General features: G+C 70.8%; 57 protein-coding genes (1 of these 57 running past the window's edge). 25 read left to right on the plus strand and 32 right to left on the minus strand.

The features are described from left to right. Both ARTHRO9V_RS11630 and ARTHRO9V_RS11635 read left to right on the plus strand, forming a co-directional pair. Positions 1–264, plus strand: partial view of an iron chaperone gene (locus ARTHRO9V_RS11630; RefSeq protein WP_056042961.1) — the 3' portion only. Its footprint begins 123 nt before the window's first position; 264 of the gene's 387 nt are visible here — the last part of the coding sequence; its start codon lies beyond the left edge, outside the window; the stop codon is at positions 262–264. 203 nt (positions 265–467) lie between these two features. Next, positions 468–1367, plus strand: a complete 900-nt coding sequence (locus ARTHRO9V_RS11635; protein ID WP_056042968.1) for an SDR family oxidoreductase — start codon at positions 468–470, stop codon at positions 1365–1367. 81 nt (positions 1368–1448) lie between these two features. Here the strand turns inward: ARTHRO9V_RS11635 and ARTHRO9V_RS11640 are convergent, their stop codons facing one another. Beyond that, the gene (locus ARTHRO9V_RS11640) at positions 1449–3914 is read right to left on the minus strand and encodes an excinuclease ABC subunit UvrA (protein WP_159827326.1); all 2466 of its coding nucleotides are present in this window, start codon (positions 3912–3914) and stop codon (positions 1449–1451) included. A 164-nt stretch (positions 3915–4078) separates the two neighbouring features. On the opposite strand from ARTHRO9V_RS11640, the gene ARTHRO9V_RS11645 reads away from it, so the two are divergent. Next, complete coding sequence (locus ARTHRO9V_RS11645) at positions 4079–5254, plus strand: hypothetical protein (protein ID WP_159827329.1); 1176 nt, start codon at positions 4079–4081, stop codon at positions 5252–5254. A 227-nt stretch (positions 5255–5481) separates the two neighbouring features. On the opposite strand, the gene ARTHRO9V_RS11650 is transcribed toward ARTHRO9V_RS11645, so the two are convergent. The 3 genes from ARTHRO9V_RS11650 to ARTHRO9V_RS11660 are packed head-to-tail and all read right to left on the minus strand — an operon-like array spanning position 5482 to position 7138. Next, positions 5482–6084 (minus strand): GIY-YIG nuclease family protein, encoded by a 603-nt coding sequence (locus ARTHRO9V_RS11650; RefSeq protein ID WP_370516197.1) that lies wholly within the window; start codon positions 6082–6084, stop codon positions 5482–5484. 43 nt (positions 6085–6127) lie between these two features. After that, positions 6128–6361 (minus strand): PLDc N-terminal domain-containing protein, encoded by a 234-nt coding sequence (locus ARTHRO9V_RS11655; protein ID WP_159827332.1) that lies wholly within the window; start codon positions 6359–6361, stop codon positions 6128–6130. 33 nt (positions 6362–6394) lie between these two features. Continuing rightward, positions 6395–7138 (minus strand): SDR family oxidoreductase, encoded by a 744-nt coding sequence (locus ARTHRO9V_RS11660; protein ID WP_159827335.1) that lies wholly within the window; start codon positions 7136–7138, stop codon positions 6395–6397. Positions 7139–7310: 172 nt separating this feature from the next. On the opposite strand from ARTHRO9V_RS11660, the gene ARTHRO9V_RS11665 reads away from it, so the two are divergent. Together ARTHRO9V_RS11665 and ARTHRO9V_RS11670 are read left to right on the plus strand one after the other, a co-directional pair. Further along, positions 7311–8156 (plus strand): helix-turn-helix transcriptional regulator, encoded by an 846-nt coding sequence (locus ARTHRO9V_RS11665; protein WP_056042983.1) that lies wholly within the window; start codon positions 7311–7313, stop codon positions 8154–8156. Between the two features lie 113 nt (positions 8157–8269). After that, on the plus strand, positions 8270–9316 hold the full coding sequence (locus tag ARTHRO9V_RS11670) for a Gfo/Idh/MocA family protein (RefSeq protein WP_159827338.1): 1047 nt from the start codon (positions 8270–8272) through the stop codon (positions 9314–9316). Positions 9317–9427: 111 nt separating this feature from the next. On the opposite strand, the gene ARTHRO9V_RS11675 is transcribed toward ARTHRO9V_RS11670, so the two are convergent. Then, positions 9428–10351: a hypothetical protein gene (locus ARTHRO9V_RS11675; protein WP_159827341.1), complete on the minus strand. Its 924-nt coding sequence runs from the start codon at positions 10349–10351 to the stop codon at positions 9428–9430. After that, positions 10344–10853 carry an RNA polymerase sigma factor gene (locus ARTHRO9V_RS11680; protein WP_236557038.1) on the minus strand — a complete coding sequence of 170 codons (510 nt, stop codon included), beginning with the start codon at positions 10851–10853 and terminating at the stop codon, positions 10344–10346. Before ARTHRO9V_RS11680 ends, ARTHRO9V_RS11675 begins: the two co-directional genes overlap by 8 nt. Positions 10854–11101: 248 nt before the next feature. On the opposite strand from ARTHRO9V_RS11680, the gene ARTHRO9V_RS11685 reads away from it, so the two are divergent. Further along, positions 11102–11845, plus strand: coding sequence for a CHRD domain-containing protein (locus tag ARTHRO9V_RS11685; protein ID WP_236557039.1), 744 nt, complete (start codon positions 11102–11104; stop codon positions 11843–11845). A gap of 1 nt (position 11846) precedes the next feature. Next, a complete protein-coding gene (locus ARTHRO9V_RS11690; protein WP_159827347.1) occupies positions 11847–12509 on the plus strand; it encodes a class F sortase in 663 nt (220 codons plus the stop codon). A gap of 57 nt (positions 12510–12566) precedes the next feature. Here ARTHRO9V_RS11690 and ARTHRO9V_RS11695 read toward each other — a convergent pair whose 3' ends face one another. The 8 genes from ARTHRO9V_RS11695 to ARTHRO9V_RS11730 form a co-directional block, all read right to left on the minus strand. Next, on the minus strand, positions 12567–13622 hold the full coding sequence (locus tag ARTHRO9V_RS11695; RefSeq protein ID WP_159827350.1) for a M28 family metallopeptidase: 1056 nt from the start codon (positions 13620–13622) through the stop codon (positions 12567–12569). Then, the gene (locus ARTHRO9V_RS11700) at positions 13619–14980 is read right to left on the minus strand and encodes a hypothetical protein (RefSeq protein ID WP_159827353.1); all 1362 of its coding nucleotides are present in this window, start codon (positions 14978–14980) and stop codon (positions 13619–13621) included. The genes ARTHRO9V_RS11695 and ARTHRO9V_RS11700 overlap by 4 nt, the downstream gene beginning before the upstream one ends. After that, complete coding sequence (locus ARTHRO9V_RS11705; RefSeq protein WP_159827356.1) at positions 14977–15675, minus strand: TenA family protein; 699 nt, start codon at positions 15673–15675, stop codon at positions 14977–14979. Before ARTHRO9V_RS11705 ends, ARTHRO9V_RS11700 begins: the two co-directional genes overlap by 4 nt. Then, positions 15657–16406, minus strand: coding sequence for a glutamine amidotransferase (locus ARTHRO9V_RS11710; protein ID WP_043593262.1), 750 nt, complete (start codon positions 16404–16406; stop codon positions 15657–15659). The genes ARTHRO9V_RS11705 and ARTHRO9V_RS11710 overlap by 19 nt, the downstream gene beginning before the upstream one ends. A gap of 75 nt (positions 16407–16481) precedes the next feature. Beyond that, positions 16482–17570, minus strand: a complete 1089-nt coding sequence (locus ARTHRO9V_RS11715; protein ID WP_159827359.1) for a phosphotriesterase — start codon at positions 17568–17570, stop codon at positions 16482–16484. Then, positions 17567–18622 carry an ABC transporter permease gene (locus ARTHRO9V_RS11720; protein ID WP_052505095.1) on the minus strand — a complete coding sequence of 352 codons (1056 nt, stop codon included), beginning with the start codon at positions 18620–18622 and terminating at the stop codon, positions 17567–17569. Before ARTHRO9V_RS11720 ends, ARTHRO9V_RS11715 begins: the two co-directional genes overlap by 4 nt. Beyond that, the gene (locus ARTHRO9V_RS11725) at positions 18619–19374 is read right to left on the minus strand and encodes an ATP-binding cassette domain-containing protein (RefSeq protein ID WP_056043006.1); all 756 of its coding nucleotides are present in this window, start codon (positions 19372–19374) and stop codon (positions 18619–18621) included. The genes ARTHRO9V_RS11720 and ARTHRO9V_RS11725 overlap by 4 nt, the downstream gene beginning before the upstream one ends. Beyond that, entirely contained in the window at positions 19374–20405 is a 1032-nt protein-coding gene (locus ARTHRO9V_RS11730) for a substrate-binding domain-containing protein (protein ID WP_159827362.1), read from the minus strand. The genes ARTHRO9V_RS11725 and ARTHRO9V_RS11730 overlap by 1 nt, the downstream gene beginning before the upstream one ends. Positions 20406–20660: 255 nt before the next feature. Here ARTHRO9V_RS11730 and ARTHRO9V_RS11735 point away from each other — a divergent pair, with 255 nt between their 5' ends. Continuing rightward, entirely contained in the window at positions 20661–21692 is a 1032-nt protein-coding gene (locus ARTHRO9V_RS11735; protein WP_159827365.1) for a LacI family DNA-binding transcriptional regulator, read from the plus strand. A 24-nt stretch (positions 21693–21716) separates the two neighbouring features. Here ARTHRO9V_RS11735 and ARTHRO9V_RS11740 read toward each other — a convergent pair whose 3' ends face one another. Continuing rightward, positions 21717–22829, minus strand: a complete 1113-nt coding sequence (locus tag ARTHRO9V_RS11740; protein WP_159827368.1) for a M20 family metallopeptidase — start codon at positions 22827–22829, stop codon at positions 21717–21719. A gap of 166 nt (positions 22830–22995) precedes the next feature. Between ARTHRO9V_RS11740 and ARTHRO9V_RS11745 the strand changes: the two genes are divergently transcribed. From ARTHRO9V_RS11745 to ARTHRO9V_RS11755, 3 genes are read left to right on the plus strand one after another with little or no spacing between them, the layout of a single operon-like run. Beyond that, entirely contained in the window at positions 22996–23376 is a 381-nt protein-coding gene (locus ARTHRO9V_RS11745) for a hypothetical protein (protein WP_159827370.1), read from the plus strand. Between the two features lie 35 nt (positions 23377–23411). After that, positions 23412–23765, plus strand: coding sequence for a hypothetical protein (locus ARTHRO9V_RS11750; protein WP_159827373.1), 354 nt, complete (start codon positions 23412–23414; stop codon positions 23763–23765). Beyond that, a complete protein-coding gene (locus ARTHRO9V_RS11755) occupies positions 23713–24144 on the plus strand; it encodes a hypothetical protein (protein WP_159827376.1) in 432 nt (143 codons plus the stop codon). The genes ARTHRO9V_RS11750 and ARTHRO9V_RS11755 overlap by 53 nt, the downstream gene beginning before the upstream one ends. A gap of 122 nt (positions 24145–24266) precedes the next feature. Here ARTHRO9V_RS11755 and ARTHRO9V_RS11760 read toward each other — a convergent pair whose 3' ends face one another. From ARTHRO9V_RS11760 to ARTHRO9V_RS11770, 3 genes are read right to left on the minus strand one after another with little or no spacing between them, the layout of a single operon-like run. Then, positions 24267–25571: a M1 family metallopeptidase gene (locus tag ARTHRO9V_RS11760; RefSeq protein WP_159827379.1), complete on the minus strand. Its 1305-nt coding sequence runs from the start codon at positions 25569–25571 to the stop codon at positions 24267–24269. Next, positions 25568–29560: a Pls/PosA family non-ribosomal peptide synthetase gene (locus tag ARTHRO9V_RS11765; protein ID WP_236557040.1), complete on the minus strand. Its 3993-nt coding sequence runs from the start codon at positions 29558–29560 to the stop codon at positions 25568–25570. Before ARTHRO9V_RS11765 ends, ARTHRO9V_RS11760 begins: the two co-directional genes overlap by 4 nt. Beyond that, on the minus strand, positions 29557–30234 hold the full coding sequence (locus ARTHRO9V_RS11770; protein WP_159827382.1) for a 4'-phosphopantetheinyl transferase superfamily protein: 678 nt from the start codon (positions 30232–30234) through the stop codon (positions 29557–29559). Before ARTHRO9V_RS11770 ends, ARTHRO9V_RS11765 begins: the two co-directional genes overlap by 4 nt. A gap of 151 nt (positions 30235–30385) precedes the next feature. On the opposite strand from ARTHRO9V_RS11770, the gene ARTHRO9V_RS11775 reads away from it, so the two are divergent. The 3 genes from ARTHRO9V_RS11775 (at position 30386) to ARTHRO9V_RS11785 (ending at position 31909) form a co-directional block, all read left to right on the plus strand. Then, entirely contained in the window at positions 30386–30655 is a 270-nt protein-coding gene (locus tag ARTHRO9V_RS11775; protein ID WP_056043027.1) for a hypothetical protein, read from the plus strand. Between the two features lie 70 nt (positions 30656–30725). Beyond that, positions 30726–31202 carry a Rho termination factor N-terminal domain-containing protein gene (locus ARTHRO9V_RS11780; protein ID WP_056043030.1) on the plus strand — a complete coding sequence of 159 codons (477 nt, stop codon included), beginning with the start codon at positions 30726–30728 and terminating at the stop codon, positions 31200–31202. A 74-nt stretch (positions 31203–31276) separates the two neighbouring features. Next, positions 31277–31909, plus strand: coding sequence for a Pr6Pr family membrane protein (locus tag ARTHRO9V_RS11785; protein WP_123571678.1), 633 nt, complete (start codon positions 31277–31279; stop codon positions 31907–31909). Positions 31910–31935: 26 nt separating this feature from the next. Here ARTHRO9V_RS11785 and ARTHRO9V_RS11790 read toward each other — a convergent pair whose 3' ends face one another. Together ARTHRO9V_RS11790 and ARTHRO9V_RS11795 are read right to left on the minus strand one after the other, a co-directional pair. Continuing rightward, entirely contained in the window at positions 31936–32508 is a 573-nt protein-coding gene (locus ARTHRO9V_RS11790) for a YdeI family protein (RefSeq protein WP_159827385.1), read from the minus strand. A 92-nt stretch (positions 32509–32600) separates the two neighbouring features. Beyond that, on the minus strand, positions 32601–33233 hold the full coding sequence (locus ARTHRO9V_RS11795) for a LysE/ArgO family amino acid transporter (protein ID WP_159827388.1): 633 nt from the start codon (positions 33231–33233) through the stop codon (positions 32601–32603). A gap of 69 nt (positions 33234–33302) precedes the next feature. Here ARTHRO9V_RS11795 and ARTHRO9V_RS11800 point away from each other — a divergent pair, with 69 nt between their 5' ends. Continuing rightward, on the plus strand, positions 33303–34253 hold the full coding sequence (locus ARTHRO9V_RS11800) for a LysR family transcriptional regulator ArgP (protein WP_159827391.1): 951 nt from the start codon (positions 33303–33305) through the stop codon (positions 34251–34253). A 178-nt stretch (positions 34254–34431) separates the two neighbouring features. Here ARTHRO9V_RS11800 and ARTHRO9V_RS11805 read toward each other — a convergent pair whose 3' ends face one another. Together ARTHRO9V_RS11805 and ARTHRO9V_RS11810 are read right to left on the minus strand one after the other, a co-directional pair. Continuing rightward, a complete protein-coding gene (locus tag ARTHRO9V_RS11805; protein ID WP_159827394.1) occupies positions 34432–36642 on the minus strand; it encodes an NADP-dependent isocitrate dehydrogenase in 2211 nt (736 codons plus the stop codon). A gap of 121 nt (positions 36643–36763) precedes the next feature. Next, complete coding sequence (locus ARTHRO9V_RS11810; protein ID WP_236557041.1) at positions 36764–37405, minus strand: GNAT family N-acetyltransferase; 642 nt, start codon at positions 37403–37405, stop codon at positions 36764–36766. Between the two features lie 92 nt (positions 37406–37497). Between ARTHRO9V_RS11810 and ARTHRO9V_RS11815 the strand changes: the two genes are divergently transcribed. From ARTHRO9V_RS11815 to ARTHRO9V_RS11825, 3 genes are all read left to right on the plus strand, one after another. Further along, positions 37498–38160, plus strand: coding sequence for a TetR/AcrR family transcriptional regulator (locus ARTHRO9V_RS11815; RefSeq protein ID WP_159827397.1), 663 nt, complete (start codon positions 37498–37500; stop codon positions 38158–38160). 56 nt (positions 38161–38216) lie between these two features. Next, positions 38217–38759, plus strand: coding sequence for a GNAT family N-acetyltransferase (locus ARTHRO9V_RS11820; RefSeq protein ID WP_201298937.1), 543 nt, complete (start codon positions 38217–38219; stop codon positions 38757–38759). 288 nt (positions 38760–39047) lie between these two features. Continuing rightward, entirely contained in the window at positions 39048–40322 is a 1275-nt protein-coding gene (locus ARTHRO9V_RS11825) for an APC family permease (protein ID WP_201298971.1), read from the plus strand. 97 nt (positions 40323–40419) lie between these two features. Here the strand turns inward: ARTHRO9V_RS11825 and ARTHRO9V_RS11830 are convergent, their stop codons facing one another. The 3 genes from ARTHRO9V_RS11830 to ARTHRO9V_RS11840 all read right to left on the minus strand — a co-directional run bounded on the left by ARTHRO9V_RS11830 (position 40420) and on the right by ARTHRO9V_RS11840 (position 43750). Next, positions 40420–41748 (minus strand): ABC transporter substrate-binding protein, encoded by a 1329-nt coding sequence (locus ARTHRO9V_RS11830; protein WP_159827403.1) that lies wholly within the window; start codon positions 41746–41748, stop codon positions 40420–40422. A 146-nt stretch (positions 41749–41894) separates the two neighbouring features. Next, on the minus strand, positions 41895–42728 hold the full coding sequence (locus ARTHRO9V_RS11835) for a carbohydrate ABC transporter permease (protein ID WP_056044474.1): 834 nt from the start codon (positions 42726–42728) through the stop codon (positions 41895–41897). An 89-nt stretch (positions 42729–42817) separates the two neighbouring features. Next, a complete protein-coding gene (locus ARTHRO9V_RS11840; RefSeq protein ID WP_159827406.1) occupies positions 42818–43750 on the minus strand; it encodes a carbohydrate ABC transporter permease in 933 nt (310 codons plus the stop codon). 293 nt (positions 43751–44043) lie between these two features. Here ARTHRO9V_RS11840 and ARTHRO9V_RS11845 point away from each other — a divergent pair, with 293 nt between their 5' ends. Beyond that, on the plus strand, positions 44044–45066 hold the full coding sequence (locus tag ARTHRO9V_RS11845) for a LacI family DNA-binding transcriptional regulator (RefSeq protein WP_159827409.1): 1023 nt from the start codon (positions 44044–44046) through the stop codon (positions 45064–45066). Between the two features lie 55 nt (positions 45067–45121). Here the strand turns inward: ARTHRO9V_RS11845 and ARTHRO9V_RS11850 are convergent, their stop codons facing one another. Beyond that, entirely contained in the window at positions 45122–45562 is a 441-nt protein-coding gene (locus tag ARTHRO9V_RS11850) for a MarR family winged helix-turn-helix transcriptional regulator (protein ID WP_056043060.1), read from the minus strand. A 72-nt stretch (positions 45563–45634) separates the two neighbouring features. On the opposite strand from ARTHRO9V_RS11850, the gene ARTHRO9V_RS11855 reads away from it, so the two are divergent. Beyond that, positions 45635–45997: a VOC family protein gene (locus ARTHRO9V_RS11855; RefSeq protein WP_056043063.1), complete on the plus strand. Its 363-nt coding sequence runs from the start codon at positions 45635–45637 to the stop codon at positions 45995–45997. Between the two features lie 103 nt (positions 45998–46100). On the opposite strand, the gene ARTHRO9V_RS11860 is transcribed toward ARTHRO9V_RS11855, so the two are convergent. Then, the gene (locus ARTHRO9V_RS11860) at positions 46101–46907 is read right to left on the minus strand and encodes a phosphatase PAP2 family protein (RefSeq protein WP_159827412.1); all 807 of its coding nucleotides are present in this window, start codon (positions 46905–46907) and stop codon (positions 46101–46103) included. A gap of 155 nt (positions 46908–47062) precedes the next feature. Here ARTHRO9V_RS11860 and ARTHRO9V_RS11865 point away from each other — a divergent pair, with 155 nt between their 5' ends. The 3 genes from ARTHRO9V_RS11865 (at position 47063) to ARTHRO9V_RS11875 (ending at position 49172) form a co-directional block, all read left to right on the plus strand. Then, the gene (locus ARTHRO9V_RS11865; protein ID WP_158612924.1) at positions 47063–47239 is read left to right on the plus strand and encodes a hypothetical protein; all 177 of its coding nucleotides are present in this window, start codon (positions 47063–47065) and stop codon (positions 47237–47239) included. Positions 47240–47802: 563 nt separating this feature from the next. Continuing rightward, complete coding sequence (locus ARTHRO9V_RS11870; RefSeq protein WP_159827415.1) at positions 47803–48594, plus strand: DUF2637 domain-containing protein; 792 nt, start codon at positions 47803–47805, stop codon at positions 48592–48594. A gap of 104 nt (positions 48595–48698) precedes the next feature. Continuing rightward, a complete protein-coding gene (locus tag ARTHRO9V_RS11875; protein ID WP_159827418.1) occupies positions 48699–49172 on the plus strand; it encodes a hypothetical protein in 474 nt (157 codons plus the stop codon). 49 nt (positions 49173–49221) lie between these two features. Here ARTHRO9V_RS11875 and ARTHRO9V_RS11880 read toward each other — a convergent pair whose 3' ends face one another. From ARTHRO9V_RS11880 to ARTHRO9V_RS11890, 3 genes are all read right to left on the minus strand, one after another. Further along, the gene (locus tag ARTHRO9V_RS11880; RefSeq protein ID WP_159827421.1) at positions 49222–50385 is read right to left on the minus strand and encodes a hypothetical protein; all 1164 of its coding nucleotides are present in this window, start codon (positions 50383–50385) and stop codon (positions 49222–49224) included. Then, positions 50385–50924 (minus strand): DUF4365 domain-containing protein, encoded by a 540-nt coding sequence (locus ARTHRO9V_RS16015; protein ID WP_159827424.1) that lies wholly within the window; start codon positions 50922–50924, stop codon positions 50385–50387. Before ARTHRO9V_RS16015 ends, ARTHRO9V_RS11880 begins: the two co-directional genes overlap by 1 nt. 64 nt (positions 50925–50988) lie before the next feature. Next, complete coding sequence (locus tag ARTHRO9V_RS11890) at positions 50989–51819, minus strand: hypothetical protein (RefSeq protein ID WP_159827427.1); 831 nt, start codon at positions 51817–51819, stop codon at positions 50989–50991. 97 nt (positions 51820–51916) lie between these two features. Here ARTHRO9V_RS11890 and ARTHRO9V_RS11895 point away from each other — a divergent pair, with 97 nt between their 5' ends. Next, the gene (locus ARTHRO9V_RS11895) at positions 51917–52318 is read left to right on the plus strand and encodes a hypothetical protein (RefSeq protein ID WP_159827430.1); all 402 of its coding nucleotides are present in this window, start codon (positions 51917–51919) and stop codon (positions 52316–52318) included. A gap of 77 nt (positions 52319–52395) precedes the next feature. Beyond that, positions 52396–53238, plus strand: a complete 843-nt coding sequence (locus ARTHRO9V_RS11900; RefSeq protein ID WP_159827433.1) for an AbiJ-NTD4 domain-containing protein — start codon at positions 52396–52398, stop codon at positions 53236–53238. 184 nt (positions 53239–53422) lie between these two features. Here the strand turns inward: ARTHRO9V_RS11900 and ARTHRO9V_RS11905 are convergent, their stop codons facing one another. Both ARTHRO9V_RS11905 and ARTHRO9V_RS11910 read right to left on the minus strand, forming a co-directional pair. After that, the gene (locus tag ARTHRO9V_RS11905) at positions 53423–54364 is read right to left on the minus strand and encodes a hypothetical protein (RefSeq protein ID WP_159827436.1); all 942 of its coding nucleotides are present in this window, start codon (positions 54362–54364) and stop codon (positions 53423–53425) included. A gap of 67 nt (positions 54365–54431) precedes the next feature. Continuing rightward, on the minus strand, positions 54432–54860 hold the full coding sequence (locus tag ARTHRO9V_RS11910) for a hypothetical protein (protein WP_159827439.1): 429 nt from the start codon (positions 54858–54860) through the stop codon (positions 54432–54434). Positions 54861–54899 lie beyond the last annotated feature (39 nt).

The raw sequence follows: 54899 nt of genomic DNA on the forward strand, positions 1-54899 counted from the left end.
GGCATGCCGGCCATCCGCTTCGAGGACGGGCAGACGCTCTACTTCGCGGCCTGGACGCGCCACCTCGGCATCTACCCCGTGCCCCGGTTCGACGAAGCCCTCGAAGGCGACGTCTCCCCTCACCGACGCGCCAAGGACACCGTCGCCTTCGGCTGGGGCCGCCCCGTCCCCGACCAGCTGGTCGAGCGGATCAGCCGCGCGATCGCGTGCGGCGCGGCGACGATCGTGGACGCCCCTCCCCCGGCGTTCGCCGTCACCCGCTGACGGGTCCCCCGCACCCCGCCGACGGGCCCCCGCACTCCGCCGACGATCCGGACGAGTGGTCGCCGATCGTCCTCCGCCACGATGGCGGGCACGATCCGCGGCCGCTCGTCCGCTGCGTCCGGGCCCGTACCCCGAACGCGCCGCGTCGGCGGAGGCGGCCCGGCGTAGCGTCCAGGGCACCCCCGAACCAGAGAGGACCCCGCATGACCCGCGACCAGTACACCTTCTCCGACCCGCGCACGCTCTACCCCACGATCAGCCCCGAGGTGCAGCACCAGGACGAGCCCGGCTTGCAGTCGCAGATGACGCCCGTCCCCGACCTCGGCGAGGAGACCTACCGCGGCACGGGACGCCTGCAGGGGCGCAAGGCCCTCATCACGGGTGCCGACTCGGGCATCGGCGCCGCCGTCGCGATCGCCTACGCCCGCGAGGGTGCCGACGTCGCCCTGAACTACCTGCCGAGCGAACAGTCCGACGCCGACCACGTCATCGCGCTCGTCGAGGCCGCGGGGCAGAAGGCCGTGGCCCTCCCCGGGGACCTGACCAGCGCCTCCTTCTGTCGCGAACTGGTGCAGAAGGCGGTCGACGGACTCGGCGGCCTCGACGCCGTCGTCAACGTCGCCGGCAAGCAGGTCTGGCACGAGGACATCGCCGACATCACCGACGAGCAGTTCGACCTGACCTTCCGCACCAACGTCTACGCCCCGTTCTGGATCGTCAAGGCCGCCGTGCCGCACCTCGCCCCCGGCTCGACGATCATCAACACCGCCTCGGCCGAGGCCCACACGCCCGCGCCCGACCGCCTCGACTACGCCGCCACCAAGGGTGCGGTCAACAACCTGTCGAAGGGCATGGCGCAGCAGCTCATCACGAAGGGCATCCGCGTCAACGTCGTCGCGCCCGGCCCGACCTGGACCGTGCTGCAGGTGACCGACGGCGTCGACCCCGAGTCGCTGCCCGAGTTCGGCTCGAGCGAGGCCCCGCTCGGTCGCGCCGGCCAGCCCGCCGAGCAGGCACCGGCCTACGTGTTCCTCGCCTCGGCCGAGTCGAGCTTCGTCTCGGGCGAGACGCTCAACGTCAACGGCGGCATGGTCTCGCCGTAGCCCGACCGACGACGGAACCGAGGAGGCGCGGGTCGGCTTGACCGCGCCTCCTCGGCTCCTCGGGTCAGCGGCCCCGGCGGCTCAGGCGGGCAGCGCCGCCGCGAGGTAGGGCGCGGTGCGACTACCGGTCGCCCCGGCCACCCGTTCGGGAGTCCCGACGGCGAGCACGCGCCCACCGGCGTCCCCTCCGCCGGGGCCCAGGTCGATGACGTGGTCGGACGCCGCCACGACGCCCATGTGGTGCTCCACCACGACGACCGTGTTGCCCGCGTCGACGAGCAGCTGCAACTGGGTGACGAGCAGCTCGACGTCGGCGGGGTGCAGGCCCGTCGTGGGCTCGTCGAGCAGGTAGAGCGTGTGGCCCGGGCGTGCCCGCTGCAGTTCGGTCGCGAGCTTGATGCGCTGCGCCTCGCCACCCGAGAGTTCGGTGGCCGGCTGACCGAGTCGCAGGTAGCCGAGCCCGACCTGCCGCAACGTCTCGAGGGCCCGGGAGGCGCTGGTCACCTCGGCGAGGAACGTCGCCGCCTCGTCGACCGTCATCGCGAGCACGTCCGCCACGGTCGCGCCGTGCCAGGTGACCTCGAGCGTCTCGGCGTTGTAGCGGGCTCCGTGGCACTCGGGGCACGGCGAGTAGCTGCCGGGCAGGAAGAGCAGCTCGACCGAGACGAAGCCCTCGCCCTGGCAGACCTCGCAGCGACCCCCGGCGACGTTGAACGAGAAGCGCCCCGCGCCGTAGCCCCGGTCCCGCGCCTCGTCGGTCGCGGCGAAGGCCTGGCGCACGGCGTCGAACAGGCCCGTGTACGTCGCCAGGTTCGACCGCGGAGTCCGGCCGATCGGCTTCTGGTCGACCTGCACGACGCGGTCGACCCGCTCGTGGCTCGTCGCCGTCTCGGCCAGCACGCCGCCGACCAGCGTCGACTTGCCCGAGCCCGACACCCCCGTGACCGCGGTCAGGACGCCCAGCGGCAGGTCGACGTCGACGCCGTCGAGGTTGTGCCGGGTGACGCCACGCAGTTCCAGGGTGGCGGTCGGTTCGCGGCGGACGGGCGACCCGCCCTGGGCGCGACCGTCGACGGAGGGGTCGAGGAACCGCCTCGTGACGGAGTCGGCGACCCCGGCGAGCCCGGCGACGGGCCCGCTGTAGAGCACCGCGCCTCCTTGACTGCCCGCCCCCGGGCCGACGTCGACGACCCAGTCGGCGCGACGCACGATGCTCATGTCGTGCTCGACGACGAACACCGAGTTGCCGCTCGCCCGCAGCCGCTCGAGCACCTCGACGAGGGACTCGGCGTCGGCGGGGTGCAGGCCGGCGCTCGGCTCGTCGAGCACGTAGACGACGCCGAACAGGCCCGAGCGCAGCTGCGTCGCGATGCGGAGCCGCTGCATCTCGCCCGGCGACAGGGTCGGCGTCGCACGGCCGAGGCTGAGGTAGCCCAGCCCGAGGTCGGCGAGCACGGTCGTCCGGGCCAGCAGGTCGGAGGCGATGCGGACGGCGACCTCGGTGACCTCGCCCGACGACGCGTTCGACACCGCCGCCGACGCACTCGTCAGGGTCGCCGTCGGCCGCAGGACGTCGCCCAGCTCGGCGATCGGCAGGGCGTTGAGCTCGGCGATCGTCCGGCCGGCGAAGGTCACGGCGAGCGCCGCCCGGGTCAGGCCGCTGCCACCGCAGAGCGAGCAGGGACCGCTCTCGACGTACTGCAGGACCTTGGTCCGCTGGGTCTCGCTCTGCGAGTCGGCGAGGGTGTGCAGGACGAAGGCGCGGGCGCTCCAGAAGCGGCCCTTGTACGGCTTGGCGACGCGGTCGCGCTGGGGGGTCACCTCGACCACGGGCTGCTCCTCGGTGTAGAGCAGCCAGTCGCGATCGGCCTGCGGCAGGTCACGCCAGGGGCGGTCGATGTCGTAGCCGAGCACGCCCGTGACGTCGCGGAGGTTCTTGCCCTGCCAGGCTCCCGGCCAGGCGGTGATCGCGCCGTCGCGGATGCTCAGGTCGGGGTCGTGGACGGCGGACGCCTCGGTCACCTCGTGCGCGATGCCGAGCCCGTGGCAGCGCGGGCAGGCCCCCGCGACGGTGTTCGGAGAGAACGAGTCGGACTCGAGCCGGTCGGCCCCCGCGGGGTAGCTGCCGGCCCGCGAGTAGAGCATCCGCATCGAGTTCGACAGGGTGGTCAGGGTGCCGACGGTCGACCGCGAGCTCGGGGCGCCGCGGCGCTGCTGCAGGGCGACCGCCGGGGGCAGGCCGGTGATCTCGTCGACGTGCGGGGCGCCGCCCTGGGCGATCAGCCGCCGCGCGTAGGGGGCGACGGACTCGAAGAAGCGGCGCTGCGCCTCGGCGAAGATCGTGCCGAAGGCCAGCGACGACTTGCCCGAGCCCGAGACGCCCGTGAACGCGACGATGCTGTCGCGCGGGACGTCGACGTCGACCGCGCGCAGGTTGTTCTCGCGAGCGCCCCGGACGCGGACGAATCCGCGGGCGTGGACGTCCGCGGGTGTGTCGGCGGGGGCGTCGGGCAGGTCGGGCACGTCGGGAGGGGCGGTGTCGGGCATCCGGTCGATGCTACGGGTGTCCGCCGGAGTCGGCCCGGGTGCCGGTGGCCCGGCGGGGTGCCGGTGCGGCGTCGGCGGGGTGTCGGCGGGCTGCCGGGCTGCCGGGCTGCCGGGCTGCCGGGCTGCCGGGCCCGAGTGTCGGTGGCCCGTCGTACCGTGTGCGCGTGCCCGAGCCGATCGCCGCCTGGTGGGCGCGACGCCGGTCGTCGCGCGGCCTCGCCGTGCCCTACCCCGTGGGCAGCTACCGCGAGGCGTGGGCGTCGTACCCGGTGCTCGTGCGGCAGTACCGTCCCGAACACAACGGTGGCATCGTGCTCAGCCAGATCCCGCCCGCGGCCGACGTGTGGCTGTGCTGGCTCTGCGACGCGGGCCACGTCTTCGTCGCCACCCCCGACGAACAGCGGCACCGGCCCGGGCGCGAGCGCCGGCGGTCGTCGTGGTGCCCCGAGTGCAGCGAGCTCGCCGCTCCGCGCGCCCTGCCGATGAGACCGCCGATGGCACCCGCGGCGGCGGTCCGCGCACAGGCCGAGGGCATGCCGGCGCAGGGCGCGAGCGCACCGGGCCAGGCCCGGCCGGCACCGGGCGATGCCGGGACGGCGTCCGGCCAGGCCTGGGTGGCCCAGACCGCAGGAGGCGCGGTATCGGCGGCCCCGTCACCCCCGCCCCGGCGTCGCCGCGGCTCGAGCACGGGTCTGCCGTCGACGACGCCGCGCGCGGAGGCGAGCCGCAGTCCCGAGCCCTCCCGCGCCTCCCCCACCTCGCCGCTGGTCAACGACATCCGCACCGAGCGTGCCTCCTCGTCCACCGGCGCCTCCCGCACCGAGCGCGCCTCCCGGCCGGCCCGCGCCCCTCGGCCGACCCGCGCCTCCCGGCCGGTGTGCGACAAGACGCCGGCCCTGCCGACCGGTACGCCTTTCGTCAGCGCGTGTGCCCCGAAGCCGGCGTCGGCGGTCGAGGCCGAGCTGCGAGCCGGACTGACGGCCCGGCTCGAGTTCGAGCCCGGTCTGAACGCGGTGCGGGTCGGGCGTCCGTTCTTCGACCACGTCGAGGTGTGGCCCGACATCGTGCTGAGCGAGCTGCGGGTCGCGATCGAGTACGACTCGACCGGGCGGCACGGGCTCGAGCACGTCGGGCACCGCGAGACCGCCGACCGCCGCAAGGACGCCGCGCTGCGGGCCGCCGGCTGGGAGGTCGTACGGCTCCGGACCGGAAAGCTGCCCCGGCTCGGCCCCCACGACCTGCAACTCTCGGGGCTGACGCGGCAGACGGTGCCCCTGCTGCTCGACGAGCTGCGTGCCATCCGCGGCCCGCTGCTCGTCGACGCCTACCTGCGCCGCTGAGTACGGCGCGCCCCCGGGCGGCAGGGCCGGGCGGGCGGGCGGGACCACGACACGGCACCGCGTTTCGTGCACGGCACTCGATCTCGTCGCGGTGCGCTGCACGAAACACGGTGCGACGTTCAGAACCTGGTGTGGTGCGACCCCGGGCGAACCTGCGGCCGAGCCAGCCGCGCCAGCCAGGCCAGGCGGGCCAGGCGGGCCAGCCAGGCCAGGCGGACCAGGCGGGCTCAGCCGCGCAGGGCCAGCGCCTCGCTGCGCCAGCGGGCGTAGCGCTGCCACGGGTCGTCGATGCCCTCGGCGAGCGCCGCCACGTGGACGTCGAGCTCGGCACTCCGGGCAAACCATTCGGTGCGACCGAACCGGGACGCCGCGAACTGGCCGTGCCGTCGCCGTTCGACCAGGCGGTCGCCGCGCTCGAAGGCCAGGAGTTCGTCGTGCCAGAGCGTCCCCAGCCGCTGTCGGGGGTTCGACGAAGTGCCGATCTTGATGCGGTCCTCGAAGCGGATGTAGTAGACCACGTCGACCCGCACGACCCCGAGCTCGCCGTCGGGCACGTCGCCGTGACGCCACTCGCAAACGGCGCAGAGCCACCCGGACGGCCAGTGCACGCCGAGCCGCGACCCGCAGGCGAGGCAGGGGGACGGCAGCAGGTCGGTCACTCCCTCGCCCGACCCCTCGAGCGAGGCGGCCCAGTCGGTGGCGAGCGCGAGGTGCCGGTCGCAGAGCGGCACGGGGGACGACGGATCGACCGGACGACCGCAGGAGTCGTCGCCGAGCCGCCCCGTGCCTCCTCGGCAGGTGTCGTCGGGTCGGGGCGTCGGGCTGGTCACCCCCGCAGGCTAGGTGCGGCCACCGACACCAGGCGGGCCCGGCTCAGTCGTGCTCGTGGTCGATGCGCAGCCCGAGCGGGTGCGGCCCGAGCAGCAGCCAGACCGCACCGGCACCGAGCGGGAAGAGGACGGCGGCGACCGTCCAGACCGTGCGCTCGAGCTGCGTCGTGTCGGCACGCCGTCGGACGGCACGCACGATGCTGACGACGATCACGAGGTACACGACCGCCACGACGATCGCCACCACCGCCGGACCCCAGTCACCCCATGTGCTCATCCACCCAGCCTAGGGTGCGGCCCCCAGCCCGCCTCAGTGACCGCTGAGCCGCGCCAGCACCTCGTCGTAGCGCCCCTCGGCCTCGGCGTTGCGCAGGAACTTGACCCGCTCGACCAGGATCTCGTGGGCGTCGGGCTGTGCCTCGAGCAGCGCCATGGTCTCGTCGAGGTACTCGTCGAGCGGCATGGCCGACGGGTCGTCCTGCTGGCCGAGCAGGGTGGTCTGCACGGCCGGCGGCACGAGTTCGACGACCTGGACGCTCGTGCCGGCGAGCTGCACGCGGATGCCCTCGCTGAACGAGTGGATCGCCGCCTTGGTCGCGTTGTAGGTCGGCGTGATCGGCAGCGGCACGCTCGCGAGCCCGGACGACACGGTCACGATCGACGCCGCCGGCCGAGACTGCAGGAACGACGTCCACGCGGCGATCAGGCGGATCGGCCCGAGCAGGTTCGTCGTGACGATCGCCTCGGCGGTCGGGAGGAACTCGCCTGTCGTGACGTCCTCGGTCTGCATGATGCCGGCCATCGCGACCACGACGTTGGTCTCGGGCCAGCGGCGTTGCACCTCGGCCGAGACGTCGACGACGGCCTGCGGGTCTGTGGTGTCGAGCTCGACGGCCTCGAGGCCCGGGTGGTCACGGACGATCTCGTCGAGCAGGGCCCGGCGCCGGCCCGCCACGACGACGGTGTTGCCGGCGGCCTGCAGGCGCAGGGCGAGGCCCAGGCCGATGCCGGACGTGGCTCCGGGGATGAACACGGTGTTGCCGCTGATCTTCACGGTTGCTCCTTCGGGTGTGCCGCGCGCGGCGCGGCCGGTGGTCGTCGCCGGGCCGAGGGTCGTCGGGGCGACGACCCCACTCTGACCCGGGGAGGCGCGCGGCGGCAGAGAGCGCTCGTCCAGGGATCGCCACTCCCTGGTCGGCGAGCCACGGGGCTGACAGCATGGGGCGATGGACCGCGCCGAACTCGCCGACTTCCTCCGCCACCGCCGCGAGGCGCTGCGGCCGTCCGACGTCGGGCTGCCCGAGGGCGTGCGTCGGCGAACCGCGGGACTGCGTCGTGAAGAGGTGGCGGGGCTCGTCGGCATGTCGACCGACTACTACGCGCGGCTCGAGCAGCAGCGCGGCCCCCAACCGTCCGAGCAGATGCTGGTCGCGCTCACCCGGGCGCTGCGGCTGAGCCTCGACGAGCGCGATCATCTCTACCGCCTGACCGGTCACCACCCGCCGCGCCGCACACGCGGCGGCGACCACGTCAGTCCCGCCCTGCTGCGGGTGCTCGACCGTCTGGACGACACCCCCGCGCTCGTCCTCAGCGACCTGGCCGAGACGCTCGCGCAGAACCGGCTCGCGGTCGCCCTGCTCGGCGACCAGATGAGGCACGAGGGTCTCGACCGCAGCGCGTTCCACCGGTGGTTCACCGACCCGGCCGAGCGCGCCTCCTACCCTGTCGAGGACCACGCGCACCAGCTCGAGCTGCAGGCGTCCGGGCTGCGGGCGGCGCTCAGCCTGGCGGGCGGCCGCGGGCGACCGCGCGAACTGGTGGAGGCGCTGCTCGCCTCGAGCGACGAGTTCGCGACGATCTGGAGCCGTCACGCGGTCCACCAACGTTTCGACGACCGCAAGACGCTGTTGCATCCCGAGCTCGGCCGCATCGAGGTGGACTGCCAGGCCCTCTTCACCGAGGACCAGTCGCAGACGCTCCTCGTGCTGACGGCGACGCCCGGGTCCGACGACGACGCCAAGCTGCGCTTGCTCGACGTGATCGGCATCGGGCGGTTCGCCGAACACGAGTGAGGGCGAGGGGCGACCGTCAGACACCCGCAGCCGCACACTGGCAGCCGCCCGCACCCGCACCCGCACCCGCGAAGATGGATGCACCCACGACGACGTGACCCCGAGGAGAACGCATGTCCCCGCAGACCCCGAGCACCCCGAGCACCCCGAGCTTCCCCGCTTCGACGGCCGTCCCGTTGCGGGGCGGGCCGGTCCTCCGCTGGGGCGTGATCGGCCCGGGCGAGATCGCCGGCGACTTCACCGACGCCCTGCACGCGCACACCGACCAGCGCGTGGTCGCCGTGGCCTCGCGCAGCCTCGACCGGGCCGAGGCGTTCGCCCGCGCCCATGGCGTCGACACCGCCCACGGGGACGCGGAGGCGCTGGTCGCATCCCCCGACGTCGACGTCGTCTACGTGGCCACGCCCCACACCCGGCACCTGCCCGACGCCCTGACCGCGATCCGTGGCGGGAAGCACGTCCTGATCGAGAAGCCGATGGCGACCAGCACCGCCGAAGCCGACGAGATCGTGGCCGCGGCGAGCGCCGCGGGGGTCCTCGCGATGGAAGCGCTGTGGACGCGCTACCTGCCGCACACCACCGTCATCGCCGAACTGCTCGCCGAGGGGGCGATCGGAGACGTGCGACTGGCGACCGCCGACGTCGCCTGGGCGAACGACCTCTCGGCCGGCGGACGCATGACGGACCCGGCCCTCGGCGGCGGCGCCCTGCTCGACATCGGCGTCTACGCCTTCTGGTTCACCCAGTTCGCCACCGGTCACCCCGTCGAGTGGCACGCCACCGGCTCGACCCGGGCCGACGGCGTCGACCTAGACGCGGCCGTCGTCACCCGCACGGCCGACGGGGTGCTGGCCACCGCGGCGACCAGCCTGCTCACGACCTCGCCCGGACTCGGCACGATCTCGGGCACGACCGGCTCGATCCGCACCCTGCAGAACCTGGTCTTCCCCGCGACGTTCGAGCTGACCACGGGCCGCGGTTCGGCCGTCTGGAACGACCCGACCGTCCCGACCGGCCGCCAGGGCCTGGCCTACCAGGCGACGGCCCTGGCGTCCTACGTCGATGCCGGGCTGCGCGACTCGCCTCTGCACTCGCTGGCCGACTCGAGGTCGCTGCTCGCGACGATCGAGGCGACCCGCGCGTCCTTGACCGTCGTCTGACCCCGCCGAGACATCACGACTCGCGGCTCACGTCCCGAGGTGAGCGGCACGTCGTGACATCTCGACGGACGAGAGCAGGAGGCGCGAGTCGACACGGCCGGGAGGCGCGGCTCAACTCGCGACCGGGGGCACCGACGCGACGGCGATGTCGTGGCCGTCCGCGGCACGGATCTCGACGGACGCCACGTCGGGCCGCAGCACGGCGGCGTTCAACCGACAGTCGACGCGCACGTCCGACCCGAGGAACGCACCGGACTCGTACTCACGCCCGTCGCCCCCGACCACCACGACCGTGAACGCCGAGCCCGTCGGCAGGCCGTCGATGCTGAGGACGGTCTCGGTGCCCCAGGTGTGGGCGACGAGGTCTCCGTCGAGGTCGACCCCGGCGGGCTGACCGACGAAGTCCACGTGCTCGACGGCGCCGAGGGTGCCGGCCGGGCCGGCCACCACCGTGTCGCGAGGCATCGCGAGCAGGACCCCGCCCCCGGCCCCGATCGCCAGGCATGCGGCGGCGGCGACGGCGATCAGCAGCGGGCGACGGCCCCGGCCCGAGCGGCCGGTGGCGACGTGCGGACCGATGCGCGGGAGCGTCGGGTCGTCCCCCGTCGTGCCGGCGCCGGACAGGATGCCGGCATCGGAGGCGGTGCCGACGTCTGAAGCGGTGCCGACGCCCGAGGCGGTGCCGACGCCCGAGGCGATGCCGGCATCCGTCGCCCGCCCCACGGCCGGGTCGTCTCCGGCCCGTCCGACGGCGTCGACGCGCTCGCGGAGTCCGTCGCTCGGGGCGACCTCGTCCCAACGACCGAAGTCCGACAGCCCTCCGACGACGACGCCGAGCGACGCCAACTCGGCGTCGATCGACGGGTCGGCGGCCCGCAACGCGTCGAACTCGACGCGTTCGCTCGGCGAGAGGTCGTCCGCGAGCGCCGCGGCCGTCAACTCGTCACGACGGGCATCGGAGCCCCCGACACCGTCGGCGCCCCCGCCGTCCCCGGCACCGTCACCGGCCCCCACCCCTGGCGTGCGGTCAGTCATCGGTCGTCTCCTGGTCGTCGAGGTGGGTGCGGAGGGCACGCAGCGCGTGGAACACGCGGGTGCGGAGGGTCGCGACGGGCACGCCCGTGCGCTCGGAGACCTCGCGGTAGCTCAGGCCCTCGAGGTGGACGGCCACGACGGCCGCCCGGTGGTCGTCGCTCAGGCGGGCGAGCCCCTCGGCCATGCCCAGGCGCTCGAGCGGGTCGGCGACGGTCGCCACGGGGTCGGGGGCGTGCTCGAGCGGCACGACCGACGGCGTGCGCGCGCGTGCCCGGTACACGTCGAGCACGACGCGGCGTTCGATCGCGAACAGCCAGGTGCGGACGCTGCCGCGGTCGGCCTCGAACGAGTCGCGGGCGCGCCAGGCCCGCACGAAGGTCTCTTGCACGCAGTCCTCGGCGAGCGCCCGGTCGCGGAGGGCGTTGACGGCGAAACCGAGCAGCGACGAGCCGTGTTCGACGAACGCGGCCCGGACGTCGAGACCGGACGACCCCTCGCTCATCGGGCTCCGATCTGCGACGCGGCCCGGGACGGGCCCCGCGCGACCCATGACGGCGATCATCCGCCTGCCCTCCAGCCTATCCACGCCGTTCGCGGATGCCGACGGGGTCTACGTCCGCTGCGCCTCCGGCGTTCACCGCACCGTCGAGAAAACTTTCTCGGCACCCGGTGAACGCATCGAGGCCCGACGACGTAGGCCCTGTCGAGCGGCACCCGCCCGGGCGCCGCCCCGTCGAGAGGACCCGGAGCATGCCGAAGATGACGCGCACGACCAAGAAGACCGCCATCCGCACCCTGACGATCGGTGGCGCCGCCGCCACCGCCGTCACCCTGTTCGGCGTGACGCCCGCGTTCGCCGAGACCGAGGTGCCCGAGCCCGCGACCTTCACCAGCGCCTACACGGTGATGGCGACGCCCGACCAGGTGATCAACAACGACGGGGTCGCCACACCGGGCGAGGCCGGTGCCACGGGCACGTTCGACTTCCGCGTCAACAGCGACACCGAGGTGATCTGCTACGACATCACCCTGCGCGGCGTCACGGGCGAGTACCAGAGCCCGGCGAAGACCGCGACGCACATCCACGAGGCCGCGAAGGGCCAGGCCGGCCCGCCGCGCATCTCGTTCCCGAACCCGGTCGACCGCGGTGACGGCACGCGCACGAGCAGCGGCTGCCTGCAGGGGCCCTTCACGACCGGCGTCATGAGCGCCGCCGGGGCCGACACGGGCACCGGCTTCAGCCTGAAGCAGCTCGAGGCGAACCCGGCCGGCTTCACGGGCGACTCGCACACGGCCACGTTCGCGGCCGGCGTCGTCCGCGGCCAGCTGACGCAGGTGCCCGTCGGTGGCGTCGACACGGGACTCGGAGGCGCGGCCGCCGAGAGCGCGTCGGCCGGCGGTCTCGGCCTCGCGGCCGGTGGCGCCGGGGCCCTCGCCCTGCTCGGTGCGGGTGCGTACGTCCTGACCCGTCGTCAGCGCGCGGCCGGGGCCTGACGTGCTCCGCTCCCTCCGCCCGGTGGTCGCCGTCGGCGTCGTGCTGGCCCTCGCCGGGTGCGCGTCACCCGGGGTGGTCGCACCGACGGTGACGCCGGCCCCGGGGGCGGGGGCGAGCCCCTCGACGACCGCGGCTCCGTCGGCGACGGGCACCGCACCTCCTGCGGTGGGCGGGGTCGACGGCGGCGGGGTCGACGGCAGCGGCGAGGTGGTCGGCGAGGGCGTCGCTCCGGCGGCCGTCTCGGTGCCGGCCATCGGGCTGGACGCCCCGCTGATCGATCTCGGCATCGCCGACGACGGCGCCATGGAGGTACCCGTGGACGCGGACGACGTCGGGTGGTTCACCGGCGGGGGCCGACCCGGCGGGCGCGGGCCGACCGTGATCGCCGCCCACGTCGACTCGGCGTCGGGCCCCGCGGTCTTCGCCCGCCTCGACGAACTCGTCGTCGGCGACCGGGTCGACGTGACCACGGTCGACGGGGACGTCGTCGGCTACGCCGTCACCGAGGTCGTCGACGCGCCGAAGGCGGAGTTCCCGACCGCCCGGGTCTTCGGGGCGCAGCCGACCGACCAGCTGCGGCTGATCACCTGCGGCGGCGTCTTCGACCGCGGCTCGGGCCACTACGACCTGAACCGGATCGTCTTCGCCGAGCCGGTGGCCTGAGCCCGGCGCCCGGCACCCGGGCACGTCGCGACGCCACGACGTGCCGTGCCGCCTGGTCTACAACACCCCGGGAGGCGCGGCCCGCGTCGGTCGCGCCAGGGTCGCCACGAGGTGCTCGACGAGCGGCACGGTCCACGCGACGTTCGCCGCGATGCCGCGGTTCGGTTCGTCGTCGGGCTGGTGCAGGCGGTGCAGGTCGTTGAAGGTCAGGAACGCGCTGGGCACGCCCGCCCGGTAGAACGACGCGTCGTCGGTGCCGGTCGTCGGCGGGAACCGGGTGACCAGCTCGAGGTCGGGCCGGGTGGCCGCGGCGTGCTCCAGCAGCGCCCCGCGGAACGCCGTCGAGAACGCCTCGGGGGCGCCGAACGCCTCCACGAAAGATCCGCGCCCGAGCCCATCGACGTTGAGCACGTAGTCGATGGCGTCGAGTTCGTCGGACGAGGCGCTGTCGACGAAGTGCCGGGACCCGCCCAGGTGCCACTCCTCGGCGGTGAAGAAGACGAGGCGGACCGACGCGACCGGCGGGGCCGCCGCCCACCGCTCGGCCAGCTGCAGCAGGGCGATCGTGCCACTGCCGTTGTCGTAGGCGCCGACCGTGTTGAAGAACGTGTCGTAGTGCGCGCAGAGCAGCACCGACCCGTCGCCCGTGCCGGGCACGTCGACGACCAGGTTGTCGCTGGTCGCGGCGTCGACCGGGCCGCCGTCGGCCTCGATCTCGACCTCGATGGGCTTGCCGTCGGCGATCCACTCGGTCAGCTGCAGACCGTCGACGCGGCCGATCGCGAGGTGGGCCACGTCGTGGTCCGACCCGGAGGGCAGCGGCTGCGGTGCGGCGGGTCCGTCGTCCCGCGCGTGCAGGTAGGCCACGACGTCGCCGCCGTCCGCCCGCACGACGAACTTCTGCCAGACCATCGAGTCGCCCCAGAGCCCCTGCGGGCCGACGGCCTCGACCGTGCCCCGGCGCGCACCGCCGGTCGATCCGCTCCAGAGCATCGGCCAGGCGGGCAGCTCACGGGCGATCGGCTGCTGCACCGCGACCCGGTGCACGCTGCCCGGCTGCCAGCCGGGCAGCGTCACGGGCTGCCGGGCGACCGGCCACCCGACCGCGGTCAATCGCTGCTCGAGCCAGTCGGCCGCGGCCGCGATCCCTGCGGTGCCGTGGAACCGGGGGCCGTGCTGGACCAGGGCGACGAGGTCGTCGTAGGCGCGTTCCGCGCGCTGCGCCGCGGCCGGGTCGGTGTCGTGGTGGCGGTCGACGACGCGGCCGACGGACCGAGGAGGCGCGGCGCGGCCCCCCGGGCGGCCTGCGCCACCGTCGTGGCGGGCACCCCGAGCAGGTGCTGGGCCACGCGGGCGACGTCGTCCGTCCTCCCCCGGAACCACCAGCTGGCGAACCGGTCGGTGACCGCCTCGGGTCGCGGCCCGAGGACGGGCGTGCCCCGGGCCTCGATCTCGGCGAACCCGCCGAGCCCGCCGTCGTCGTCGTACAGGTGCAGCGAGTCGCCCCGGACCCCCGGGGACGGGTCGGGCTCCTCCGAGTACTCGGCCGACGGGTCGCTGTGGCTGCCACGCACGAACAGCACGGCACGGTCGTCGGCCGGGTCGCCGACCGCGCGCACGTACCCGACGCGTCCGGTGACGTGCGGTGCCGCGAAGCCGATCTTGAAGCGGTCGGCACCGGTCAGCGACACGGCGACGCCGCCGGGCACCTCGGCGAGCAGCTCGCCGACCGGCTCGTAGTAGTCGGTCACCTGGGTGTCGGGCACGGCCGCGACGAACGCCGTGCCGCCCGCCCGCACCTGGTCGAGCATCCACGACTCGGCCTCGTGCGCGCCATCCGAGGTGATGCCGAGCCGCACCTCCGTCACGTAGCCGCCGTACTCGACGGCGTCGACGAGCGGTGCGCCGCCGGGGCCCCCGGCCGACGCCCCGCGCAGGTGTCGCAGCGGGTGGGCCGCCGGCCGCACGACGAGCGTGAGGTCGGCCCGCACGAGCCCGGTCGGCTTCGTGAACGCCTCGAGCTCGGCGACCCGCGACAGCGTCACGCGGTCGCCCGTGCGGCCGAGGTCGTGGCGGCCGGGGTCGAGCGACGGCGGCATCTCGTAGCTGCCCCAGTAGTCGCTGCGGTCGCGGATCATGTAGGCGATCTCGGGCCCGATCCAGACCCGGTCGCCGCCGACGTTCCAGTCGCACGATTCGACCAACGCGCCGAACGCGTCGTCGTCGGTGAACGCGTCGGGCAGCCAGTTCTCGGCCTCGCCCTCGGCGAAGAAGGGGCCGTAGACGCGGCCCCCGTAGGACGAGACGACCACGACGGCGTCGGCTCCGACGACCACCCGTTCGGAGGCGATGCCGGCCGCGGCGAGGCGGGCCTCGACGGCGCGCAGGTCGACCGCGACCGGGTCGACGGCCGGGTCGACGGCCGGGTCGACGGCCGGGTCGACGGCCGGGTCGACGGCCGGGCCGGTCACGCGGCCACCTCGACGAGGGCGCTCGCGTGGAACGCGTCCTCGGCGCGCAGCATGCCGACGAACCAGGCGTCCAGCCGGTCGTCGGTCACGTCGGCGGGCAGCTCGTCGACCAACTGGTGCAAGAAGGCCACCTGGGCGCGGAAGCCGTCGGTGACGTGCAGCTCGATCCACCGTTGCACGTCGTCCGGTCGGGGCACGGCACGCTCGGCCGCCCGCGTGCACCACCGCAGGTAGAGCGTCTCGGCCGCGGCGAGGCTGGTGACGACCCCGGCGTAGCCGCCCTCGGCGAGTGCCGCCGTCACCGCCCCCTCGAGGACGGAGGCGCGGCGCAGCAGGTCGGTCGAGGTCGCGTCGTCGACCGGTCGCGTCGAGAGCAACCGCTCGAAGTACCGGCTCTGCGGACCGACGAGGTCGGCGACGGCCTCGGCGTGACGCTCGGCGCGGGACCACTCCGGCTGCTGCCAGAGGCAGTAGCCCGCGAGGCGGGCCGCCGTCCGGACGAACGCCTGCTCGATCGCGAGGTAGCGACCGAAGGCGGGGTCGTCGAGCGTGCCGTCGGCCATCCGGGCCAGCAGCGGGACCGACGCCGAGGCGTCGAGCTCGGCCGAGCAGCGGGCGACCAGCGCCCCCGCCCGTACCGTGCCGACGCCCTCGGGCCGGGTCGTGCCCGCCACCGTCAGCGGCCGGTCAGCCACGACACGATGCCGTTGAACACCCGGGCGTAGCCGTCCCACTCCTCGCAGAACGCCGGGGGCGCCCAGTGCGGCGAGCAGTCGCTCGTGAAGACCGCCGTGCGCCCCGCGCCTGCCTCGCCGACGACGACGAGCGGGTCGCCGTCGAGGCGGGCGAGCTCGACCGCGCCCGGTTTCACGACGGTGCGGTTGTAGCCGAGCAGCAGCGGCCACTCGGTGCCCGCGCCGCCGAGGGCGGGGTGCTCGGCGTCGAGCACGGTGGCGACGACGCCGGCCGGGCGCTCGACGCGGTCGTCCCCGATCAGCATCTCGACCGGCAGCACGTCGGCGATCTCGGTGCGGGCGTAGCCCGCACGACCCTGCCAGCCCGAGAACGACAGGTAGCCGCCGATCATCAGCAGCGCGCCTCCGGCCTCGACCCAGCGGGCGAGCTCGCGGACGCGGTCCCGACCCGGGATGCTCTTCTCGAAGACGGCGGGCGCGAGCTGCAGCGAGTTGACGCCGATGTCGGACAGCACCACGACGTCGTAGGCGTCCAGCGCCTCCTGCGTCTCGGGGAAGTCGGTGGCGACGAGGTGGGCGGGCAGGTGGACGACCTCGTGGCCGCCGGCCTGCAGGGCCGTGCGCAGCTGCGCGACGCCCTCGGTGTACGAGTGGGCGGTGAACTCGTCGACGCCCTTGGTGTGGGTCGTCGCGGTGATCCAGCTCTCGCCGGCGATGAGGATGCGGGACATGGTGGGGCCTTCCGGTGGTGACGGGACGGTTCGGGACGAGGAGGCGCGAGCGGCTCGGTGCCGCGTCGTCGCCCCTCAGCGGGTCAGGGCGGCGCCCTCGAAGAGGTCGCGGACGTTGCGGGTGCCGACGCCGTGCACGATCTCGGCGTCGACGCCGAGGTCGGTCAGCCGGTCGAGGAACACGGCGGGGACGTACGAGAGGCCGTTGCCGCCGTGCTTGCGCAACATGCTCTTGAGGAAGAGGTCGTGGCTGAAGAGCAGACGGCGGCCGAACCCGGCCGAGGCCAGGCGGGCGATGGCCGTGGCCGTCTCGACCGGCGACGGCGACTGGCCTTCGCCGGGCAGGGAGAAGCGGTACGGCATGCCGATCATGTCGAACTCGAGCCAGACCCCGCGCTCGGCGAGGCTGCGCTGGTAGTCGGGGTCGCTGCCGGACGGGTCCATGTGGCAGAGGACGACCGCCGTGGGGTCGACGCCCTCGTCGCGCAGCACGACGTCGAGCACGCGGCCGCCGTGCCGGACGAAGCCGGGCAGGTGCACGAACATCGGCAGGCCGGTCTCGCGTTGCAGGCGGCAGGCCGCGCGCAGCGAACGCTCCTCCCGCTCGGTGAAGCCGGGCGAGACGCCGATCTCGCCGATCACGCCCGACCGGGGCACCCCGGTCTCGGCCGGGTCGGCCCGGTACTGCGCGACCAGGCGCGAGGCCAGGTCGTCGACGGTGTCGCGCCCCGTGGCCTCGGGGTGGAACCGCTCGAGGTACCAGCCGCCGCCGGTGACGACGGCGACCCCGCTGCGGCGCGAGATCTCGGCGAGACGGCGGGGGTCGCGCCCCTGTCCGTCCGAGGTCAGCTCGACGACCGTGCTGCCGCCGAGCTCGCGGAACGCCACGAGCTCGTCGACCGCGTCGTCGTCGCCGTCGAGCACGCAGTTGTCGCGGCAGGCGAGCGGACGGTCGCGCAGCAACCAGGCGATCTCGGGAGTGACCGGGGCGTCGAACAGCTCGGGGAAGTCGGGGTCGGGTTCGAGCCCGCCCTCCTCGATGCTGTTGATCAGGTGCTCGTGCGGCAGCGTGTAGCCGAGGCGGTCGCTCGGCACGGGACCGGTGACCGTCTGCACGTCGACGACGGTGGTCGTCTCGACGCCGAACCCTCCGACGCGGCTCATCGGGTCACCCGCTTGCGCACCAGGTCGGTGAACGAGCCGCCGCGCAGGTTGATCCAGATGACGATGATCAGGAGGCTGCCGGTCACGATGGGCACGATGTAGGGGCTCAGGCCGAGCAGCGTGAGGCCGTTGGTGATGACGCCGGTCAGGATCGCCCCGATCGCCGTGCCGATGACGCTGCCCTTGCCGCCGAGCAGGTTCGTGCCGCCGATCACGACGGCGGTGATCACCGTCATGGCGAAGTCGACGCCCGAGTTGGCGTCGCCCGACCCCAGTCGGGCCGCGGTGATGATGCCGGCCGCGCCGGCCGCCGTGCCGCTGAGCACGAGGGCCATCATCTTGACGAAGCGGGTGTCGACGCCCGCCCGGCGGACCGACTCCTCGTTCGAGCCGATGCCGGTGATGTACTGGCCGAACCGCATGCGCTGCAGCCCCACGATGCCGACGCCGACGATGATCAGCGCGAGCCAGGCCGGGTACCCGAGCCCGAACAGCCGGCCCTGCCCGACCTGGGCGAAGATCAGCCCCGAGCCGATGGCGATCGAGTAGCCCTTCGTGATCAGCAGGGCGACGCCCCGCACGATCGACATGGTGGCCAACGTGACGATGAACGACGGGATGCCCTGGTAACTCGAGAACCAGCCGTTGACCAACCCGCAGAAGGCTCCGACGGCCAGGCAGATGACGATCACCAGCACCGACTCGAGACCGGCCCGCAGCAGGACCGCCCCGATCACCGAGACGAGGGCGAGCGTCGACCCGACCGAGAGGTCGATCATGCCCGCCGTGATGACGAAGGTCATCGCGACGGCCACGATCGCCGCGGGGGCGACCTGCACGGCGACGTTCCGCAGGTTCGTGCCGGTGAGGAAGGTCGGGGTCGCCACCGAGAAGACGACGATGACGACCAGCGTCACGACGAGCATCAGCAGGGTGGACTTGTTGACGCGTTGCAGGGCTTCCCAGCGGCGCTCGCGCACGTCGGTGGAGCCGTGTCCGCGACCCGGCTCGGGGCCGTCGGTGCGGGTGGGGTCAGAGGTCGTCGCGGTCATGCGGCAGCGCTCCCTTCACGGGTGATCATGTCGACGAGCGACTCGATGGTGAGGTCGTCGATGCGGGCGTCGTCGACGCTGCGCCCCTCGTACATGACGGTGATGCGGTCGCAGACCCGGAAGAGGTCCTGCAGCCGGTGGGTGATCAGGATGACGCCGACCCCTCGGGCCGCGACCTCCTTGATGAGGCGCAGCACCGACTCGACCTCGGTGACGGCGAGGGCGGCGGTCGGCTCGTCGAGGATCAGCACGTCGGGGTCGACCGACGCGGCGCGCGCGATGGCGACGGACTGGCGCTGGCCACCCGACAGCTGCGAGATCAGCTGGTGCGTGGACGTAACGCGGACGCCGAACTCCTTGAGCACGGCCGTGGCCTCGGCGTGCATCGCCCCGACCTTGAGGAAGGGCCCGACCCGAGGCTCGCGGCCGAGGAACAGGTTGGCGGCGACGTTGAGGCTGTCGCAGAGGGCGAGGTCCTGGTAGACGATGCCGATGTCCTCCGCCTGGGCGTCGCTCGGGGACTGGAACCGCACCTCCTTGCCCTTGATGCTGATGCGGCCGCCGTCGTGCTGGACCGAACCGGCGAGCACCTTCATGAGGGTGGACTTGCCGGCGCCGTTGTCGCCGACCAGGCCGAGCACCTCGCCGCGCGCGAGGCGCAGGTCGACGCCGCGCAGGACGTCGACGGCGCCGTACGACTTGCGGATGCCCTCGAGTTCGACGAGCAGGTCGCCGGTGGTGACGTCGGTCATCAGCCCTCCAGGTAGTACGAGAAGTCGGCCAGGTTGTCGGGCGTGACGATCGTGATCGGCACGTCGACGGTCGCCGGCACGTCGGCGGTGCCGCAGGCCAGGTTGATCGCGGCCTTCGCGGCCTCGTAGCCGAAGCCGAAGGTGTCCTGCTGGATGACGGCCTTCACGTAGCCGTCCTGCAGACCCTCGACGGCCGAGGGCGAGAGGTCCCAGCCGACGATCGTGACGCGGTCCTGGGCGCCCTGGCTCTTCACCGCGGCGATGGCGCCGTTCAACGCGGGCTCGCCCGTGGCGTAGATGTACTCGAGGTCGGGGTTGCCGGTCAGCAGGTTCTCGGCCGCCGCCTGGGCGTCCTCGTTGACGTTCTGGCCGTCGACGATCGTGCCGATGGTCATGCCGCCCGCCTCGACCGCGTCGGTGAAGCCGTTCTGGCGCTGGATCTGGATCGCGCTGTTGAGCGCTCCGACGACGCCGACCTCGCCCTCGCCGCCGGTGATGTCGAGGAAGGCCTTCCCAAGCTGGGCGCCGCCGTCCTCGTTCGCCGTGCCCACGTACGAGTCGATCGCCGAGGCGTCCTCGACCGAACCGTCGGCCGCGACGACCGGGATGCCGGCCGCCTTGGCCGCCGTGAGCGCCGGGATCAGCGCGGTCGCGTCGACCGGGTCGACGATGAGCGCGTCGACCCCCGAGGCGACGAGGTTCTCGACGCCCGAGACCTGCGTGGCGCTGTCGTTGTCGCCGCTGACGATCTGCAGGTCGGCACCGGCCTCGTCGGCGACGTCCTGGACGCCCTCGTTCATCTGGGTGAAGAAGGCGGTCTGCTCGTTGATGTCGACCATGCCGAGCTGGAGGGTGCCGCCGCCGTCGGGGGCACAGGCCTGGGGGACGTCGGTGGGGGCCGGGCGGGTCGAGGTCGAGCCGCCGGACGCGGAGCCGGAGGCGGTGGTCGAGGACGAGTCGCAGCCGGCGAGGGTGCCGATGGCGATGGCGCCCACGGCGAATGCGGCGAGGACGGTACGGGTCGTGGGCATGAGGAGCCTTCCTGGGGAGGACGAGGTGGAGCATGCGGGACTGGCGAGGGGGCGATCTCGGTGGGGTCGAGATCGACGGGCAATCGATTTCCGTCGGGAACTGCGTCAAGAGTGACGCCTTCGTGTTTCGAGTGTCAACACCTTTGTGTTTCCGACGTGTAAAAGAGATCCGGGCCGGGCAATCGGTTTCCCCCTAGGGAACGATACGATGACGGCATCACCCGTCGTCCCCGGCGGCCACGCCCTGAGGAGCCCATGAACGCCGTCACCATCTCGGACGTCGCCCGCCGGGCGGGCGTCTCCGCCGCGACGGTCTCGCGCGTCATGTCGGCGTCGCGCCCGGTCGGCCGCGAGGTCGAGGCCCGCGTGCGGCTGGCGGCCGACGAGCTGGGCTACTCGGGCAACGGCATCGCCCGCGCCCTGCGCACCCGCCGCACCGACACGGTCGGCATGGTCGTCCCGAGCATCCTCAACCCGTTCTTCACGACCCTGGTCGACAGCCTCGAGAGCGCGCTGCACGGCGAGGGCAAACAGCTGTTCCTCTGCGACTCGCGGCAGGACCCCGCCGTCGAGGCCGAGCACCTCCGGTCGCTCATCGAGCGGCACGTCGACGGCATCGTGGTCAGCCCCGTGCACGACACCGAGAGCGCGGCGGCCGTCGCCGCGTCCGCCCGGGCCGTCCCGCTGGTGCAGCTCGACCGCCGGGTCGACGTCGCCGGCACCGACTGGATCGGCCTCGACGACGCCGAGGCGATGAAGCTCGTCCTGACGCACCTCGCCGGGACCGGTGCCCGCTCGGCCGCGTTCGTGACCTCCGAGCTGACGAACTCGTCGACGACCCTGCGCCTCCGGGGCTTCCGGCACTGGGCGGCCGAACTCGGCATCCGCGAGGTGCGCGACGGGGTCGTGCTCGGCGACTACTCGGTCGACAGCGGCGACGCGGCGGCCCGCCGGCTGCTGACCTCCGACGACCGCCCGGACGCCATCGTCTGCGCGGACGACCTGATCGCCATGGGCGTGCTCAGGGCGGCCCGCGAGCTCGGAGTGTCGGTGCCCGACGAGCTGCAGGTCACGGGCTTCGACGACATCGTCTTCGCCTCGTACGTGACCCCGGCCCTGACGACCCTGGCGCAGCCGACCGACCGCATGGCCGCCGAGGCGCTGCGACTGCTCTCGCTGCGGGGCTCCGACGACGGAGGACTCGGAGGCGCGCGCGTCTCGTTCGCGCCGAGACTCGTCCGCCGGCAGAGCACGCGGTCGTCGACTCCCGAGCCCACGCCCGCCTGACCCGACCGCCCCGTCGGGCGTCGGTCAGTGCTCGACGGCCCACCGTCCGCCGACGTGGCCGAACTGCTCGACGGCCCGCAGGACCGCCTCGACCGACACGGACTCGTCCACCGTGTGGACGACGGTGGGGTCGCCCGGGCCCCAGACCACGACGGGCACCCCGTCCTCGAGCGACCGCACGAGGACCGAGGCGTCCGTGAAGTACGACGCGGGCGCCTCCGAGACCGGGGCGTCGAGCCCGGCGAGCCAGGGATGGTCGCGCGGGGTCCACACGGCGGCCAGGTCGAGGTCGACGCGGACGTCGGTCACCTCGGGCTGGCCACGCCACCAGTCGACGAGTTCGTCGACGTCGTCCCGGACGACGCGGAGGTCGATGCGCGCCTCGCAGACGTCGGGCACGATGTTCGGCACGCTGCCGCCCGAGACGACGCCGACGTTGACCGTCTCGCGCCCGAGGTCGGCATGGGACGAGAGCGGCAGGTCGTCCAGGCGCCCGAGCACGGCCACCAGGTCGAGGATCGCGTTGTGTCCCCGCTCGGGCGTGCTGCCGTGCGCGGCGACGCCCGAGGTGCGGACGGTCGTCCAGAGGGCGCCGCGGTGACCGAGCACGACCTGCCCGTCGGTCGACTCGGGGATCACCACGGCCCCCACGCGCAGGCCCGCGAGCAGGTCGACGACGGCAGGAGCCCCGAGGCAGCCGACCTCCTCACCGGTCGAGACGGCGAGCGCGACGGGTGCACCCTGGCGCAGGAGGTCCCGCACGGCGACGATCGAGGCGGCCAGGCCGGACTTCATGTCCGAGGCACCCCGCCCGTACAGGCGGTCGCCGACGACGGTCGAGGCGAAGGGATCGTGGGTCCAGGCCGAGGCGTCGGTCACCGGCACGACGTCGGCGTGCGACGCGAAGACGAGCAGCGGCCGGTCGACGGCGACGGACGTCGGCGAGACCAGGAGGGCCGCGGGCTCGCCGTCGGCCCCGGGGGCGAAGGCGACCCGCGCCTCCTCGACGCCCTCGAACTCCGCGGCGACGCGGCGCAGGACGGCCGCCTCGCCCGGTGAGCCGCTGGTCGAGTCGATGGCGACCAGGTCGCGCAGCAGGCTGAGCACGGGCACCTCGGACGGTTGGACAACGGTCATCCGCCCACGGTAGTCATGGCATGTGTCGGGCTCGTGTCGCGAGAAGGGCCGCAAGCAGGAGCGCGCCTTCGACGGGCTACCCCGCCGCAGGCGACATGGGGATCATCCAAGGGTAATTCGAGGGTAATCAATGGGGTAATCGGGGGGCGTCATCTATGATTCCTTCATGCCCACGCGTACGATCACCGGCCAGCACACCAGGACCGCGCGGATGGACGTCCATGAAGTGGCGAATGTCCTCGTGCACGGCTTGGGCCCGACACTCGTCGCCGCCATGACCGGCTCCAAAGACCGCAAGCTACCCGCGAAGTGGGCTCGATCCGACGGGCCCACCCCGGGTCCCGACTTCACACGACGTCTGCAACTCGGCCACAGGGCGTGGGCAGCACTGGTCCAAGACGAGGGTGCCCACATCGCCCGCCAGTGGTTCATCGGTGGCAACCCCCTCCTCGGCGAAAGCACTCCCTTGACGGCCATTCGCGAGGACCGCGGTCGCGAAGTCATAGAGGCCCTCACCGCGTTCCTTCGAGATGAGCCGGACGCCTGAGGGTGAACGGGGGCACCACGTGTACCGCGACCGGCTTGCGCCTCGTGCCGGAACTCGGCGAAACCACCTACCGCATCGCGAAACCGAGATACGGAGCGCTGTCGGCTCCCGAGCGGACTACCAGGAGCGCACGAAAAAGGTGGGGGCGCTACGACTCCCTGGGCCGCACGCTCTACCTGGCTCGCGAGGCCGAGTCGGCTTTCGCTGAAGTCCTCTCCCCTTTCAAACGGCAGCTCGGCGCACTCGATCCTCTCGAAAGCGATGCCGCCGCGCTCGGCCTCACGCGAAGCGAGCTGCTCGAACTCGTGGCCGAGGAATGGGGCGAGGCCCAATTTCATGGGCATGAACGCCGTGCCACAGCAATGGCGCGTCGACAGGTGCGTGTATGAGGTGATCGGACAGGGGGACGGGTGGTGGATCGACGTGGAGCATCCTGACTCGCTCTCGGTCCTGGAAGCAACGATCGAACCCACGCTCATCCGTCAGGGCGTCAGGAGTCTGACGACGGCGGTTCTGAGGGGCGAGAACCGCATCGTGACCACCGCCGTCGGCATGCACCTGCGAGGCATCGAGCTGTTCGACGGCTCGGTCGCTCGTGGTCTTCAGTTCGGCAGCAAGCACGGGGGTGGATGGTGTCGCGCGGCGTGGATGCCCGGCGCAGCGGACTCATGGTCTGCGGACTTCATAGCGACGAGTGGCGAGCCGCTCCTCGTCACCGACGAGCACCTCGCCCGCGCCAGCGAGCGGTTCCGCATAAAAGTCTTCTGATGCGCAGCTCGACGCGTTGTCGCAGGCCTGACTCATCCGGGCTCCGCGTCAGTGCGCGACCGTTCGTCGTCTGACGACTGCAACAGCCCGAGGAGCGCATCCCGACGGGACTGCAATGCCGCCTACGGCAGCGGCGGCAGGGCCCGCTCGTCGAGCCAGGGACGCAGCAGCGGTCCGACGGGGTGGCCGGAGACGCGGGTGGCGAGGGCGACGAAGTCGGCCGTGGTCGCCACGCCGTGCCGGTGCTCGGCGGTCCAGGCACGCAGCACGTCGAAGAACGCGACGTCGCCGACCGCCGAGCGCAGGGCGTGCACCGCGAGCGCCCCGCGCTTGTAGACGCGATCGTCGAACATCAGGTCGGGGCCGGGGTCGCCGACGAGCAGGTCGCGGGGCAGACCGGCCAGCCGCGCGCGGGTCTGGGCGGCGATGCGCGCGGCCGACGGACCGCCCGAGGCCTCGGACCAGATCCACTCGGCGTAGCAGGCGAAGCCCTCGTTCAGCCAGATGTCGCGCCAGGTCGTCAGGCCCACGCTGTTGCCGAACCACTGGTGCGCCAGTTCGTGCGCGATCAGCCGACGCGACCCGCCCGCCCCGTCGGCGTGGTTCGCCCCGAAGATCGCGAGGCCCTGGGCCTCGAGCGGGATCTCGAGGTCGTCGTCGGTGACGACCACCGAGTACGACGCGAAGGGGTACGGACCGAACCGCTCGACGAAGCAGGCCATCATGTCGGCCACCTCGCCGAAGTCACGACCGATGCGGGACCGCATCGCGGGCACCCCGGCGAAGACGCCGGGCACCCCCGCGAGCACGACCGGCACCAACTCGTAGCGGCCGATCTGCACCGTCGCGAGGTACGTCGCCGTGGGCTCGGGCTGCTCGTAGACCCAGGTCGTGCGGCCGGACCGCGTGTGCCGGTCGGTCAGCTCACCGTGGGCGACGACGGCGTAGGGCTGCTCGGTCGTGACCTGCACCCGGTAGGTCGCCTTGTCCGCCGGGTCGTCGTTGCACGGGAACCAGGTCGCCGCCCCGTTCGGCTGCGAGGCGACGAGTGCACCGTCGGTCAGCTCCTCCCAGCCGAGGGTGCCCCAGCGGGTGCGGCGAGGTGCGGGCGAGCCCGCGTACTCGACGACCACCTCGACCGGCTCACCCGGCACGGTCTCCTCGGGCAGCGTCACCGTCAGCTTAGTCGCCGACTGCGCGTGACGCGCCTTGCGCCCGTCCACCCGCACCTTCGCGGCACGGAGGCGGAGCAGGTCGAACACGAGCGTGCGGAGGGCCTCGGTCGGCACGACCGTCAGCGTCGCCACGCCGTCCAGTCGGTTCGTCGCCACGCGGTACCCGACGACGAGGTCGTACGAGCGCACGCCGTACCCGGTGTTGCCGCTCTCGGGCGTGTAGCCGTCCGGGGTCGTCGCCGGACCGGTCACTGCGAGACGGCGTGGTAGTCCGCGAACGTGACGTCCCGCCACGGGCCGATCGGGTTGCCGCTCCACCGGCTGCCGACGGGGACGACCTCGCCGCGCATGACGAGCGACGCGGGTCCGACCGTGGCGTGTTCGCCCAGGCGGGCCGCGGGCAGCACGACGCTGTGGGGTCCGAGGGTCGAGCCGGCGGCCAGGGTGACGGTGTCCATGCTCATGATTCGATCATGGAACAGGTGGGTCTGCACGACGCATCCTCGATTCACCGTCGACGCGTCGTCGAGTCGCACCAGGTCGGCCTCGGGCAACCAGTAGCTGTCGGTCCACACGCCGCGACCGATCGAGGCCCCGAGCGAGCGCAGCCACCACACGAGGGCCGGGGTGCCGGCCGCCGCGTGGGCGAACCAGGGGGCCGCGCACATCTCGGTGAAGGTGTCGGACACCTCGCTGCGCCAGACGAACGACGACCAGAGCGGGTGCTCGCCGGCCCGGATGCGCCCGACGAGCGCCCACTTGGCGAGCGTCGTGACCCCGGCGGCCGCCGCCCCGACGGCGAGCATCACGACGCCGCCGACCGCGGCCGTCGCGCCGACCCCGATCGCGTCGACCAGCGCCCACAGTCCGACGACCAGGCCGAGGCCGATGCCGCAGGTGACGACGACGGGCACGACCCGGCTGAGCTCCCACGCGATGCGGGCCACCCGGAGGTGCGTGGCCGGGCGGAAGGTGCGGGTCTCGTCGGCGACGGCGACCGTGCGGCGCAGGCGCACCGCGGGTGAACCGAGCCACGACGACCCCGCCTTGGACTTGCGCGGAGCCGACGAGAGCACGGCCACCAGACCGTCCTTCGGCACCTTGTGGCCCGGGGCGGTCATGCCCGAGTTGCCCAGGAACGCCCGCCGACCGATCTCGGCCCGGGCCACGCGCAGCCAGCCGCCGCCGAGCTCGTACGACGCCACGAGCGTGTCGTCCGCCAGGAAGGCTCCGTCGCGGACGGTCGTCATCGACGGCAGCAGCAGGACGGTCGACGCCTCGACGTCCCGCCCGATCTCGGCCCCGAGCAGGCGCAGCCAGACCGGCGTGAACAGGCTCGAGTAGAGCGGGAACAACAGGGTGCGCGACAGGTCGAGCAGGCGTTCGGTGCTCCAGACCTGCCAGCCGACCCTCGACCGCACCGCGAAGGTGCCCTCGGTCACTCCGAGGGCCCACAGGCGGGTGAGCGCGACGACGAGCACGGCGGCCACCAGCCCGGCCACGAGCGTGCCCGGCACCAGGACGGCGAGGGCCCGCCACCACGCGTCCGTCAGCGAACCCGCACCCCGCACGCCGAGCGCGACGACCGCGCCTCCTGCGCTCAGCGACGCCACCGGCAGCAACGCGACGACGACGGCCGACGCCCCGTAGGCGACGAACCACCGGGTGGGTGCCGGGGGTCGGTCCTCCGGCCACCAGGCGCGGGTGCGGCCGATGCGCTCGGCCGGCGACCCGGCCCAGTGCTGACCCGAGGGCACCCGCCCGAAGACCGCGGAACCGGGCGCGATCGAGGCGTCCTTGCCGATCCGGGTGCCGGGCAGCAGGGTGCTCCGCATGCCGATCGTGCTGCCCGCACCGATGCGGATCGCCCCGATGCGGACGACGTCGCCGTCGATCCAGTGCCCGGCCAGGTCGACCTCGGGCTCGACCGACGCCCCGCGACCGATGCGCAGCATGCCGGTCACGGGCGGCAGGGCGTGCAGGTCGACGTCGGGTGCGATGCGAGCCCCGAGGGCCCGCGCGTAGTAACTGATCCACGGGGCGCCGGCGAGCCCGACCGCCCCGATCTGGTGCGCGACCTGCTCGGCCAGCCAGAGCCTCAGGTGCACGCTGCCGCCGCGCGGATGATCGCCCGCCTCGACCCCCCGGAGGAGGAGGCGCGAGGCCAGCACCGAGATCGCCATGCGTCCCGGCGGGGTCGCGAACACGAGGATCGCGACGACGAGCAGCCCGCCGTCGACCGCCGGCAGGGCGTCGAACCCGCTCCACCAGCGCAGCACGGTGCTCGCGGTCAGGGCGTAGGTCAGCCAGCGCGCACCCGACAGCACGAGGAGGGGCACCCCGAGCAGGGTCTGTAGCCATTGGGTGCGGCGCGGGGTCGGCACCGACCGGTGGAACACGGCCGGCGGGGCCTCGTCGTCGACGTCCGCCACCGTCAGCGCCTCGGCCAGCGCGCCGAGCCGGGGGTGCGAGTAGATCTCGGCGACGGTGAACTCGGGGTCGAGCTCGCGCAGCCGGGCCACGAGCTGGGCGGCGGCCAGCGATCCCCCGCCCAGGTCGAAGAAGTTCGCGTCGGCGTCCGGGACGGGTACGCCGAGGACCTCGCGCCAGCGGTCGGCGACGAGCTGCTCGACCGGGGTCATCGAACCGGCACCGTCGGGCCGGCCACCTCTCCCGTCGCCACCGGTCGACGAGTCGACCAACGGCCAGGGCAGCGCGTCGCGGTCGATCTTGCCCGACGTCTTCGTCGGCAGGTCGCCGGTGACCAGCGCCAGCAGCGGCACCAGCGCGGCCGGCAGTCCGTCCCGGAGGCGGGCGAGGGCGGCGCCTCGGTCGAAGGTCTCGGCCGACGCGACCGCGAGGTAGCCGACGAGCACCTGGTTGCCGGCCGCCGTCGTCCGCACCGCCGCGGCGGCGCCGCCGACCCCGGGCAGGGCCTGCAGCGCGGTCTCGATCTCCCCGAGCTCGATCCGGCGCCCGCCGACCTTGACCTGGTCGTCGGCCCGCCCCTGGAACACGAGTCCGGCCCGGTCGAACCGCACCAGGTCACCGCTGCGATAGGCGCGCTGCCAACCGAGCTGCTCGTGCGGGGCGTACTTCTCCGCGTCCTTGGCGGGGTCGAGGTAGCGGGCCAGGCCGACGCCGCCGATGATCAGCTCGCCCACCTCGCCCTCCGCGACCGGGTCGCCCTCGGCGTCGACGACGGCCACGTCCCACCCGTCGAGCGGCAGACCGATCCTCACCGTCTCTCCGGCACGCACCAGCGCCCCGGTGGCCACCACGGTCGACTCGGTCGGCCCGTAGGTGTTCCACACCTCGCGGTCGTCGCCGACGACCCGGTCGACGATCTCGGGCGGGAGCGCTTCTCCGCCGAAGATCAGCAGCCGGACGCTCTCGAGGGCCTCGTCCGGCCAGAGGGCCGCGAGGGTCGGCACGGTCGAGACGACGGTGATGCCGTGGGTGACGAGCCACGGCCCGAGATCGGCACCCGACCGGACGAGGCTGCGAGGGGCCGGCACCAGGCAGGCGCCACTGCGCCAGGCCAGCCACATCTCCTCGCACGAGGCGTCGAACGCGACCGACAGTCCGGCCAGCACCCGGTCGCCCGGTCCCAGCGGATCGACCCCGGGCGACGACAGGAACATCCTCGCCTCGGCGTCGGCCAGGGCGGCCGCCGAGCGATGACTCGCGGCGACGCCCTTCGGCGTGCCGGTCGAGCCCGAGGTGAAGATCACCCAGGCGTCGTCGTCCGGGGTCGGCGACCGGTCGTCGTCGGCGAGCGCCGTGCCCCGCCCGCTGACGTGCCCGGCCGGTGCGGCGAGCACGAGGCTGTCGGGTCGGTCGGCGTCACGCGGGGTGAAGCGTCCCCCCGCCGAGACGATGCCCACGACACCGGCCTCGCCGAAGACCAGGGCGGCCCGCTCGTCGGGGTCGTCGGCGTCGACCGGCACGTAGGCGGCCCCGGCGGCCAGGACGGCGAGGATCGTCAGGTAGAGCGACGAGTCGCCCGAGGGCATGCGCACGCCCACCCGGTCGCCGCGGCGCACCCCGGCGTCGGCGAGCGCGCGCGAAGCGGCTCCGACGCGGACGACGAGTTCCGCGTAGCTCCACGCGCCCCGCTCGTCCTCGAGGGCCGAGGCGTCCGGGTGCTCGAGCGCCGTGGCCCGCAGGACGTCGACGAGCGTCCGGGGTGCGGGGGCCGCGGGCGAACCGGCGATCACGCCGGGCAGTGTCTGGCTCACGGCCGCACGGTAGGGACCCCAGGTGTCACGTCGGTGAACTCGAACGCGTCCAGGGCCGGACCGGCGACGGCGAGGAGGACCCCGGTCGCCGAGCGCCGGTCGTGGACCAGTCCGCGTCGACCGTCCGTGGTCGTGCCCCCGGGCCCGGGCCCCAGACGGAGCGCCGACATCGCGGTGGTCAGCCCCTCCCCCGTCGACTTGAGCAGCGCCTCCTTCCGCACCCAGGCGCGCAGCACGTCCACGTCGACGTCCTCGGGGCTCACGTCGGGCCGGAGGTGCTCGAGCGCACCGGCTGGACGGGCCCCTTCGACGTCGACGCCGACGGGCGCGCCGGCCCGCACCGCCACGGCGGCCCAGCGACCGCTCCGGCTGAGGCTCACGTGCAGGTCGTCCGACGGCACCGGCACCGGCCGACCGTGCGGACCACCGCACGAGCGACAGGCCTCGCGTCCGAACTCGATCGACCCGGCCTCCCGGCCGGTCACGGACGAGAGCAGGAGGCGCAGCGCACGATGCGAGGCCAGGTACCGACGCGCGTCGGTCGCGTCCACGAAGGCCGCCGCGCGGGCCCGTTCGTGCGCGTCGCAGACCTCGCTCGCCGGAGGCGCGCCGGCGTCGCGTTCTCGGCCGAGGTCGAGGTCGAGGTCGACCAGCCACACCCGCGCGCCCGTCACGGCAGGCGAGCCTAGCCGCGTCCGCACCCGCGCCGCGGGTCCGTTCACCTGCCGTTCTCCGGGTGGGGTGATGATCCGGTCGGCGTCCGTCACCCTCCCGACCGGTCCGGGACGCCCCTCCACCCGTTTCCCTCACCCGAGAGGCCCCCGCATGGCCAAGAAGATCCCCACCGCACTCGCCGAACTCGTCGAGGCCCTCGAGCACCACGCCGAGGTCGTCACGGCGAAGTCGTCGTCGTCCAAAAGGCTCGGTCGCGCCACTGCGAAGGTGCGCCGCGCCTCGGCCGCCTACACCGAGGTGGTGGCCGCCCGCACGGGGCAGCCGAACCCGTTCGTGGACTTCCTCGATCCCGAGACGATCGAGTCGCTCCGTGCCGAGCGGGACCGCATCGCGAGCGGCAAGACGACGCCGGTCGACTGACAGCCGTCCCAGGTGGGCGTGCCACGCTCACAGGCACGATTTCCGCACGTTCGAGAGAGGGGCCGATCCCGTGGCCGACCAGAAGAAGCTCAAGAAATCCGCCGCCAAGGCCTACGACAAGGCCGAGGACGCCGTCACCGATGCCCGCGCCGCGGTCGCCGAGGCCAAGCGTCGCGCCAAGAAGCTCGCCAAGAAGAGCCGCCCGTCGGTGAAGCCGCTCGAGAACGCCCTCGACGACGCCACGTCCGGCTTGAAGGACGCCAAGAAGACGGCCAAGGGTGCCGTGCAGGGCTCGAAGGGTTCGTCGTCGAGCGGTTCGTCGTCGAGCACGTCGTCCGCCACCCCGGCCGAGCCGCGCTCCATCTACACGCCGCCCCTGCCCGAGGTCGACGAGACCACCGTCCAGCTGTCCGACGGTCACGACGCCCACGTCGACCTGCACGCGCAGACCCTCGTCGCGCTGCGCGCCCTCGCCCGCACCAAGGGCATCACGAACGTGTCGCGTCACACCAAGGCGACCCTGATCGAGAAGATCGAGCAGGCCTGACCCGGACGCCGGCGTCCGGCCCCGAAGACCTCGTGAGCGGCTTCGGGTCGGCTCCGCCTCACTAGGGTGAGCACATGACGCGCGCTCAGCTCATGGTCCCGTACCGGTTCGTCTTCGCCGCGCTCGCCCTCGTGGCCGTCTCCGCCCAGTTCGCCGACACCCTCGAGAACGACTACAGCGTCGTCAACTTCTTCTCGTTCTTCACGAACCTGAGCAACCTGTTCGCGGTCGTGGTCTTCACCGTCGGCGGCGTCCGCACCCTGCGCCGCCGTCCCGGCAGCCGGGCCTGGGACGTCGTCCGGCTGATCGCGGTCGTGAACATGGTGTTCGTCGGCCTCGTCTTCAACCTGCTGCTGACCGAGGTGGCCGGCGGCGTGCTGCCCTGGGTCAACGTCGTCGTGCACATGGTGATGCCCGTCGCCGTGCTGGTCGACTGGCTCGTGCTGCCCGTGGGCCGTCGCCTGCCCTGGGCCGCTGCGGGCCTCGGCCTCGTCGTGCCCGTCCTCTACAGCGTGTACTCGCTCGTCCGCGGCGCCGTCACGTCGTTCTACCCCTACCCCTTCTACGACCCGGAGGCGCTGGGCGGCTACGGCCCCGTGGCGCTCTACATGGTCGTGCTGCTCGTCGCACTCGCCGTGCTGTCGGTCGCGCTGGTCGGTCTGGCGCGCCTCGCCGGCCGCTTCTGGAAGCAGCGCTCGCGCCGCTGAGGCGACCCGCGCCTCCTGCGGGCGGCTCAGCGGTAGTGCTGTTCGCCGCGGGCGGCCGCCGCGACCACGTCGCGGATGCGGGCCGCCCGGGTCTCGGGCCGCTTCAGCGCGGCCAGCCGGAAGTACACCCGGAACCGCTCGGTCTTCGTCATCGTCGCGAAGTGCGCCGCCGCCACCGGGTCGGCGTCGAGCGCTGCCTGCAGGTCGTCAGGAGGCACGGCGTCCTTCTGGCGGTAGGCGGCGTCCCAGCGGCCGTCGGCCTTCGCCCTGTCGACCTCGGCCTGACCCGCGGGGGTCATCCGACCCTCGGCGGTCAGGCGTGCGACGTGTTCGCGGTTCACCTGGGACCAGGGGCTGTCCTTGCGCCTCGGTTGGAACGCCGTGACTGTGAAGTCGTCGTCGAGCCGGCTGGTCTGGCCGTCGATCCAGCCGTGGCAGAGGGCGACGTCGAGGGCCTCCGACCAGGTCATGCCGGGCTTCGTCGACCGCACCTTGCGGAGCGTCAGTCGCACCCCACCCACGTCGGGGTCGCCCTCGAGGTACTCGCGCCACTGCTCGACCGTCACGTCGAGCACGGGCTTGTCGGCGAAGCTGACCATGCGGCGACCCTACCGGCGGCGAGGCGTCACGACGTGCCGCTCCCCTGCGGAACCGAGCGGCCCGTCCCGACCCCTCGAGGGGCGGCCGGCCGTCAGAGCCCGAACAGCAGCCGCAGCCCGAGGGCGACCATCACGACGGCGATCACCGCGTCGAGCACCCGCCACGCGACCGGCTTCGCGAACAGGGGACGCAGGAGGCGCGCGCCGAACCCCAGCGCCGAGAACCACACGAGACTGCCCGTGACGGCCCCGCCCGCGAACCACCACCGCAGCTCGGGCGGCTGGTGGTTCGCCACCGAGCCGAGGAACACGATCGTGTCGAGGTAGGTGTGCGGGTTGAGCCAGGTGAAGGCGAGGGCCCCCAGGACGGCCGGGACGACCCGCGCGGGCGGCGCGCCGGCCTCGACCGTGAGCGCGCCCACGGGCCGGATGGCGCGCTTCGCGGCGAAGGCGCCGTAGACCAGCAGGAACCCTGCCCCGACGATCTGCACGACGACGACCGCCTGCGGCGCGGCCTCGACGAGCGCGCCGACCCCGGCCACCCCGGCGCTGATCAGCACGGCGTCGCTCACCGCGCAGACCACGACGACCGGCACGACGACGCGGGTCACGGCCTGGAGCCCGACGCGCAGCACGAAGGCGTTCTGGGCACCGATGGCGACGATCAGGGCGAGGCTCGTGCCGAAACCGAAGAGGGCGGCGGGCACCACGGTCGCGAAGGTCATGGCGACACGCTAAGGGCCCACCAGACCATCACGCCAACTCATGTTCGTGATGCTGCATAAGCTCGACTCATGGCCCGTTTCGCGCTCGACCAGCTCGACACCCTTCGCACCGTCGTCGACGAGGGCACGTTCGAGGCGGCGGCGAGACGCCTGCACGTCACGCAGTCCGCGGTGTCGCAGCGCATCAAGCAGCTCGAACGAGCGGCCGGGCAGGTGCTGCTGCGACGCACGACACCGGTCACCACGACCGCGGCCGGTGACGTGGTGCTGCGTCACGCCCGCCAGGTCGACCTGCTCACGTCGGACGCGCTGGCCCGGCTCGGCGCCGGCCGACCCGACGGAGGGGACGACGGTGACGACCCCGTCCCCACCACCCTCCCCATCGCCGTCAACGCCGACTCGACGGCGACCTGGTTCCTCGACGCGCTGGCCGCCGTCCCGCCCACGGTGCCCGTGGTGTTCGACCTGCGCCGGGCCGACCAACAGCACACGGCCGAGCTGTTGCGATCGGGGGACGTGCTCGCCGCCGTCACCGCGACCCGGGAGCCCGTGCAGGGCTGCAGCTCGGAGCCGCTCGGCGTCATGCGCTACCGCGCGGTCGCCAGTCCGGGGTTCGTCGAACGGTGGCTGGGCGCCCGACCGAGCGCAGGGGGAACCGCCGAGCCCAGGGGCCTCGACCACGGACGGCTCGATCGTGCCCCGATGGTGGTCTTCGACCGCGCCGACGACCTGCAGCACGACTTCGCGCGCCGGCTCACCGGTCACGAGCCGCTCGCGCCCCGGCACCACGTGCCCGCCTCGGCCGACTTCGCCCGGGCCGTCGTGCTCGGCCTCGGCTGGGGCATGCTGCCCGAGGCGCAGGCCGGCCCCGAACTCGACGCCGGCCGTCTGGTCGAACTGGCCGCCGGCGACCCGGTCGACGTGCCGCTCTTCTGGCAGCGCTGGACCCTCGCCTCGCCCCTCCTCGAGGCCGTCACCGACGCCGTCCGTGCCACCGCCCGCCACGCCCTGCACCCCTGACGCCCCGCCTCGCCGGTCGGGTGGTCGCGAATCGTCCTTCGCGCGCCCCCGAAGGACGATTCGCGACCAGTCGACGACCGACCGGACGACGGCCCGACCCGACGGACGACGGGAGGCGCGGTGCCGACGGGCACCGCGCCTCCTGTTCTCGAGCGACCTGCGCCCGGCGACCGACGACCTACAGCGTCGCGAGCGCCTCGTTCAGCGTGCGCGACGGGCGCATCACGGCTTCGGTCTTGGCTGCGTCGGGGTGGTAGTAGCCCCCGATGTCGACGGCCGTGCCCTGGGGCTCGATCAGTTCGGCGACGATCGCCTCTTCGGCCCCGCCGAGGGTGGCGGCCAGCCCGGCGAAGGCGGCGGCCAGTTCGGCGTCGTCGGTCTGGGCGGCGAGCTCGTCGGCCCAGTACTTGGCCAGGTAGAAGTGGCTGCCGCGGTTGTCGATCGAGCCGAGCTTGCGACCGGGCGACTTGTTCTCGTCGAGGAAGGTGCCGGTGGCGCGGTCGAGCGTGTCGGCGAGGATCTGCGCCCGCGCGTTGTCGGTCGACGTCGCGAGGTGCTCGAAGCTGACCGCGAGGGCGAGGAACTCGCCCAGGCTGTCCCAGCGCAGGTAGTCCTGCTCGACGAGCTGCGAGACGTGCTTCGGGGCCGAACCGCCGGCACCCGTCTCGAACAGGCCGCCGCCGTTGATCAACGGCACGACCGAGAGCATCTTGGCCGAGGTGCCGAGCTCCATGATCGGGAACAGGTCGGTCAGGTAGTCGCGCAGCACGTTCCCGGTGACCGAGATGGTGTCGTCGCCACGGCGGATGCGCTCGAGCGAGAACGCCATCGCGTCGACGGGCGAGAGGATCTCGATCTGCAGGCCCTCGGTGTCGTGTTCGGCGAGGTACGTGCGGACGAGCCCGATCAGGGTCGCGTCGTGGGCACGGGTCTCGTCGAGCCAGAAGACCGCCGGGGTCTGGCTGGCGCGGGCCCGCGTGACGGCGAGCTTGACCCAGTCGCGGATCGGGACGTCCTTCGTCTGGCAGGCGCGCCAGATGTCGCCCGTGGCGACCTCGTGCTCGATGAGCGTCTCGCCCGCCTGGTCCACGACGCGGACGGTGCCGTCGCCGGGCACCTCGAAGGTCTTGTCGTGCGAGCCGTACTCTTCGGCGGCCTGCGCCATCAGGCCGACGTTCGGCACCGAGCCCATGGTCGCGGGGTCGAAGGCGCCGTTCGCACGGCAGTCGTCGAGCACGGCCTGGTAGATGCCGGCGTAGCTCGAGTCGGGGATGACGGCCAGGGTGTCGTGCTCGTCGCCGTCGGGGCCCCACATGTGGCCCGACGTGCGGATCATCGCGGGCATCGACGCGTCGACGATGACGTCGCTCGGCACGTGCAGGTTGGTGACGCCCTTGTCGGAGTCGACCATGGCGAGGTCGGGCCCGTCGGCGATCCCCTGGTCGAAGGCGGCCTTGACCTCGTCGCCGTTCGGCAGTGCCGCGAGGCCCTGCAGGATGCCGTTGAGACCGTTGGCGGGGTCGAGCCCGGCAGCCTGCAGATCGGCACCGTACTGCTCGAAGACGCGGGGGAAGAAGGCGCGGATCACGTGACCGAAGAGGATCGGGTCGCTGATCTTCATCATCGTGGCCTTGAGGTGGACCGAGAACAGGACGCCCTCGGCCTCGGCCCGGGCGATCTGTGCGGCCAGGAACTCGTGCAGCGCGGCGACGTGCAGCACGGTGCCGTCCACGACCTCGCCGGCCAGCACGGGGATCGACTCGCGCAGCACGCGGGTCTCGCCGTCGGCGCCGACGAACTCGATGCGCAGGGTGTCGTCGGCCGGGATGACGACCGTCTTCTCGTTCGAACGGAAGTCGTCGACGCCCATGGTCGCGACGTTCGTCTTCGAGTCGGCCGTCCAGGCGCCCATGCGGTGCGGGTGCTTGCGGGCGTAGTTCTTGACCGAGAGCGGAGCACGACGGTCGCTGTTGCCCTCGCGCAGCACGGGGTTGACCGCGCTGCCCTTGACCTTGTCGTACCGGGCCTTGACGTCGCGCTCGGCGTCGGTCGAGGGCGAGTCGGGGTAGTCGGGCAGGTCGTAGCCCTGCGACCGGAGTTCGGCCACGGCGGCCTTGAGCTGCGGCATCGAGGCCGAGATGTTCGGAAGCTTGATGATGTTGGCCTCGGGCGTCTTCGCCAGGGCCCCCAGCTCGGCGAGGGCGTCGCCCTGGCGCTGCTCGTCGGTGAGGCGCTCGGGGAACTGGCTGATGATGCGGGCCGCCAGCGAGATGTCGCGGGTCTCGACGTCGACCCCCGCGGTCTTGGCGTAGGCCTGGATGATGGGCAGGAACGAGTAGGTCGCCAGCATGGGCGCCTCGTCGGTCAGCGTGTAGATGATCTTCGCCATGCGGCAGGTGCTCCCTCGTTGTCGGGCATGCGTGTGCTCGGTGGTGCTGCCTCTACGCTACCGCGCAGAAGTCTCTCGACATGAAGATACATGCCCGGTCTGGACGGCCCGCCCGCGCGGCTCAGGTCGTCCGTGTCGCCGGGCGCCACATCGCCGCGGGCGTCGCCCCCGGGAGCCCGCGGATCGGCCCCAGCTCGACGAAGCCCAGGCGCCGGTAGAGCGCCCGGTTCCGCTCGGTCGACGACTCGAGGTAGGCGGCGGCGCCCGTCTCGTCGATCGCCGCGAGGCGGTGCTCGATCAACGAGGTGCCCACGCCGAGCCCCCGTGCCGCGTCGCCGACCGCGATCTCGCCGAGGTACCAGTGCGGCAGCCGCGGGCGGGGTGCCGCCAGGGTCGCCTGGTGGCGGGCCGCCGGCACGAGCCCGCCGAGCCCGAGGGCCCGCAGGTACCCCGGCAGCTGCCCGAGCTCCGCGAGCGACACCGGCAGGCGCAGCGGCGAGGACGGTCGGGTGCGCGGCGCCTCCCAGACGGCCGCCCCCACGACGTCCCGGCCGGCATCCGCCACGGCCACGTCGACCGTGCGACGGCCCGCCGGGATCGACCGCATCATCGCCGCGAAGAGGTCGACCAGACGGGCATGCCGCCGCCGCCCGCGCGGGACGAACCCGAGCATGACGGGATCGTCGCGGAACCCCTCGGCGAGCACGGCGGCGGCCGCGTCCAGCTGGTCCGGGCGGGCGGCGGTGATGGTCACGTCGGGCACGGTGTCTCCTCGAATGATTCGTCATGATTGACGGATTCGTCAGTCGTGACAGAATGTAGCCAGACATCCCGCCCGACACGTGAGAGGCCGCTGTGAAACCGGACGACGAGGAGGCGCGGGTCGCCCCCTCGAGGACGTCCCGCCGCACGCGCGACACGCGTCGCAAGTTGATCGAGGCCGGCGTCGTCCTCTTGCGGCGGGCCGACTACGCCGCCGTCCCCGTCGCCGAGATCACACAGCTGGCCGATGTCGGCCTCGGCACGTTCTACAACCACTTCGCCGGCAAGGACGCGTTGTTCGACGAGGCCGTGCGGAGCGTGCTCGACGCGCAGACCGAGCGCATGGCGACGCTCGGGCGCGCGGACGACTCCCCCGTGACGACCGCGGCGATCGCGATGCACGTGGTCCTCGGGCTGGCCGACAGCGACCCGGCCGTGGCCGTGGTCGTCGCGCGCAACGGCCTGCGCCTGCTCGACGCCGAGGCCGCGCTGGTGCCGCAGGCGCGGGCTCTCGTGCAGGCCGGGCAGGCGGCGGGCTCCTTCGCCGAGCTGGACGTCGACCTGGCGCTGTCCCTGGTCGGCGGCAGCCTCCTCGGCGGGCTGCACACCTGGTGGTCGACCCCCGAACTCGTCACCCCCGCGTGGACGGTCGAGCTGGTCGCCCGCGTGCTCGTGGCCCTCGGGTGCGACCTCGGGGACGCTCGCCGCGCCTCCTCGTCCGGTCTCGACCGGGTGACCGGGCGCGACGCGGACTGACGCACCGGGCCACACCGGGCCGAGCCGCACCTCGCCTGATCGGCGAAGATGGTCCGGTGACCACTCCGGCGCCCGCGACGAGCATCGAACCCCGCCCCTACGACCACCCCGACGTGCAGCAGCTCGTCGAAGGACTGCAAGAGTTGTACGTCGAGATCTACGGCGGGCGCGACGACAGCCCGATCGACCGCTCCGAGTTCGAGCTGCCGAGGGGCACGTTCGCCGTGGCCTACGAGGCCGGCGAGCCCGTGGCGCTCGGAGCCTGGCGCCTGCTGCCCGACGGACGGGCCGAGCTGAAGCGGATGTACGTCCGGCCCGACCGGCGCGGGCACGGCCTGTCCCGGCTCGTGCTGCACTGGCTCGAACGGTCGGCCGCACACGCCGGCGTCACCGAGATGGTGATCGAGACCAACGTGGCCCACGACACCGCGATCCGCCTCTACGAGTCGGCCGGCTACGGGCCGATCGCGGCCTACGGCCACTACGCGGACGACGAGGGCACGGTGTCGCTCGGCCGCTCCCTGGACGGCGCCCCGACGCACGGGGCCGGGCTCGCCGAGGCGGCCGGGCCGTCGGACGGCGCCCGCCCCACCGACTGAGCGGGCCGCAACACCCGACGGGGTCGGCCCGCAACACCCGACCGGGTCACCCCGACACGGCGACCCGGCCGACCACGTCGGCCAGCTCATGACCCACGAGGTGACCGTTCGTCAACCCCCGGCCGGCACTCGGCCCCCGACGGCTCGGTCGTGGTTCGTTCGTCGGCGAGGCCTGCGCACCCCGCCCGGCCCGGACGAGGAGGACCCACGGCCGAGCCGGCGACCCGCGACGTCCCGCAGCCCCCGACCGGAGGCCCGGCCGTCGGGCAGTCCAAGCTCAAGCAGGCGATCACGGGCCCGCTGCTCTACCTCTTCATCCTCGGCGACGTGCTCGGGGCCGGGATCTACGCCCTGATGGGAACCCTGTCGGCCGAGGTCGGTGGGGCGCTCTGGGCCCCGCTCGTGCTCGCCCTGCTCCTGGCGCTGCTGACCGCGGGCTCGTACGCCGAGCTCGTCACCAAGTACCCCAAGGCAGGAGGGGCGGCGATCTTCGCCGAGAGGGCGTTCCGTCGGCCACTGGTCTCGTTCCTGGTCGGCTTCAGCATGCTGGCGGCCGGCGTGACGAGTGCGGCGGGCCTCTCGCTGGCCTTCGCCGGCGACTACCTCGGCACCTTCGTCGACCTGCCCCCGGTGCCGACCGCCATCGCCTTCCTGGCACTCGTCGCCCTGCTCAACGCCCGGGGCATCAGCGAGTCCTTGCGGGGCAACGTGGTCATGACCGTCGTCGAGGTGAGCGGCCTCGTCATCGTGATCGCGGTCGTGGCCGTGATGCTCGGCGGCGGGGGCGGAGACGTCTCGCGTGTCGGGGAGTTCCCCGTCGACGCGAACCCCGCCCTGGCCACGCTCGGTGCGGCGATCATCGCGTACTACTCGTTCGTCGGCTTCGAGACGAGTGCGAACGTCGCCGAGGAGGTGCGCGAACCGAGCCGGGTCTACCCCCGCGCCCTGTTCGGCGGGTTGGCCACGGCGGGCGTGGTCTACGTGCTCGTCGGGCTCGCGAGCGCCGGGGCGTTGCCGCCCGCCGAGCTCGCGGACTCGACCGGTCCCCTGCTGGCGGTCGTCGCCGCGACCGGCGTCGGCGTGCCCACCTGGGTGTTCAGCCTCATCGCCCTCGTGGCCGTCGCCAACGGCGCCCTGCTGACGATGATCATGGCGAGCCGCGTGACCTTCGGCATGGCCGAGCAGGGGCTGTTGCCCCGCTCGTTCGGTGCGGTCCTGCCCCGACGGAAGACGCCCTGGGCCGCGATCGCGGTCACCACGGCCGTCGCCATGGCGTTGACCACCGTCGGCGACATCAGCGTCCTCGCCGAGACGGTCGTCCTGTTGCTGCTGTTCGTGTTCATCAGCACGAACGTGGCCGTGCTGGTGCTGCGTCGAGACCGGGTCGACCACGCGCACTTCCGCGTCTGGACGGCCGTGCCGGTGGCCGGCGTCGCGTCCTGCCTGCTGCTGATGTCGCAGCAGGGCGGGCAGGTCTGGCTGTTCGGGGCGATCCTGCTCGCGGCGGGCACCGTGCTGTACCTCGTCGCGCGGGCGAGGAACCGGGCCACCGCGGGGCGCTGAGGCGCCGCGGCCGGACACCGGCCGGCGCGATACCGGCCGGAGACGCAGAGGAGGCGCGGTGCCGGGATCACCGACACCGCGCCTCCTCGGGTCATCGCTACTCGACGGTGATCGACTGGGCCTTCATCGCGGCCACGGTCTTCTCCTGGCCCGACTCCAAGGCGTCGAGGAGGGTGCCGTCACCCGAGGCGGCCGCCCCGAAGCCGTCCGAGATGTCGCTGTAGGTCTGCGTCATCGTCGGTCCCCACGTGAAGGGCTGGATGTTCTCGGCGGCCTTCGCGAAGTCCTCGTAGATGGCCTGGTCGCCGTAGAACTCGACGCCCGAGGTCAGGGCCGGCAGGTCGGCGCCGGTCGTGGAGGCCGGGTACAGGTTGGCCTCCTTGTTCAGCGCCTCGAGCGACTCGGTCGAGGTGTTAAGCCACACCAGGAACTTCGACGCCTCGGCGGGGTGTTCGCTGCCCTTGAAGACGACGTTCGACGATCCGCCCCAAGCGGCCGACGCGGACTCGCCGTCCTTCCACTGCGGCATGGGCGCGACGGCCCACTTGCCCGACGTGTCGGGGGCGCCGCTCGAGATGGTGTTGGCACCCCAGACCGCCGAGACCCAGGTCCAGTCCTGGTCGGTGTTGTACGCGTTGTTCCACTCGTCGGTGAAGCTCGGCAGGGTCGTGACGAGGTCCTTCGAGATGAGGTCCTGCCAGTAGTCGGCGACCTTGGTCGAGGCCTCGTCGCCCATGTCGACCTTCCAGGTGCCGTCCGCGGTGTCGAACCACTGGCCACCGGCCTGCGACACCAGACCGGCGAACTGGTTCACGTCGCCCTTGGCGAAGTTGGTGATGCTGCCGCCCATCTCCTTGATCTTCACGGCGTCCTCGGCGTACTGCTCCCACGTGGTGGGGACGTCGAGGCCGGCCTGCTCGAAGAGGTCCTTGCGGTAGTACAGCGCCATGGGACCGGAGTCCTGCGGGATCGCGTAGACGGAATCGTCCTCGCCGAAGGTGACCTGGTTCCAGAGGCCGTCCGAGTAGTCGGCCTTCGCGGCGGAGACGCCCTCGCACGAGGCGATGTTCGCCAGTCCGTCTTGCACGCGGAAGGCGGGCAGGGTGTCGTACTCGACCTGGCCGATGTCCGGCGCGTTGCCGGCCTGCAGCTGGTTGAAGAAGTTCTGGTAGGTGCCGCTGTTGCCGTTCGGCACGATCGAGACCTTCACCTGGATGTCGGGGTTCTCCTCGTTCCAGAGGGCGACGACCTTGTCCATGTTCGGCACCCAGGTCGTGAAGTTCAGGGTGACCTTGCCGGAGGACGCCTCGCACGAGGCGGAGTCGCCGGAGGCGCCGTCCGAGCCGCTGCCGGAGCTGCAACCGGCGAGGGCCATGGTCGAGACCACGGCGGCCGCCGCGATCGTGAGTACTCGGGATGTCTTCATCTGGTGTCCAATCGGGGTGCGGAGCCGGAGGGGCCGGCCACGGGAGGGAACGACGTCGTTGCCTTGCGGAGAGGAGGTCGAGGAGGTGCGGGTCGGTGGATCAGGACGGGAGCGGCAGATCGGGACGGCCGGGGCCGCGGGATCGGCTACTTGAGGCCGCCGGACCCCAGGCCGCTGCGCCAGAAGCGCTGCAGGCTGAGGAAGGCGACGAGCAGGGGGATGATCGAGACCAGCGCGCCGACGAGCACCAGGGTGCGCAGTTCGGGGTACTGGCTCACGTTGGAGTTCCAGGTGTAGAGACCGAGGGTCACGGGGAAGAGCTCCTGGGACCGCAGCATCACCAGCGGCAGGAAGAAGTTGTTCCAGATGGCGACGAACTGGAACAGGAACACCGTCACGAGGGCGGGCGACATCAGCCGGATCGCCACGGTGAAGAACGTGCGCAGTTCGCTCGAGCCGTCGATTCGGGCGGCCTCGACGATCTCGTCGGGGACGCTCGACGCGGCGTAGATGCGGCTGAGGTACACGCCGAACGGGCTCACGATGCTGGGCAGGAAGACCGCCCAGAAGGTGTCGGTCAGTTCGACCTTGCTGAAGATCAGGAACAGCGGCAGCGCCAGGGCCGTCGCCGGCACGAGCACGCCACCCAGGAAGATGTTGAACAGCGCTTCACGACCCCAGAAGCGGTACTTGGCCAGGGCGTAGCCGCACATCGCCGACAGGATCGTGCCGAGCGCGCCGGCGACCGTCGCGTAGACGATGCTGTTGAGCATCCACCGCGGGAAGATGCCGTCGTTGTACGTGAACAGCCGGCCGACGTTGCCGACGAAGTCCTGCGCCGACGTCGGCGAGAACCACAGGGCGGCACTCGAGTTGAAGTTGTCGAGCGTCTTGGTCGACGACACCAGCAGCCAGAAGATCGGCACGAGGAAGTAGAGCGTGAAGGCGCCCATGATGACCATGGCGGCCGTTCGCGACATCACGCTCTCGCGGGGCCCCCCGCCGCGTCGGCGAGCAGGGGTCGTCGCGTCGTCGAACGACTGGGCGGGACGGATGGGGGCGTCGACGGTCACTGGTCGGCCTTCCGCTGGGTCAACCGGAGGAACCCGATCGAGAGGATGAACGTGGCGACCGCGAGGACGACGCTGAACGCCGCCGCGAGGTTGAAGTTGGGCACCGAGGACGTCGAGTAGACGAGCATGTTCGGCGTGAAGGTCGACGAGATGGTCGACGTGAACTGGCGGAAGACCAGCGGTTCGGTCAGCAGCTGCAGGGTGCCGATGACCGAGAAGACGGCGGTCAGCACGATCGCGGGGACGACCAGCGGGATCTTGATCGACACGGCGATGCGCCATTGCGAGGCCCCGTCGAGGCGGGCCGCCTCGTAGATCTCGGTGGGGATCGCGAGGAGCGACGAGTAGATGATCAGCATGTTGTAGCCGACGAACACCCAGGTGACGACGTTGGCCACGGCCCAGAGCACCGTACCGCCGTCGAGGAGGCCGGCCCGCGACGTGACGGCCGAGAACGGCGAGAGGCTCGGCGAGTAGAGGTAGCCCCACATGATCGCCGCGATGACGCCGGGCACGGCGTAGGGCGCGAAGAACGCGAGGCGGAAGAACCGCTTGCCGCGCAGCAGGGGCGAGTCGAGCAGCAGCGCGAAGAGCAGGGCGAGCAGCAGCATCACGGGGACCTGGACGACGCCGAAGAGCAGCACCCGGCCGATGGACGACCAGAACTCGGTGTTCTGGAAGACCAACGCGTACTGCGAGAGGCCGCCGAAGACCTGGGTCGGGGCACCGAACGTGCCCTCGCGTTCGACCTTCTGCAGCGACTGGAAGACGGCGTAGAGGATGGGCGTCAGGTAGAACGCCGCGAAGAGCGCCGCGAAGGGGAGGATGAAGATCGCGATCGCCTTGCGGTACCGGAACGGCTTCCGCGGTCTCGTCGGACGCGGGGACGGCGGGGCGACGACGGCGGGCTCGGCAGCAGTCTGGGTCACACGGGGCCTCGGCTTCTTCGGCGGGTGTCCTTCACGAACGGCCGGAGGCCCTTCGACGGCGAAGGTTCACAGGGTTTCTGTGATCGTTCCCAGAGGATGACCCGAAGGATCGGGTGGCATTTTCTGGGAACGTTCACAGAGCTAAGCCCACGGTCGCCGGTTTGTCAAAGCGGAGGGGCCGACCGTGATCGTACGGTGACCCGACCGGCCGCCCGTCCTTCGCCCTCCGTGCGACCTCCGTTCGCCCTCCCGGGAACGATCCCGAGGGTCCGGGCTCCGCTAGGGTGACCGACATGCCCGGTCCGAGATCTCCGCGTCGGCGTGCCACGATCCACGACGTGGCCGCCGAGGCAGGCATCTCCCGGGGCACCGTGTCGCGCGTGCTGAACAACGAACCGTACGTCTCGCACCAGGCGCGCGAGGCCGTCGAGGCCGCCGTGGCCAAGGTGGGCTACGTCCGCAACGCGGCTGCGCGCAACCTCGTCACCCAGCGGTCGCGCGCGATCGCGCTGATCGTCCACGAGCCCCATTCGGTCGTGCTCGACGACCCGAACATCGGCAACATCCTGATCGGCACCAACGCCGTGCTGTCGCAGGCCGACCACCAACTCGTCACGCTGATGATCGACTCCCAGCGCGACAGCGACCGCGTGGTCGAGTACCTGCGCGGGGGCTTCGTCGACGGGGCGATCATCCTGTCCGCCCGGACGGGCGACCCCATCTCGCAGGCCGTCGCCGAGCTCGGGCTGGCGGCCTCGTTCGTCGGCCACCCGAGCGACGCTCCCGACATCCCGTTCATCGGCATCGACAACCAGGCCGCCGCCGAGGCCATCGTGCGCCGTCTCGTGTCGACGGGGCGCACCCGGGTCGGCATGCTCGCCTCGGGACTCGACCGCGACTCGGGCGAAGACCGCCTCGCCGGCTTCCGCGCCGCGCTCAGCGACCTCTACGACCCGGAGCTCGTGGTGCGCAACCCGTTCTACAGCTACTCGGCCGGCGTCGACGGCATGACCGAGTTGCTCGAGCGGGACCCCCGGGTCGACGGGGTCTTCGCGGCGTCGGACGCCGTCGCCGCCGGGGCCCTCGACGTCCTCCACCGGCGGGGGATCTCGGTGCCCGGCGACCTCGGCATCGTCGGCTTCGACGACAGCTCGTGGGCGCTGCGCTGCACCCCGCCCCTCTCGACCGTGCGCCAGCCCGCCGAAGAGCTGGGCCGACGGGCCGCCCGCCAGGTCCTCGACCAGCTCGGCGGCACCGACGAGACGCACACCGCGCTCCTGTTGCCGACCGAGATCATGTGGCGCGAGAGCGCCTGACCCGTCCCTGGCGCCACACGGGGAGGCGCGACGAGACGAACCGTGACCGCGTCGGTCAGCGCAACGCGGCCGCGAATCCCCGCAGGGCCGTGACCACCTGACGCCGCGCCTCCTGGTCGAGCCCTCGCGTCATCGCGTCCTCGACGCCCCGCACGGCGGCACTCGCCGTCGCCAGTTGGCGGCGGCCCGCCGCCGTCAACTCGGTCGGCAGCGCCCGCCCCGACGGCGCCCGGTCGGCCCGCCGCACGAGCCCGTCGCGCTCGAGCGACTGCAACAGCACGTTCATGGACTGTCGCGTGACGAAGGCGCCGCGGGCGAGCTCGGAGTTCGAGAGCCCGGGGCGCTGGGCCAGGAGCTCGAGGCACGAGTAGTGCGTGATCGTCATGCCCAACGGGCGCAGCTCGGCCTCCATGGCGGCGCGGAGGGCACTCGACGCCTCCTTCAGCAGATACCCCACGGAGGTCTCTAGGTCGATGGTCGACGCGGCTTGACTCATGTCAGTATTCTGACATAAGTTCTGCTGTGTCAGTCAACTGACATCAACCGCCACGACACGAAAGCAGGCACCATGACCGCCACCGGCCCCGACTTCATCTCCCTCCAGGTCCGCGACGTCGAGCGCTCGGCCGCGTTCTACGAACGGCACCTCGGGCTCACCCGGCAGGACGGCCCGCCCCACGCCGTCGTCTTCGCCACGACCCCGATCGCGTTCGCCGTGCGGGGCCCGCTGCCCGGCGTCGACCTCGACGCGGCCCCGCTCGGTCGCGGCGTCGGCCTCTGGCTGCTCGCCCCCGACGCGCAGGCGATCCACGACGCCCTGGTCGCCGCCGACGTCGAGATCGCCACCCCGCCGGTCGACGGCCCCTTCGGCCGTACCTTCACCTTCGTCGACCCCGACGGCTACCAGGTCACCCTGCACGACCGCGCGTGACGCCCGTCGCCGCCGTCCGACTACGAGGCCCCGGACGAGGAGGCGCCGGACGAGGAGGCGCGGCGCCCGCCCGCCGCGGTGGTCGCGTCGGTCGGGCTCCGCGTCACTCGTGGACGTCGTCGTCGTCCTGGGTGCTGAGGTAGAGCCGGTGGCTCGTGACGATCAGCGAGAGCCAGCCGATGCCGCTGACCCAGCCGACGGCGACGTCGGTGAACCAGTGGGCCCCGAGCAGCACGCGGGACAACCCCACGACGCCGGCCGTCCCGGCTGCCGCCCCGACGAGGGCGACCTGCGGCGCCTGCTTCTCCTGCCGGAGAGCCAGGAGGTAGGCGAGCACGCCGAGGATCGTGGTGGTGTTCAGCGTGTGGCCGGACGGGAACGACGGGGACTTCTCGTACGGCGGGATGGCTTCGTGACGGTCGGGCCGGTTGCGCTTGATGAGCCTCTTGCCCACGACCGTCATGGCGAGCGATCCCGCACCGGCCGCCACGACGAGGGCGACGGGGCTGGGGTGGCGATCCCGGAAGCCGAAGGCCGCTGCGGCTCCGACGGTGACGGCGGGCAGGACGACGGGCCCGAAGACGTGGGCGAGGGCGGCGGCCGCGCCGTTCGTCGCCGGGGAGCGGAGGTTTTTCGCGCGCTCGAGCGCCGGCCGGTCGAGGCTCTCGATGCCGTCCCGACCCGTGACACCGTCGTAGATGTAGGCCGCCCCGGCGGTCGCCGCGAGGGCGATGCCTCCGCCGACGGCGAGCGTCGCGACCAGGGCGCGGCGGGCGCCGACCTTCTGCGCGACGACCTTGTGTCGCGACGCGAGACGCCGGCCCGGCCTCGAGCGCCACTCGGTGAGGTCGCGACGGCCGATCTGCCGGTCGTAGCGGGTCGTGCGGGCGGTCTCAGCGGCGGTCGGCATGAGCCCACTCTGGCCCCTCGGCGATCGGGGCCTCCAGGTAGCGTGGTTCCCGGCCGTCTGAGCGCGACGGGCACTCACGGTGGCGTGTGCGCCGGCGACTCCCCCACGCAGGCTCGGCGACGTCAGCACCGTTCCCACCAACCGGAAGGCTCCTCATGGTGTTCTCGATCACCCTCCTCGTCCTGGGGCTCGTCGGCATCGTCGGCGGCGTCCTGATCGTCCGGCAGCGGGACGGCGGCAGCGCCCTGCCGGGCGTGGCGATCACGGCGTTGGGAGCGGTGGCGGCCGCACTCGGCATCGCCCTCCTGGCGCTGCCCGAGCTGCCCGCGTAGCCGATCGGCGCTCGCGAGGAGTGCCCCTGGACGGGCGCGCAGAGCGCGGAGCCGCAGGGGTTCGAGGCCCGCAAGGGGCTCGACCAGCGCAAGCGAGGGGCTCGACGAGCGCAAGCGAGGAGTGCCCCTGGACGGGCGCGCAGAGCGCGGAGCCGCAGGGGTTCGAGTCCCTCCAGGGGCATCGTCGCGAAGCGACGTCAGGTGCCCCTGGAGGGGACGGCGCGCCAGCGCCGTCGGGCCGCGCGGGTTCGAGGCCCGCAAGGGGCTCGACGAGCGCAAGCGAGGAGTGCCCCTGGACGGGCGCGCAGAGCGCGGAGCCGCAGGGGTTCGAGTCCCTGCAGGGGCATCGTCGCTAAGCGACGTCAGGTGCCCCTGGGGGAGCACACTACTTAACCCCAACCCTGTGCACGGCTTTGAGATATGGACGGTTGTGGAACTTCAGCGAGCTGCATGAAGAACCTTAAAGCTCTCTTTTCTTATTCCGCTAGAGCTTTTCTGCGTTTCCAGTACAATTGTTTTAATAGAAACTTTGTAGGAATCGGAGCCCAGAAATGACACTAGCTATGGAGGCGCAAAGAACTACACTCGCCACCCACAACAAGACCCAGACCACCCACGCCGCAAAGGCGACACCGGTCGCCCGTCGAATTCACGCCAACTCGCGCAGCTACCAAATGGTTGTCGTTTCATTGATCCTTATCGTCTCCGGTTGCGCTCTTGCTGTCTCGTTCAATTCCCAGATGGCGGTTGGCGAGTGGATGCTCCTCGGCTTCGCGTCGTTCCTTGTTCCGTGCTCAATCGACGCGCTCATCGTTTGCCTGAGCCTTACTATTCCTGTGCTGAAGGCGATGGGGCGTAAAACTCGCGGCGCATACGCCACCCTGTTCGCACTCATCGGCATCACCTGCGCGTTAAACGTTGTCCACATCCTGGGACCGGCACTCGAAGCAGACGCGGTTGACTTCAAAGTCATCGTGGCTTCAACGGTTTACGGTTTCATGCCGCTGCTCGTGTTCGTGGGACTTCACCAATTCATCGAACTCTTCTTTGCTACCCCCACGGCAAGTCAGAGAACTCTTGCCGCGCGTCAGAGCGCTATCGACGCTGGACTGGACCCGGCTGAAGTAAGCAACTCGTCCGTGAAGGGGCAAAGCGCCACCACTCTCGACAAGCCCGCCCCGACCACCAAAGCCACGACGCGCCTCACCGACGAGATGCGTACCGAGATCCATACCCTCTTCACCACCAAAACCCTGTCCGTCCCCGAAATCGCGAAGAGGGTAGGCACGTCCGCTCCGACAGCCCGCAAGGTGCTCAAGGATGCCGGGCTCTACGAGGGCAAGGAGGCGAGCTGATGCCAGGGCTAGAGCGCGTAGCCGTCACGGATAAGAACGGCGTTAAGACCCATCGCTGGATTGGGAGCAGGGGCGCAGCCGAAGCCATTGCGAAGAACGGCGGCATGATCGATCAGCGATTCAAGAAGCCGAAAAACAAGGTCATCTTGACGACGGAGCGCACGCTCCTAGACGGCACGGTCGAGCACCGCGATGCACGCGGTCGCCTCCACAGCCTGAATGGCGAGCCAGCCGTCGTCCACCCTGACGGGACCGCTGACTACTACTACCAAGGCGTGCCCTACGCCAAGCCTCGTTACCCGGCGCTCACCCTGACTCACCAACAGGAGCAGAGCGGACGCGCGCAGCAGGAGCGCCGCCGCGAGATGTTTGACCTGCTCGGTGGCGGTCGTACCGGCAACACTCCCTCTCAGGCACGAGGTCAGAACACCCGAGGTCAAACCGTCTTCTTCTGGAAGGGTCGAGCCTTCAAGAGCGAGGGTGACTGGTACGCAGCTCGACGGATGACCCCGAAAGCCTTCGAGACACAGCACCCTGTGTCGATGCCGACCGTTAAGCTGGCGACGCACACGCCCTAGCCCAACTACTGGACGCAAGAACCGCCCCTTAGCCGTGAACGTCGCCTTCCTATGCGGGCGTGGCAGCTCCGTCCTGCTCGTCCGTGCTGCTGAGGAACGCCTCATCTAGGCGCTTTGGTTCAAGAACATCAGCCAGTTGCAGCGGGCGACCTGGTAGGTGCTCGATGACTCCTTGAACAACCACCGTGATGGAGCCGGACATCCATGCGTGCAGCGACTCAAGCTGCCTCCGCCGCACGTTCACGAAGTACCTAGATGGGCGACCATTCGCATTTGGAGCTTGAATTGCGATCTGACCAAGCGGGCTTCCCGGTTCGTGCGCGATTGAGACGATCGGTCCGGTAATTACCCTTAGGGGAGACTTTTCTGCAACGGTTAATAGTTCGACGGTTTGCTTCACTAGCTCGCGCGCCTCAACCGGAATCGAAACCTTAGACGGAGCAGTTCGAGCTGCGGGCAATGTCAACCCCCACGTGAAGCCCGTGTCAAACTCCGCCACAGCAGGGTCGTAGAGAATTTTTTCTAGACCACTGAACATTTCGCGACTACCTCCAGCCGCAATCACCGGCAGGAGATCACGCTGGCGAACTTCCTTGGCGGGCTCAATGACTCGCACTCGGTAAGCCTGCAAACTCTCCGCAAGCGTGCGCACGATGCGCCGCTGAGGGGATTCGTGAGCGACATGCTCGATTCCCGCAATCGTGTCCTGTCCCGTTGGCAGCTCACTGTCGTCATGCCGGAAAAGAACAGGGAGGATAAACGACCCCTCCTCCGTGTGTCCGAGACGAGCCCGTTCGAGGTATTCATCCCCAATTTTCGAGTAGTGCTTGCCTATCTGACTGCGTGGTCGCTGTGCCGTCGTCGCGGAGGCACGCAGCATGGCGTACGCGGAGTTCACGAGACTATGACCACTATGCAGCGGCACAGTGCGACCGATGAAGTTCTCGTTCGCGATTCGAAATCGAACGCCGTCATAGCCCGAGAACTCGAGATCGGTTTCTAGTGCACTCTCCGTCCTACCTTCGGCGGCAGCGACTCTACGAACCACGTCTGTCCACTCAAAGGAGCCCACATTCAGAGCATCTGGAAGACCTATTTCAACGACTCCCCGAGCCCAAACGCTTGCCCGCCGCCCGTCGTGGCGTTTTTCCCAGTTGCGATTTAGGAGGTAGGCAGAGAACAGTTCTTGACCGTTGTGGCGCGAATCAGCCATTAGCTCGCCACCTCCAGAAGCTGGTCTAGTTCGAGCTTCCAGGCGTGGACTGTCTCTAGGGAAAGGCGCTGAGACTTAGGCACTTGAATCTTCTTCGAGTGCTTGGTCGCATCGAATCTCACCCAGTAGGCAGCCGCCCGATGGACGGTCGAGGTTGCGGGGTGCGCTACCCAGTCGGGCACGTCTTTCGGCACAACGACTATGACGAAATACACGGGTGCGAAGCTTTCGGACCACTTTCGGAACCACTCTGGTTCGACATCCATCGTCGCGCTTCGCCCTGTGAGCTTGAATCTGGACGTGCACTTGACCTGAACGCGGGAGCTTAGGCGTGGAAAGCGAACCTCGGCATCGATTGCCATTTGGTCCTCATCCGGGCTGGTCTCCACGAAGCCAACCCCCGCCTGAGCGAAAATTGACGCTAGGTAGGCAACTCCATACCGCGCTTTCCTGGTGTTGTCCGAGAAATCAGGGTGGACCGAATGCTCGCCAACCCTGGGAAGTGGCTTCGCTGCCGCCGCCTGTTGCGCCCCTGTCACGGTTCCCCCTCGTTAGTACCGACTCTTCAGAAGGCTACAGGGGCGACCTAGACTCGACGGCACCTCAAGATGTGTCCTGTTTCGCCCACCACGCCTCAACAGCCTTCACGTACTTCGAGTTATTCACGTCGCTGCTCGTGACGAGCCCCTTGTCGAAGGCTGCGTGCGCATCAGCGAAGTGGCTACGCATCTGTTCAAGAACGCGGAATGTCATCAGGGGACTGATGTCCGCGCGCTTAGATGTGAAGAATGCGGATTCTAACGTTTGAGTCTTCTTTGAGAATTCAGCATCGTCCCCAAAGAAGTACGCTTCTCCCTTGTATCCCAAGCTGGACTCGGCAGGAGTTATTCGGGCAGTAGTAAATTGGTTGTAGAGCGACCGCGCCAGGGCTTCACGCCGCGTTTCCGTAACGGGAATGCCGTAACCATGCACGTAGAGATCTCGGAGAGACCGAAGTGCGCCAAAGCCGGAGCCTTCCGAATTGAACCGCGCCACAAGAACTGTCTTGTAGAACTTCATCTCCCAATCGCGCTGCCAAAGACTGCCCTTTGGAAAAACCCATTTGGAGGGGTCCGTGAGATGCGCCGCTGCCAACCGCGCCAACATCACCTCAGTGAGAGAGACCGCCCGCGTGACCGCCATTAAACCGGCATGCGAAGCCACATCGTCAGGACTCACGCCAACCGTCTTCTCCGCATCCCAGAGCGCGTCGCCGCCGTCGTAGTTGCCGTCCCCTGGTCCCTCCATAAGACGGTCCCACTCGTTACCAAAATCGCGCTCCGAGACGGTCACTAGAAACCGATGCATCGCGACTATCTTGTCCATCTCGGCGTTGAAATCGTAGAGGTGGAGATGCCAGCTCGTCGGGTCACTTAGAAGGTCAATGTGCCTCATCTCTGAACCCTAACCTTCAAGAAGCGGCTCTCACTGCCTGTCGGTGGTCCCCAGTACCCTTCGGCCGCGCAGCCGCGCGGGCACACGAGGGGGCACCATGCAGGAACTCAATTTGAACCGACGAGGACACGTCTTCTTGCCTCCGGATCTCGCCGCGAACATCCCCGCTCTCTACGCCACAGAGGACGTGCCGATGCTCGAAAAGGTCGTTCACGCTCACTACTTCGTGGGGGTGTGCGACTGGTGGATCTTCGAACTAGATCCTGAGGAAAGCCGTGCCTTCGGTTTCGTCTGCCTGGGCGACAAGTACTCCGCTGAGGCGGGCTACATCTGGCTTCCCGAGGTCGAGGGTCTCGTTCTCCCGGTGGAGACCGAAGAGCGCGGCAAGACGGTCCCCCTGGCGCTGGTCGTCGAGCGCGACCTCGGGTGGGTGCCGCGACCAGTCCGAGACGCGATTCCCGAGCGGCTCCATCCGTACTGGTGGAAGCCCCAGAGCTAGAGCGAGTTTCCGCGCAAGCCAGGCAAGAACTCGTCGGTAGGATCTTGAGAACTGCCCATCTTCGATCAAGCGAGCTCATGCCCTCTTTCTCAGAGCGTTACGGACACCGCGAGGTGCGGACCGTCATTCAGCGCGAGGCTATCGACGAATCTGCACGTGTCGCGTTATGGAACGTCGTTTATCTCTTCGTCAAGAACATGCAAGAGGAGTACCGGTTCTCAGACTTGTCGCCCCACCAAGACCTGGCAGTTGAGTTTTGGGCTGATCATCTCAAGAGACCCCTTGACGAATTCCCCTCTCAAACCACGGTCTGGCAGCTCATCAAGAATCAAGTACTTCAACAGGAGTGGTTTATCCTTTTCGACGTGGCTGAGAGGTTTGCGGCGGCGCGCCCAATGCGCCGTAACCGTCAGAACTTTATTGACGGCATCAATCACGAACTCGAAGAGCACCTTGTGGGTTACCGCTTCATCAATGGAGCAATCACACCCATCGACTCCGCCGAGGAAGCCAATGCCATCTCGGAAGCCTTGGGGATAGCTTCTGCCACACCTCTTGCTGGCATACGCCATCATCTCGCGAACGCGATAGATAAACTAGCGGACCGTTCAGCACCCGACTATCCCAACTCCGTTAAGGAGTCGATCTCTGCTGTCGAAGCCATGCTGGAGGTTTTGACTAGAGATGGCGTACTGAGCAAGGCTCTCCGTAAGCTCAAGGACACGGGCATCGTTGTGCACCCTGCCCTCCTTGAGGCTTGGGCAAAGATGTACGGGTGGACAAGCGATGAGAACGGGGTCCGGCATTCCGCCGCTGCACCCCCAACCGTCGATCAGGCAACCGCAAAGTACATGCTTGTGACATGCAGTGGCTTTGTTTCCTGGCTCATCGAAGAAGGTCGGAAAGCGAACGCAATCTAGTAGCAGCTAGTTTCTCGAACCCATCACGCGGTTCCAGAGCGGCTGCATCCGTACTGGTGGAAGACGGACGCGTAGTGGCTCATTAGGCAAGGAGAAACCCCCGCTGATTCGTGCTCAGCGGGGGTTTCGTTTGCACTGCTGGGCAAAGCTAACTTGCCACACGCGCGTTAGTGAGGAACAGTTCTTAGTCAACCTCTTCTTCGCTCGCATCCACGATGTCCCAATCTTGGAGGAACCCCTCGATGTACTCGCGCAAGTCCTCATCAACGACAATGTCGTTGAGCTTTTCAAACTCGCGTATGTACTCTTCGACGGACTCGTCGAAGGTTGCTTGGTTCTCGAACGGCACCTCGTAATCGAAGGCATCCTCGTAGCGCTCATTGTCCGATAGCCAGGCATCCCTGACATCTGCTGGCTTCACCAAGGCGACCGGCTCGACGATGTACTCAATTGCTATGGACTTTGGCACCTCAAAGCTGGGCATCCCCGTCGAACTCTCTGAGACATGAGCCCAAGCCGAGCTAAGCCTTTCAAGGATTTCAGGCTCATCGCTCTCGTAAGAACCACCGATATTCGACTCTGCGTCGAGGTTCAATTTCATGGCAATTCGCATTGCATCATCCGCAGAGAGCAACCGCAGGGAAGCGAACTCGTCCTTCACGCCGTTCTGCTCAGGGTCATTAATTGCCTGCCAAACCGTTTCGGTCGCACGGACTCGGTTAGGGTCAATCCACGCCCGCACAAGAGGTGCGCCCTCCTGAAAGTCAACGCGCAGGTAGACCTCGTTACGGCTCTCACGAGGCGAGTAGCCGCCATTTAGAGTCGCCCCTAGCGCGGTCTTGATGTTCCTGCCATCAGCAAGTAAACCGTCGTGGCTCCACAGCTCGCCAGTCTTCTCATGCACGCCAGCATCGAAGCCTCGCTCGTCACGCTTCGGTGTCTCTAGGACAGCTACTGCACCCGCAGCTCGTCGTGCCGCCTCTGCAATGGCAGCGTCTTGGCGCTCTCGCGCCTTCTTTGCCGCATCCGGAGAAGACGAGCCAATCGAGTTGGCGACGTGGACGGTGGTCCTCTTACCGTTCTTATCGACGATGGATTTTGGACTCAGGTGATTTCGATTTGCCATTGAATTCTCTTTTCGTGTTAGTCGGGATGGCTCCCTTCGGGGTAGGTCGTTGTGGTTCAAGGAGGGGCTACTTGCGGAAGGAGTGAGGAGCAGGCTCGGCGGGCTCGGCAGGGTCGAAAGTCGCAGCTCTGACGCGCGCCTCCGCTACGTGCTTACCGGGTACGAGCCACGACTTCGAAGCAGGCACCCACTTCGCCCTCTTGTGCTGAACGAAGAGGCGGGTTTCTCTGTCCCGGATGTGTATATGCACCAGCTCACTCGGAAGGGCTCTCTCTTGCTTCGCCCGGACTTTGGTTCGCCACTGCGTCCACTCTTCGTTCGCCTCAACTACCTCGATATCGCGCACGTCGTACCAGCGCTGAGGGCGACCGAACGTGTCTAGGGGCACCAGTTTCCCCTTGCCAGTCAGCTCCTTCTCAATCTTGTAGCGCGTCCAGCCGTCACGCTGAAGAAGCTGAGTTGTGGAAATGGTTAGTTGAGTGTCGTGGGCGGTCATTACTAAAAGTAGTCCTTACTAGATGGCGAATAACTCCAT

It is taken from the genome of Frigoribacterium sp. 9N (assembly GCF_902506305.1).
GTDB lineage: Bacteria > Actinomycetota > Actinomycetes > Actinomycetales > Microbacteriaceae > Frigoribacterium.

What these genes read in the sequence shown, in the direction of transcription:
- ARTHRO9V_RS11635 (WP_056042968.1), top strand. Translation starts at nt 468, where the DNA reads ATGACCCGCGACCAGTACACCTTCTCCGACCCGCGCACGCTCTACCCC.
- ARTHRO9V_RS11640 (WP_159827326.1), bottom strand. Translation starts at nt 3,914, where the DNA reads ATGCCCGACACCGCCCCTCCCGACGTGCCCGACCTGCCCGACGCCCCC.
- ARTHRO9V_RS11655 (WP_159827332.1), bottom strand. Translation starts at nt 6,361, where the DNA reads ATGAGCACATGGGGTGACTGGGGTCCGGCGGTGGTGGCGATCGTCGTG.
- ARTHRO9V_RS11665 (WP_056042983.1), top strand. Translation starts at nt 7,311, where the DNA reads ATGGACCGCGCCGAACTCGCCGACTTCCTCCGCCACCGCCGCGAGGCG.
- ARTHRO9V_RS11670 (WP_159827338.1), top strand. Translation starts at nt 8,270, where the DNA reads ATGTCCCCGCAGACCCCGAGCACCCCGAGCACCCCGAGCTTCCCCGCT.
- ARTHRO9V_RS11675 (WP_159827341.1), bottom strand. Translation starts at nt 10,351, where the DNA reads ATGACTGACCGCACGCCAGGGGTGGGGGCCGGTGACGGTGCCGGGGAC.
- ARTHRO9V_RS11680 (WP_236557038.1), bottom strand. Translation starts at nt 10,853, where the DNA reads ATGAGCGAGGGGTCGTCCGGTCTCGACGTCCGGGCCGCGTTCGTCGAA.
- ARTHRO9V_RS11685 (WP_236557039.1), top strand. Translation starts at nt 11,102, where the DNA reads ATGCCGAAGATGACGCGCACGACCAAGAAGACCGCCATCCGCACCCTG.
- ARTHRO9V_RS11710 (WP_043593262.1), bottom strand. Translation starts at nt 16,406, where the DNA reads ATGTCCCGCATCCTCATCGCCGGCGAGAGCTGGATCACCGCGACGACC.
- ARTHRO9V_RS11715 (WP_159827359.1), bottom strand. Translation starts at nt 17,570, where the DNA reads ATGAGCCGCGTCGGAGGGTTCGGCGTCGAGACGACCACCGTCGTCGAC.
- ARTHRO9V_RS11720 (WP_052505095.1), bottom strand. Translation starts at nt 18,622, where the DNA reads ATGACCGCGACGACCTCTGACCCCACCCGCACCGACGGCCCCGAGCCG.
- ARTHRO9V_RS11725 (WP_056043006.1), bottom strand. Translation starts at nt 19,374, where the DNA reads ATGACCGACGTCACCACCGGCGACCTGCTCGTCGAACTCGAGGGCATC.
- ARTHRO9V_RS11730 (WP_159827362.1), bottom strand. Translation starts at nt 20,405, where the DNA reads ATGCCCACGACCCGTACCGTCCTCGCCGCATTCGCCGTGGGCGCCATC.
- ARTHRO9V_RS11735 (WP_159827365.1), top strand. Translation starts at nt 20,661, where the DNA reads ATGAACGCCGTCACCATCTCGGACGTCGCCCGCCGGGCGGGCGTCTCC.
- ARTHRO9V_RS11740 (WP_159827368.1), bottom strand. Translation starts at nt 22,829, where the DNA reads ATGACCGTTGTCCAACCGTCCGAGGTGCCCGTGCTCAGCCTGCTGCGC.
- ARTHRO9V_RS11745 (WP_159827370.1), top strand. Translation starts at nt 22,996, where the DNA reads ATGCCCACGCGTACGATCACCGGCCAGCACACCAGGACCGCGCGGATG.
- ARTHRO9V_RS11755 (WP_159827376.1), top strand. Translation starts at nt 23,713, where the DNA reads ATGGGCATGAACGCCGTGCCACAGCAATGGCGCGTCGACAGGTGCGTG.
- ARTHRO9V_RS11775 (WP_056043027.1), top strand. Translation starts at nt 30,386, where the DNA reads ATGGCCAAGAAGATCCCCACCGCACTCGCCGAACTCGTCGAGGCCCTC.
- ARTHRO9V_RS11785 (WP_123571678.1), top strand. Translation starts at nt 31,277, where the DNA reads ATGACGCGCGCTCAGCTCATGGTCCCGTACCGGTTCGTCTTCGCCGCG.
- ARTHRO9V_RS11790 (WP_159827385.1), bottom strand. Translation starts at nt 32,508, where the DNA reads ATGGTCAGCTTCGCCGACAAGCCCGTGCTCGACGTGACGGTCGAGCAG.
- ARTHRO9V_RS11795 (WP_159827388.1), bottom strand. Translation starts at nt 33,233, where the DNA reads ATGACCTTCGCGACCGTGGTGCCCGCCGCCCTCTTCGGTTTCGGCACG.
- ARTHRO9V_RS11800 (WP_159827391.1), top strand. Translation starts at nt 33,303, where the DNA reads ATGGCCCGTTTCGCGCTCGACCAGCTCGACACCCTTCGCACCGTCGTC.
- ARTHRO9V_RS11805 (WP_159827394.1), bottom strand. Translation starts at nt 36,642, where the DNA reads ATGGCGAAGATCATCTACACGCTGACCGACGAGGCGCCCATGCTGGCG.
- ARTHRO9V_RS11830 (WP_159827403.1), bottom strand. Translation starts at nt 41,748, where the DNA reads ATGAAGACATCCCGAGTACTCACGATCGCGGCGGCCGCCGTGGTCTCG.
- ARTHRO9V_RS11835 (WP_056044474.1), bottom strand. Translation starts at nt 42,728, where the DNA reads ATGTCGCGAACGGCCGCCATGGTCATCATGGGCGCCTTCACGCTCTAC.
- ARTHRO9V_RS11845 (WP_159827409.1), top strand. Translation starts at nt 44,044, where the DNA reads ATGCCCGGTCCGAGATCTCCGCGTCGGCGTGCCACGATCCACGACGTG.
- ARTHRO9V_RS11850 (WP_056043060.1), bottom strand. Translation starts at nt 45,562, where the DNA reads ATGAGTCAAGCCGCGTCGACCATCGACCTAGAGACCTCCGTGGGGTAT.
- ARTHRO9V_RS11855 (WP_056043063.1), top strand. Translation starts at nt 45,635, where the DNA reads ATGACCGCCACCGGCCCCGACTTCATCTCCCTCCAGGTCCGCGACGTC.
- ARTHRO9V_RS11860 (WP_159827412.1), bottom strand. Translation starts at nt 46,907, where the DNA reads ATGCCGACCGCCGCTGAGACCGCCCGCACGACCCGCTACGACCGGCAG.
- ARTHRO9V_RS11865 (WP_158612924.1), top strand. Translation starts at nt 47,063, where the DNA reads ATGGTGTTCTCGATCACCCTCCTCGTCCTGGGGCTCGTCGGCATCGTC.
- ARTHRO9V_RS11870 (WP_159827415.1), top strand. Translation starts at nt 47,803, where the DNA reads ATGGAGGCGCAAAGAACTACACTCGCCACCCACAACAAGACCCAGACC.
- ARTHRO9V_RS11875 (WP_159827418.1), top strand. Translation starts at nt 48,699, where the DNA reads ATGATCGATCAGCGATTCAAGAAGCCGAAAAACAAGGTCATCTTGACG.
- ARTHRO9V_RS11880 (WP_159827421.1), bottom strand. Translation starts at nt 50,385, where the DNA reads ATGGCTGATTCGCGCCACAACGGTCAAGAACTGTTCTCTGCCTACCTC.
- ARTHRO9V_RS11890 (WP_159827427.1), bottom strand. Translation starts at nt 51,819, where the DNA reads ATGAGGCACATTGACCTTCTAAGTGACCCGACGAGCTGGCATCTCCAC.
- ARTHRO9V_RS11895 (WP_159827430.1), top strand. Translation starts at nt 51,917, where the DNA reads ATGCAGGAACTCAATTTGAACCGACGAGGACACGTCTTCTTGCCTCCG.
- ARTHRO9V_RS11900 (WP_159827433.1), top strand. Translation starts at nt 52,396, where the DNA reads ATGCCCTCTTTCTCAGAGCGTTACGGACACCGCGAGGTGCGGACCGTC.
- ARTHRO9V_RS11905 (WP_159827436.1), bottom strand. Translation starts at nt 54,364, where the DNA reads ATGGCAAATCGAAATCACCTGAGTCCAAAATCCATCGTCGATAAGAAC.
- ARTHRO9V_RS11910 (WP_159827439.1), bottom strand. Translation starts at nt 54,860, where the DNA reads ATGACCGCCCACGACACTCAACTAACCATTTCCACAACTCAGCTTCTT.